The following is a 55,597-nucleotide window of genomic DNA, read 5'->3' as shown; positions in this document are numbered from 1 at the left end:
AGTCGGCGACCCCGCCGTAGTGCTGCCGGGCCGTGCGGGCGTGCAGCGCGATCGCCGCGACGCCCTCCTCGGCCGCGATGCGCCCCGCGTCGAGGTAGGTCAGGTGGTCGTCGTCGATGCCCTTGCGCATCTTCATCGTCACGGGCAGCGCCCCGGCGTTCGCGACCGCGGCCCGCAGGATGCGGCGCAGCAGGCCCCGTTTGTACGGCAGCGCCGACCCGCCCCCGCGCCTGGTCACCTTCGGCACCGGGCAGCCGAAGTTGAGATCGACGTGATCGGCGAGATCCTCCTCGGCGATCATGCGGACCGCCCGGCCCACGATGTCGGGGTCCACCCCGTAGAGCTGGATGCTCCGTGGCCGCTCGGAGTCGTCGAACCGGATCATCCGCATGGTCTTGGGGTTGCGCTCCACCAGCCCGCGCGTGGTGATCATCTCGCACACGAACAGCCCGGCGCCCTGCTCCCTGCACAGCACCCGGAACGGCGCGTTCGTGATGCCCGCCATCGGCGCCAGCACCACCGGCGGCCACACTGCGAGAGGCCCAATCTTCATCCGCCCAGTTGTAGCGCAGGTCAGGCTGTGACCGGTATTCGGCCGATAGGCTGTGATCGGCATCTCGGTGAGGGGGGATGGATGCTTCTTCGCGTACGCGTGCGGCTGCCCGACAAGCCGGGCTCCCTGGCGCAGGTCACCAAGGTCCTGGGTGCGGCGGGGGCCGACATCACCCAGGTGATCGTCCTCGACCGGGGCGAGGGCAGCGCACTCGACGACCTGACGATCTTCTGCCCGGAGAGCACGTCCCGCCAGGACCTCGTCACCAGCCTGGAGGGCGTCGAGGGCGTCGCCGTCGAGGCGATCTGGACCACCCGCGAGGCGCCCGGCACCTACCCGGAGCTGGAGATTCTCAAATACATCACCACGGCGGGCGACCGCGCGCTGACCACGCTCGTCGACTCGCTGCCGGTGCTGTTCAGCGCCGACTGGGCGGCCACGGCCGCCGCCGGCCGGGTGGTCTACGCGAGCTGGCGGGCCCCGCAGGAGCTCGAACTCCCGGCGGAGGCGCCGTCCCGCCCGGCCGCCACGACCCTGGCCGACGGGCTGCACATCATCCACGCCCCGCTGCCGCCGCTGGCGCTCACCCTCGTCCTGGCCCGCTCCGAGGGCCCGGCCTTCCACCGCATCGAGGTCCACCGCCTCACCCGCATCCTGGAGATCTTCCTCAGCCTGCCCGCGACCGAGCGGAGCGTGGCCCGGCAGCTGCGCAAGTAAGCATCAACGCCGAAAACCCGCTAGAGTTGTGAAAGCAGCAACGCGGAAGTGGCTCAGTGGTAGAGCATCACCTTGCCAAGGTGAGGGTCGCGGGTTCGAATCCCGTCTTCCGCTCGGAGTGGGATGTTGACGCGGTGGCGTGGCCGAGAGGCGAGGCAGCGGCCTGCAAAGCCGTCCACACGGGTTCAAATCCCGTCGCCACCTCACAAGGACGATTAGCTCAGCGGGAGAGCGCTTCCCTGACACGGAAGAGGTCACTGGTTCAATCCCAGTATCGTCCACCACCATTCCGTTGAAAGCCCCGGTCGCCCAGGCCGGGGCTTTTTCGCGTCCTCCGGCCCCTGCCCGTGCTGAACATCTGCCCTGAAATGATGCGCGCGTCTGCCTCTTTCGCCTGTTAGCGTTTACCTGGCAGGGGGTGAGCTGTGGTCAAAGCCAAGACGGGGCGGCCTGCGGTGCTCATGGACGTGGCCGTTCTCGCGGGGGTTTCCACGATGACCGTCTCGCGGGTGCTCAACGCGCCCGAGCGAGTCAGGGCCGAGACCAGGGAACGGGTGCTCGCCGCCGTCAAGGAGCTCGACTACCGGCCCAATCACGCCGCGCGCCAGCTCGTGACCGGGCGGTCCGGGGTGCTCGGCGTGGTCAGCATCGACACCACGCTCTACGGTCCCGCCTCCACGCTCTACAGCGTCGAGCAGGCCGCCAGGCACGCCGGCTACAACGTCAGCATCGCCAGCCTGAGCTCGCTGCACCGCACCTCCATCCGCGAGGGCGTCGAGCGGCTGCGCGCGCAGGCGGTTGACGGGGTGATCATCGTGGCGCCGCACGAGTCGGCCGCCGACGGGCTGCGTCACCTGCCGCCGGAGATGCCGGTGGTCGCGGTGGACGCCGGTGACGACATCCCCGTGCCGGTGGCCAAGGTCGACCAGCGCGCCGGGGCGATCAGGGCCACCCGCCACCTGCTCAGTCTCGGCCATCAGAGCGTCTGGCACGTCGGCGGCCCGGCCGACTGGCTCGACGCCAACGGCCGCATCCAGGGCTGGCGCGGGGTGCTGGAGGCCGCCGGGCGGCCGGTGCCCGACGTGCTGCGCGGCGACTGGAGCTCGCGCTCGGGATACCAGCTCGGCCGCCGGCTGGCCGCCGATCCCGAGGTCAGCGCGGTGTTCGTGGCCAACGACCAGATGGCGCTCGGGGTGCTGCGGGCGCTGCGCGAGGCGGGGCGGCGGGTGCCGGAGGACGTCAGCGTGGTCGGGTTCGACGACATCCCCGAGGCCGCGTACTTCTGGCCGCCGCTCACCACCGTCAGACAGGACTTCGGCGAGGTGGGCCGGCACGCCTTCCACATGCTGCTCGACCGCATGGCGGGCACCGAGCCCGAGGCCCGGCGCCTGGTGGAGCCGGAGCTGGTCGTACGCGAGAGCACCGGCGCCGCGCCGGGGCTCAACCGAGCCTGATGACGTTCCAGGAGACCGGGGGCAGCACCACGGTCTCCGGGTCGTGCCGCACGTCCGGGTTGGGGCGGGGCGCGACGCGGCCGGGGTCGTCGGCGGTGTTGCGGGCGTAGACGTCCGGGCCGCTCAGCGTGCTCGCCTCCACGACGCGCGCCCCGCCGAGGGCGCGGGCGTCGATGCGCAGCTCCATCGGCCGGTCGGTGGCGCGGTTGATGGCGAAGACGGTGGTGGAGCGCTCGTCGTGGGTGGCGACCGCGTGCAGCAGCGGCACCTGTCCGTACGCGGCCGTCTCGTAGCTCGGGCAGACCGGCTCCACGCGCAGCACGTCGCCGCTCGCGTACCTGCTGGCCTGGGCGAACGGGTGGAACGTGGTCTGCTTCCAGGCCCGCCCGCCCGGCTCGGTCATGATCGGGGCGATGACGTTGACCAGTTGCGCCAGCGACGCGGCGCGCACCCGGTCGCTGTGCCGCAGCAGCGTGATCAGCAGGCCGCCCATGGCGACCGCGTCGGCCAGGTGGTAGTGGTCCTCCAGCAGGCGCGGCGCGACCGGCCAGTCCGACGGGGGGTCGGCGTTCTGGAAGCGGGACAGGTACCACACGTTCCATTCGTCGAAGGAGATGTCGATCCGCTTGCGCGACTTCAGCTTCGCGCCCACGTGGTCGGCGGTGGCCGCCACCGAGCGGATGAAGAACTCCATGTCGGTGGCGCAGGCGAGGAAGCTGCCGAGGTCGCCGTCCTTCTCCTCGTAGTAGGCGTGGCAGGAGACGTAGTCGACGACGTCGTAGGTGTGGGTGAGCACCTCGGCCTCCCACGCGCCGAAGGTCGGCATCGACGAGCTGGAGCTGCCGCAGGCGACCAGCTCCAGCTTGGGGTCGATCATCCGCATGGCGCGGGCGGTCTCGGCGGCCAGCCGGCCGTACTCGGCGGCGGTCTTGTGGCCGGTCTGCCAGGGGCCGTCCATCTCGTTGCCGAGGCACCACATCCGTACGTCGTGCGGCTCCTTGGCCCCGCCCGCGATCCGCCGGTCGGAGAGCGCGGTGCCGGAGGGGTGGTTGCAGTACTCCAGCAGGTCCAGCGCGGCCTCGATGCCGCGGGTGCCGAGGTTGACCGCCATCATCGGCTCCACCCCGGCCTTGCGGCACCAGCGGACGAACTCGTCCACCCCGACCTCGTTGGTCTCGGTGCTGTGCCAGGCCAGGTCGAGCCGGCGCGGCCGGAGCTCCTTCGGGCCGACGCCGTCCTCCCAGCGGTAGCCGGAGACGAAGTTGCCGCCGGGGTAGCGCACCGTGGAGACGCCGAGCTCGCGGGTCAGCTCCAGGACGTCGGCCCGGAAGCCGTCCTCGTCGGCGGTGGGATGGCCGGGTTCGTAGATGCCGGTGTAGACGCAGCGGCCCAGGTGTTCGACGAACGTGCCGAAGGTGCGCCGCTGGACCGGGGCCACGCGGAAGGCGGGATCGAGCGTGAGTGCGGCCTGGTGCACGAAGGGGGCTCCTCAGGTTTCGCGGGCGTTACGTCACGGAGGCATTGTTAGCGCTATCAGGGTGGCCGGTCAAGGGTCGGACCGAGCGGGCCGGGCCGTGGAAAACGGTTGCTACATGGGCCTTGACACGCTTTGTTGTTACCGCTAACACTCGGGTAACCCCGCCGTAACCGCCTCGAACGACCTCGATCAACGGCCGGGCGACAGCCCGGTGAAGGAAGAGGCAACCGTGCAAGGTCCCCCCTCCCCCCTCACCCGCCGGAGTCTGCTCGGCGGCAGCCTCGCGCTCGCCGGCGCCGCCGCCGCGAGCTGCGCCCTCCCCGTGGGGCTCGGCTCGTCCCGCACCCGCGTCCAGTACTGGCACTTCCTCGGTGCCAGCGACGGCATCATCATGAACCGGATGGTCCAGGCGTTCGGCCAGGCCAACCCGGACGTCTTCGTCGAGGAGAACGTGCTGGCCTGGGGCGAGCCGTACTACACGAAGGTCGCGATGGCCGGCTCGGGCGGCCGCTCCCCCGACCTCGCCACCTTCCACCTGGCCCGGCTGGCCGGCATCGGCGCGGGCGCCATCCTCGACCCGATCAACGTGCGACTGCTGGAGGAGGCGGGCCTGCGCGGCGCGGACTTCTCCCCGCCGATCTGGGAGCGCGCCCACCTCGACGGCGTGCTGTACGCGATCCCGTTCGACGCCCACCCCATGGTGCAGTACTACAACACCGACATCTGCGCCAAGGCCGGCCTGCTCGACTCGGGCGGCAAGTTGCGGCCCACCCAGGGCGAGGACGGCCTGATCGCCATGCTGCGCAAGGCCAAGGACGCGATGGGCGGCCGGCCGCCCCTCGCCTTCGACGCGCTCGGCCTCGGCACGGTCGGCCCCTGGCGGGTGTGGGGATCGCTCTACCCGCAGAGCGGCGGCACGCTGCTGTCGCCTGACGGCTCCGCCATCGCCATCGACGACGCCAAGGCCCTAGCCGCGCTGCGCCTCATGGCCCGGCTCGGCAAGGAGGGGCTGTGCGACTGGCGCACCGACTACGGCGCCTCGGTCGCGAAGTTCACCAACGGCGAGGCCGCGTTCCTCTGGAACGGCGACTGGGAGGTGACCGGGCTCAAGGAGCGCGGGACGCCGTTCAGCATGTCCCGCTTCCCCAGCGTCTTCGGCACCGGCGCGGCGCAGGCCGACTGCCACTCGTTCGTGCTGCCGCACCAGCGTGACCGCGATCCCGAGGTCGAGCGGGCCACCTATCGCTTCATCGCCCACATCGTGAAGAACAGCGCCCAGTGGGCGGTGGCGGGTCACGTGCCCGCGTACCTGCCGGCGCTGGAGCAGCCCGACTACCTCGCGCTGCAGCCGCAGTCGGAGTACCGCTCCGTCGTCACCGAGGTCGCGCTCGACCCGCAGGTGTGGTTCGCCGGCTCGGCGTCGCGGATGTGGATCGAGTTCGGCGAGGCGTTCTCGCCGGTGATCAGCGGGGAGCGTTCGCCGGAGGACGGCCTGGCCGCCGCCAAGGCGTCGCTGACCCGGCTGCTCGCCGCCCCGAACCCCTTCCCCAGGCAGGAGCGCTGATGACGACCGTCGTCGCGGCCCCCGCGGCCGCCCCGCCCGCCGCCAAGGCCAAGGTCAGGCACGCCTGGACGCAGCACGGGCTGCTGTTCGTCCTGCCCTTCCTGGCCGTCTATGTGGCGTTCCTGGTCTGGCCCGTGGCGCTGGGCGTGCGGATGAGCCTGTCCAGCGTCAACATCGCCGGCACCAACGACACCTTCGTCGGCTTCGCCAACTACGCCGAGGCGTTCGGCGACCCGCGCATGTGGCGCTCGCTGTGGAACACCCTCGTCTTCACCGCGCTCAGCACGGTGCCGCTGGTGCTGCTCGGGCTGGTCCTCGCGCTGCTGGTGCACCACCTGCGGTTCGTGCAGTGGCTGTGGCGGCTGTCGTTCTTCGGGCCGTTCCTGCTGCCGTCGGCCGTGGTGTCGCTGCTGTGGCTGCAGATGATCTACCCGCCCGACTACGGCCTGATCAACGGCACGCTCGGCCTCGACGTGCTGTGGCTGGGCGATCCGTCCGTCGCCATGTGGTCCATGGTGCTGACCACGGTCTGGTGGACGGTCGGCTTCAACTTCCTGCTCTACCTGGCCGCGCTCCAGTCGATCCCCCACCACCTGTACGAGGCCGCCGCCCTCGACGGCGCCGGCGCCTGGGCCCGGCTGCGCTCGATCACGCTGCCGATGCTCGGCCGCACCACCGCGCTCATCGTGGTGCTGCAGCTGCTGGCCTCGCTGAAGGTCTTCGACCAGATCTACCTCATGACCGCCGGCGGCCCCCAGGACGCCACCCGGCCCATCATCGAGTACGCCTACGACGTCGGCTTCACCGGCTACCGGATCGGCTACGCCTCGGCGGTCTCGTACATCCTGTTCGCCATCATCGTCGTCGTCTCCCTGGCACAGCTGCGGCTGTTCCGCAAGCGCGCGGAGGACTCATGACCAAGCGGTTCCGCCCCGGTCAGCTCGTGCTGCTGCTGGTGGCGCTGGTGCTGGCGGCCCTGTGGCTCGCGCCCATCGCCTGGGCGGTGGCGACCTCGCTCAAGCCGGAGACGGAGACGACCAAGCTGCCGCTCCAGTGGTTCGGCAGCGAGCTCACGCTGGACGCCTACCGGCTGGTGCTCGGCACCGGCGACATCCTCACCTGGGCGATCAACTCCACGGTCACGGCGGTGCTCGTCACGTTCCTGACCGTGCTGCTGTCGGCGATGGCCGCCTACGGCTTCGCGCGCACGCACTTCCGCGGCCGGCGGGCGCTGCTGGCGCTGATCCTGGCCGGGATCATGGTGCCGCCGCAGGTGCTGATGGCGCCGCTGTTCGCCGAGATGGTGGCGCTCGGCCTGGTGGACACCTGGTGGGCGATCATCCTGCCGCAGGTGGCCGCGCCGCTCATCGTGTACGTCCTGTTCAAGTTCTTCCAGGACGTGCCGCCGGAGCTGGAGCAGGCCGCGTTCGTGGACGGGGCGGGGCGCTGGCGGGTGTTCTTCACGATCGTGCTGCCGCTGTCGCGGCCGGTGCTCGCCGCGGTGTCGATCTTCACCTTCATCACGACGTGGAACAACTTCCTGTGGCCGTTCCTGGTCTCCACCGACCCGAACACCATGACGCTGCCCGTGGGGCTCGCCAACGTCGTGCAGGGCACCTTCGGCCTCCGGTACGCGCAGATCATGGCGTCGGTGGTGCTCGCGGGGCTGCCGCTGCTGGTGGTGTTCGTGCTGTTCCAGCGGCAGATCGTGCGCGGCGTCGCGCACACCGGCCTCGCCGGGCAGTGACCGGGAGAAAGATCTACCCGTACGGAAACGCCGACGCTGTCGGCGGTTCCGGACTGCGTGTCCGAATCGTTGTCAAATTCACCTCAAAGCGGGCGGCAACCTGGGGTAATGCGTAACCGGAAAGCCCGCCTGGCCGCCGTGGCCGGCGCCCTGGCCCTGGCCACGGGGGTCGTGGCGCCCGCGCACGCGGCCGTCCCCGCCCCTCTCACCGCCGCGCACGCGGCACTCGACGCTCCCGTGCTGTACGGGCGGGCGGCGTACCTGCTCGACGCCTCCACCGGCAAGCCGCTCCTCGACGACCACGGCGGGGAGCGGATGCCGATCGCGAGCCTCACCAAGACGATGACCGCCTACGTGGTGCTGAAGCTCGCCAAGCCGACGGACGTGGTCGAGATCACGCGCGCCGACGTCGCGTACGCGGAGGACGGCGGCGGCACCACCGCCGACCTGCGGCCCGGCGACCGCCTCACCGTGGGCGAGCTGCTCTACGGCCTCATGCTGCCGTCCGGGGCCGACGCGGCGCACGCGCTGGCGCGCACGTACGGGCCGGGCGTGAGCGGCTTCGTCGCCAGGATGAACGCGACCGCCCGCGAGCTCGGCATGAACGACACCGAGTACGTCAACGCCGACGGCCTGCCCAGCCCCCGGGGCAACGGTTACTCCACGGCCCGCGACCAGGCCGTCCTGGCCGCCGAGGCGCTGCGCAACCCGCTGATCAAGCAGGCCGCCGGCACCCGCTACCACGAGCTGGACGCCACCGCCGAGCACCGCGCGTACGGCTGGCGCAACACCAACCGGCTGCTGGGCACGCCGGGCGCGATCGGGCTGAAGACGGGCTTCACCCGCGCCGCCGGGTACTGCCTGGCCTTCGCGGGCGAGCGGGACGGGCGCACGCTCGTGGGCGTGATCCTCGGCGAGTCGGTCTCCTCCCGGCGCTTCTCGACCGCGGAGTCTCTGCTCTCCTGGGGGCACTCTTGGGGGGCTGACCGTACCGCGGCCTGACCTGTACGCCGCATGGACTGGATGATCCTTTTGGATTAGTTTTCCCGACATGATGCTTCACATCGCGTTGGGCATGCTGTCAGCGGCCACCGTCATCACGACGGGCTTCCCCTCCTTCTCGCCCGCGGCCGACGAGATGCCGCGGCTCGGCTGGGAGCTGAAGGAGACCGGGGTGAGCGCGCGTCTGCGCGGCCTGTCCCCCGTCAGCCGCCACGTGGCCTGGGCGTCCGGCTCGGAAGGCACCGTGCTGCGCACCACGGACGGCGGCCGGAGCTGGCAGAACGTCCCCCCGCCCGGCACATCCGAGCTGCAGTTCCGCGACATCGAGGCGTTCGACGCCCGCCAGGCGGTCGCGTTGTCCATCGGCGAGGGCACGGACTCGCGCGTCTACCGCACCGAGGACGGCGGACGTACGTGGGCGGAGACGTTCAGGAACGACGAGCCGCGCGCCTTCTACGACTGCCTGGCCTTCTTCGACGAGCGGCACGGCCTGGCGATGAGCGACCCGGTGGACGGCAGGTTCCGCATCCTGGCCACCCAGGACGGCGGCCGGAGCTGGCGGGTGCTGCCCGCCGAGGGCATGCCGGAGGCGCTGCCGGGCGAGGCCGGGTTCGCGGCGAGCGGGCAGTGCCTGGTGACGGCGGGCGGCCGGGACGCCTGGCTGGCCGCCGGCGGGGCCGAACGGGCGCGGGTGTTCCACTCGGCCGACCGCGGCCGTACGTGGACCGTCTCCAACACGCCCCTGCCGGCCGGGGACCCGGCGCGGGGCGTGTTCGGGCTCGCCTTCCGCGACCCGCGGCACGGCCTCGCGGTCGGCGGCGACTACCGGCCGGACCAGCGGTCGCCCAGCGCCGCGGCGGTCACCAGGGATGGCGGCGTCACCTGGCGGCCGGCCGCGACGCCGCCGCCGGGCTACCGGTCGGGGGTGACGTGGCTGCCGTTCCCGTCGCTCGCGGCGGTCGCGGTGGGGCCGGGCGGCAGTGACGTGACGTGGAACGGCGGGCGGACGTGGCGGACGTTCGACGACGGCTCGTTCGACACGGTGTCGTGCGCGCGGGACGGCTCCTGCTGGGCCTCCGGCGAGCAGGGCCGCCTCGCCCGCCTGCGCCTGGAGTGATGAACAGAGGTCAGCGGACGCCGCGCGGGCGGAACTGGACGCTGATCCGCGGCCCCGCGGGCCGGGACGTCTTGGGGATGGCGTGCTCCCAGGTGCGCTGGCAACTCCCGCCCATGACGATGAGGTCGCCGTGCCCGAGCTCGTGGCGGATCGACGGTCCGCCGCCCCTGGGGCGGAGCAGCAGCGGGCGCGGGTCGCCGACCGAGAGGATGGCGACCATGGTGTCCTCGGTGGAGCCCCTGCCGATGGTGTCGCCGTGCCAGGCCACGCTGTCGCGCCCGTCGCGGTAGAAGCAGAGCCCCGCCGTGCGGAACGGCTCGCCCAGCTCGGCGCCGTAGTGGGCGTCGAGCGCGCGCCGGGCCTCGTCGAGGATCGGGTCGGGCAGCGGCTCGTCCTCGCCGTAGAACTTCAGCAGGCGGGGGACGTCCACGAACCGGTCGTACATGCGCCGCCGCTCGGCGCGCCAGGGCACCTCGGCGGCCAGGCGCTCGAACAGCGTGTCGGCGCCCGTCAGCCAGCCGGGCCGGAGGTCGATCCAGGCGCCGTGGTCGAGGCGCGTGCGGCGCACCGACGCGCCGAGCGGCCCGAGCCCCAGCTCCTCGTCGAGGCCCAGCAAAGATGCTTGGAACGCGACTGTCATGCTGCCCAGTCTACGCGATCCTTCAAACACGTTTTCGAGTGATCTTGCGGGTGCGGTTTCCGGTGTAACGTCTCCTTCGTGTTATGGCGTTACTTGGCGGGGGCGGCGGCGGCCCGCACCGCGGACGAGATGTCGGGCCCCGCGCTGCTGATCGCCGGGCTGGCCGTGACTGGGTCGCCGGTGGTGGCGTCCTGGCTGCTGGCCGGGCTGACGGTGTCCGCCGCGGCGGGCGGGCCGCTGCTCGGGGTGCTGCTGGACCGGGCGCGGCGGCCGGGGCGGCTGCTCGCCGGGTGCCTCGTGGCGTACGCGGGCGGGCTGCTGGTCATCGTCTCCGGGCTGGGACGGCTGCCGGAGGCCGCGCTGGTCGCGGTGGCGGTCGCGGCCGGGCTCGTGGGGCCCGCCCTGACCGGCGGCTGGACGTCCCAGATCCCCGCCGTCGCCGTAGCGGCCCGGTCCGGACGGGCGGGCGACCCGTCCGGCTCCGATGCGGACCGGCTGGGGCGGGCCAACGCGCTGGACGCGATGACGTACAACGTGGCGGGGCTGGCGGGGCCGGCGCTCGCGGGGGTGATCGCCGGGGGGCCGGTCGCCGTCCTCGTCTGCGTCGTCCTGCTGGTCGCCGCGCTGCCCGCCGCATGGACTCTGCCCGCCTCGGCGGGGGTGAAGACGCGTCGCGGCGTCGGCGAGGAGTTGCGGGAGGGGTTCGGCGCGATCCTGGGCAACCCGGTGCTGCTGCGGGCGACGGCCGGGTCGATGGTCTCGTGCGCGGGGACGGCGATGCTGGTCGTGTCGGCCCCGGTCCTCGGCGAGCGGCTCACCGGCTCGACCGGCCTGGGCGCGCTGCTGCTCGCCGTGACCGCCGCGTGCGGCCTGGCCGCGAACGCGCTCGTCGCCAGGGCGCGCGGGCCGCGACGCTGGGACGCCCTGCTGGTATGGGGGACGGTGGTGGCGGGCGTGGGAATGCTGCTGGCCGCCGCAGCGGGGGTGTCCGGGGCGTACTGGGTCGCGGTGGTGGCGGCGGGCGTCGTGGGCCTGGGCGAGGGGCCGCAGCTCACCGCCCTGTTCTCGGTACGCCACCGCGAGGTGCCCGCGCGGCTGCGCGCCCAGGTGTTCACCACGGGCGCCAGCCTGAAGATCACCTCGTTCGCGGTCGGGTCCGCGGTGGCCGGGCCGCTGGCGGCGTACTCGGTTGGGGCGGCCCTGCTGGCCGGTGCGGCGGCCCAGGCGGTGGCGGTGGCCGTGCTGACGGCAGGCCGCCGGCGGTCAGTCCGGGACGTCTGAGGCTTCTGAGGAGGCCGCGCGCGAGCGGTGGGCGGCGACGCGCTCGCGGGTCGCGCAGCGTGCGCTGCAGAAGCGGCGCGGGCTGCCCCCGCCGAGGTCGAGGTACGGCCGCCGGCAGCCCGGCGACGCGCACAGCCCGCCCGGCACCCGCTGGTGATCGGCCAGGAGCACGGCGAACGCCATCGCCGACGACGCCAGGAACCACTCGGCCCAGGGCACGTCGTCGGCGTCGTCCACGTGCACGTGCCAGCTCGTCGAGCCCCCGTGGTCGGTCAGCCGGGGCGCGCGGGCGGCGTCGGCGAGCAGCCGGTTGAGCAGCGCGGCCGCCCGGCCGGTGTCGGGGGCGGCCAGCACCTCGCGCAGGCGGGCCGCCGCCGCGCGCATGGCGGCGACGTCCGCCTCGCCGAGGTCGAGGTCTCCGGTCTCGCCGTGCTCGCGCAGGACGCGCGACACGGACTCGACCGACGCCTGCCGGTGCAGCAGCGCCACGCAGAGGTCGACGGCCCGCGCGGCCATCGCCCTGGTCGAGTGAACCTTGGTCGAGTGAACCATGGTCGAGTGAACCTTGGCCGAGTGAGCCCGCACAGCAGCAGCGTAGACCCACCCGCCCGTCCGGCTCAGCCGATCAACCGCCGCACGCGGCGAAGACGAAGCTGTCCTTCAGCACGGTGTAGCGGTCCCTGACGGTGACCGCGCCCGTCTCGGTGTCGATCCTGACGATGGTCATCGTGGTGCCCTTGGAGCCGGAGGCGGCCAGGTGGGCCGTCACCTGGGAAGCGCCCGTCCAGTCCACCATCTGGACGGGCGCCCGCGGCAGGCCGATCCGCCGGCGCTCGACGACCTGGTCGGTCTCCATGTCGTACGTCACCAGCTCCGGCTTGCCGCCCTGCACCACGGCGGCGACGGTCCGCCCGTCGGCGGCCAGCGCCTGCGGCCCGTTCGCGGCGACGAGCTGGGGCGGCGTGGCGCGCAGCAGCTCCTCGCCGGTCTCGTCGTGGACGACCAGGTCGGTGGCGTTGTCCTCGCCGTCGGCGGTCGCGAGCAGCTCGTCGCCGTCGTAGCTGAAGCCGAGCACGTTCCGGCCGGCGGGGACGGTTCCGACGCGGGCGCCGGTGGCGGTGTCGAAGACACGGGTGCTCCGCGGCTTGTCGCCGTCGATGGAGACGGCCAGCCGGGCGCCGTCGTCCGAGAGCCGCAGCAGCAGCGCGTCCTGGCGCACGCGGGGCAGCGCCGTGGCGGGCAGCAGCCGGACGCCGCCGCCCAGGGTGCGTACGGCGAGCCGGTTCGCCTTCGTGAAGTACGCGACCTTGCGGCCGTCGCCGCTCACCGCGATCGGGGCGGGGAAGTAGGTCAGCTCCCTGCCCTTGGCGTCGCGGGCCGCCCCTTGGGCGTCCGGCAGGGTGGTGACCTTGCCGCTGTGCAGCACGAGCCGCCAGTCGCCGCACGGCCGGGCCTGCCCGTCGCGGGTGGCGCAGCTCTTGATGGAGGCGTACCTGATGCTGTCGGCCCCGTGATGGGGAGCCGCGTGGGCCGGGAGGGCGGCGGGCCAGGCGAGGGCCGCCGCCGTGAGGGCCGCGAGGATCGTCGTTCTCATGCCGGTCACTCCCCCGCCGTGTAGTAGGCGTACGCGTCCTTGGTGATGGTGTAACGGTCGATCTGCCGGGCCTCGCCGGCGCGCGGGTCGGCGGTCAGCACCCGTATCACCGCCGGTTTCCCGTTGTCGCCGCGCTGGGTGATCACCCGCAGCGTCCCGTCGGGGACGTAGTGGAGCGCGTACGGCGACTCGCCGCGGCCCAGCGGCAGGTCCAGGGCCGGGGAGACGTCGCCGGTGTCGAGGTCGTACAGGCGTACCCGGTCGGGCCGCTTCGCGGTCTCGTCGCCGGTCACGAGGTAGGCGACCGTCCTGCCGTCCGGGGCGAGGGCGTGGAGCATGGCGTTGGCGACGGCCTGGGGCGGCGTGCCGGCGACCGGGGACCCGTCGCCGAGCGGGTACGCCCGCAGCGCCGTGGTGTGGTCGGCCCGGTAGCGGAAGGCCAGCACCGCGCCGCCGTCGCCGCTGAAGCCGAGCGCGTCGTCGCCGGCGGGCAGCTCGGCGACCGCGCCGGTCGCGACGGTGACCACCTTGGAGGGCAGGCGGGAAGGCTGGTCCTCGTAGTCGATGAGCAGCTTGTCGCCGGTGGGCGACAGCTCGATCTGCAGGTCGTCGGTGCCGAACGCCTTGGGCCGCAGCCCGGCGGGCAGCACCGTGGCCGGGCCGCCGACGCGGCGGACGACGAGGCGGTGGTCGCGGGCGCGTTCGTAGGCGATCACGCGGCCGTCGGCGCTGACGACGAACGTGCTCTGGATGCGGCTCTCGACGCCCGCGGCGTCGATCTTGCCGATGGCGGCGTCGCGGACGGTCAGCCGCCTGCCGTCGCGCAGGAGCAGCCGCCAGGGGCCGCAGGGATCTCCGTCGTTGTCGTGTTCGCGATCGGCGCAGGACGGGAGCCAGGCGGCGCGCACGGGCGCCGGCCCCGCGCTGGCGTGGGCGGCGGCGGGCGCGAGACCCGCTCCGCCGAGGACCGCCGCGGTCAGGAGGGCGGCGGTGGCCGAAGGGTGCCTCATAGGGTGGTCCTTTCGCTCACCCGCTTAGACAGTGCGGGAGGGCGGCGGGTTCGTCACGGATCGGCCACGGCCAGGCCGTTCACAGGAGGGTGGACAGGAGCTCGGCGAGGCGGTCCATGGACTCGCGCCCGCCCCGCGCGGCGTCGGCGCGCACGACGGCGTCGCGGGCCTCGACGGACTGGTGCACGGACTGGGCGACGTAGCGGGTGCCGCCGTCCGCCTCCGTCAGCGTGACCGTCTCCAGGGCGACGTCCTCGGGCGTGCCCTCGTACTGCCAGGTCCGTACGTACCGCTCGGGCGCCACGACGTCGTGGTAGACGCCGCGGAAGCCGTACTCGCGGCCCTCGGCGTCGATGTTGACGTAGCGCCAGTGGCCGCCGGGCCGGACCTCCATGCGGTCCACCCGCGTGGCCAGGGAGTGCGGCCCCCACCACCGGGGCACCAGCTCCGGGTCGGTGACGGCGCGGAAGACGACCTCCCTGGGCGCGGCGAAGTGGCGGATCATGACGATGTCGTGCCGTCCGGGCTCGATGACGAACACGGTCTCACCCATCGGTGTCACTCCCTGGTCGCATGCGCCGGATCTCGCGGTCGAGGCGGTCGAAGCGGTCGTCCCACCGGTCGCGGTAGCGGCGGATCCATTCCGATGCGCCGTCCAGCGGCGCGGTCTCCAGCCGGCACGGGCGCCACTGGGCGTCGCGGCCCCGGCTGATCAGCCCGGCCCGCTCCAGCACCTTGAGGTGCTTGGAGACGGCCTGAAGGCTCATGTCGAACGGCTCGGCGAGCTCGTTGACCGTCGCCTCCCCCTCGGCCAGGCGGGCGAGGATGGCGCGCCGGGTCGGGTCGGCCAGGGCGGCGAAGGTCAGGCTGAGCGGGTCGTCGGGCACGAGGTCAATGATCCACGGTGTCGATGGTCCCCGGTGTCGGTGATCCCCGGCGTCAGTGGTCCACGATCGCGCCGCAGGAGATGTTCACGGTGGCCGAGGTCATGGTCCTGGCGCGGTCGGAGGCGACGAACGCGGCCACGTCCCCCACGTCGGCGAGCGTCGCCGCCCGCCCGAGCAGGGTGGCCTCGACGAGGGACGCGGTGATCTCCTCCTTGGGGCCGTAGCCGTCCGGGATGCTCTCGGGCACGCCGCCGGTCACCATCGTGACCACGCGGACGCCGTGCGGGCCGGCCTCGCACGCCCACTGCCTCCGTACGCCCTCCATCGCGTCGAGCGCGACCTTGAACCCGCCGAGCCCCGGCAGCGTCTGCGGCCCTCCGCCGCCGAACATGAGGATCACCCCGGACCTCTGCGGGATCATGTGCCGGACGGCGGCCCTGATGGTGAGGAACTGCGTCCGTACGGCGGTGACGATCGGGCGGGCGAACTCCTCGGCGGTGATCTCCAGCAGCGGCTTCTGCACGTCCCCGACGCCGATGGCGTTGAACGAGACGTCGACGCGGCCGTGCCGGGCGGCGACCCCGTCCACGAGCGCGTCCACGGCGGCCTCGTCGAGCGCGTCCACCTCGGCGACCTCGGCCGTGCCGCCGGCTGCGCCGATGGCGGCGGCCACCGGGTCGAGCGCGGCCCGGGTGCGGCCGGCGAGCACGACCCTGGCGCCCTCGCGGGCGAAGGCGCGGGCGGCGGCGCCGCCGATGGGTCCGCCGCCGCCGTACACGATCGCGGTCCTGTCCTGAAGGAGCATGGTATTCAACCTTTCGGTTAATCAACCGTCAGGTTGAATATAGGCACGCGGACGGCGCCGTCGTCAAGACGGGCAGGAGATCAGAGCGGGCGGCGGCCGGCGAACCCCAGGTCGGTGCGGTGGTACCAGGCCAGCTCGGGCTCGCCCTCGATCCAGCAGAGGCGTACGGACACGCCGTCGAGCACCGCGGGGAAGTCCACCAGGACGGGCGCGACGCCCTTCACCTCGATGCCCCGCTCGGCCCATCCGCCGAGGACGTCCTCGATGCGGGCCTCCAGCGCCTTGATCTCGGGGATGCCGCCGAGCGCGGAGTGGCCGAGCGTCTGCCGGTCGTGGGCGATCTCGGCGAGGTCGGCGCGGGCGGCGACGATCAGCCCGGCGTCGTCGATGATCTCCGGCAGCAGGGCGCGGGCCTCGTCGACGGTGAAGAGGCGGTTCATCGCGCCCACGTTACCGGTTGGGCTCGTAGGCGTGGACGAGCAGCTTCTCCGCGTGGTCGAGGTAGTCGTCGAGATAGGCGGCGGCCTCCTCGCGCCGCCCGGACTCGACGAGCCCGAGCAGCACCCGGTTGCGCTCGACGAACGGTTCGTGGAAGGCCCGCGGGTTGTCCATCACGTGGAAGACCAGCCGCAGCTCGGCCAGGAGCTGGCGCATGAGCTCGTCGATCCTGGGGCTGTCGTTGAGCGAGACGAGGGCCTGGTGGAAGCGGATGTTGGCGGTGCCGACCCGCTGCCAGTCGTCCTCGGCGGCGGCCCGCTCGGCGTCGCGCATGGCCTCCTTGACCAGCGCGAGGGTCTGCGGCGACGGCGGCCGGCGCACGGCCGAGCCCTCCAGCACGCGCCGCACCCGGTAGAGGTCGAGCACGTCCTCGACGGACGGGAGGCGGACGAACACGCCGCGGTTGAGCTGGTGGTCGAGCAGCCGCTCGTGCCCGAGCAGCCGGAACGCCTCGCGCAGCGTGTTGCGTGAGACCCGCAGGGCCTCGGAGATGGCCTCCTCGGAGAGCCGCTGGCCGGGCTGGAAGAAGCCCTCGCTGATGCGCTCACGCAGGATGTCGGCCACCCGCTCGGCCGTGCTGCTGCGCCCCAGGCGCGGCCGGTCCTGGGAGAGATCGGCGACGAGGTCGTCCACCTTCACAGGAAATCATGGGACAAAACTCTTGTCGAATTGTTGAACGATCCTTACGTTGAAATCATCCCCCTGATGAAGGAGCATCGGATGGCAGGCTCCACGCAACAGACCCGGCGGGTGATCCTCGCCAGCCTGATCGGCACCTCGCTGGAGTGGTACGACTTCTTCCTCTACACCACGGCCGCGACGCTGGTCTTCCCGCAGCTGTTCTTCCCGTCCCTCGATCCGTTCAACGCGACGCTGGCCTCGCTGACCACCAACGCGGTGGCCTTCGTGGCCCGGCCGCTCGGCGGGGTGGTCTTCGGTCACTTCGGCGACCGGGTGGGCCGCAAGACCGTGCTGGTCGTGACGTTGCTGGTGATGGGCGTCTCGACGTTCCTCATCGGCGTGCTCCCCGGGTACGCGAGCGTGGGGATCGCGGCGCCGATCCTGCTGGCGCTGCTGCGCTTCGTCCAGGGCCTCGGGCTCGGCGGCGAGTGGGGCGGCGCGGTGATCATGTCACTGGAGCACGGCGACGGGCGGCGGCGCGGCTTCAACGCGAGCTGGCCGCAGGTCGGCGTCCCCGCCGGGTACGTCCTCGCCACCGGCCTGCTGACGCTGCTGTCCTTCGTCCAGTCGGACGCGGCGTTCCTGTCGTGGGGGTGGCGGGTGCCGTTCCTGCTGTCGGGGGCGCTGGTGTTCGTCGGCCTGTGGGTGCGGCTCAAGGTCACCGAGTCGCCGCTGTTCGCCGAGGTCGAGCAGAGCGGGGCCAAGGCGCGGATGCCGCTGGTCGAGGTGCTGCGCACGCACCCGCGCGCGCTGCTGTCGGCCTTCACCGCCCGCATCGGGGTGGACGTGGCGTTCTACACCTTCACCGCGTACATCATCGTCTACCTGACCGGGCAGCTCGGCCTGCCGCGCTCGTACGCGCTGAACGCCGTGCTCATCGGCTCGGCGCTGCAGCTCGCGCTGATCCCGCTGTTCGGCGCGCTGTCGGACCGGCTGGGGCGGCGGCCGGTGTACCTCGCGGGCGTCGTCGCGGCGGCGGTGTGGGCCTTCGCGTTCTTCCCGCTGCTGGACACGAAATCGTTCCCGCTGATCGCGCTGGCCGCGGTGGTGGCGCTGGTGACGCACGCCGCCATGTACGGGCCGCAGGCGGCCTTCATCGCCGAGCTGTTCAGCACCCGGCTGCGCTACAGCGGCGCGTCCATGGGCTACCAGGTGGCCGGGATCGTCGGCGGCGCGCTGGCGCCGATCATCGCGCTGCAGCTCTTCGAGGCGTACGGGAGCACGGTGGCGGTGTCGCTGTACGTGGTCGCCGCCCTGGCGGTCACCGCCGTGGGCCTGGCCATCGCGCCGGAGACCCGCGACCTGGACCTCGCCGCCGCGCCGGAACCCGGCTCCCGGCCGGTAGGACCGCTCGCCTGACCTTCCCTCTTCCTTCTGTCTTCTGTCTTCTGCCTTCTGCCGCGAGAGCGCGGGCGGCGGCTGCCAACGCCGCCCGCGCGGGCGGCCAGGGCGGAGGCCCTCACGGTGACGGGACGGCGGGCACGTCCACCGGCCGGCGGGCCCGCCACCGCCCCTTGAACGCCGCCGTCGACGCCAGGAACACCACCTGCCCGGCGAGCGCCACCCCGAGCCAGGTCTGCCAGCCGGACGCCTCGACCACCATCGGCGAGACCACCAGCAGCGCCACGATCATAACGCGGACGACCATGCCCCAGATGCCGAGCGCGGAGCCCTGCAGCCGGGACTCGACGTCCTCGGCGTTCTCGGAGAAGCTGGCCATCCACGGCACGTACGCGATGCCCATGAACAGGTAGAGCAGCGCGTAGACGGCGGTGACCTGGCCGGCGGGGACGCCGGGCCCTATCAGCGCGATGAAGTAGCCGAGCGCCGCCACGGTCAGCACGGTCCCGGCGGCGATGAACGGCTTGCGCAGCTGCAGCCGGCCGGACAGCCGGCCGACGACGACCACCGCGACGGCGTTGAGCACGATGCCGAGCGCGACGACGCGGTTGGCGGCGGCCGGGTCCATGCCGAAGCCGCCGCTGAGTATCGTCTGCCCGAAGATCGCGAACGTCCAGTAGAGGACCTGCCAGCCGGTGTTGCCGAGGACGTGCGCCCACAGGTGCGGATGGCGGAACAGCTCGGCGAGGCGGGCGCGGTAAGCGGGGTTCCCCTCCTCGGCCTGGCTTCTGGCCTGGGCCTCGTGGTGCATCACCTCGGCCCGCAGCGCCGCCGACGGCTCGGCGATCTTCCAGATGATGACCGCGCACAGGCTCAGCGACACGACGCCCATGATGATCGCCTGCGAGCGCCAGGAGTTGCCGAACAGCGGGAGCGTGAAACCCGCGATGGCGGAGGCCAGGAAGGACGCCCCCACCGGTCCCCACGTCCAGAACGCGAACGCCTGGGCCCGTCCCATGCGGGGCGAGAAGTCGCGTACCAGGGAGGCGGTGATCGTGATGCCCGCGCCCTCGATGAACAGCATGAGGCAGCGCACCCAGAACAGCCCGGCGACGCTGTCCACGGTGGCGAGCAGGAAGTTGCACGCGGCCGTGATCGTCAGGGTGGGCACCAGGATCGTGACCCGGCCCCACCGGTCGGACAGGATGCCGCCGAACCCCGCCGACAGCCCGCCCACCAGCACCGACAGCGCGGCGATCTGGCCGTAGACGGTCAGCGACATGTCCAGGTCCTGCATGAGCAGCGGCAGGATGGTGGCGATCGTCGTCTCGAAGTTGGCGACCAGGCTCGCCAGCACCGCGACGGACAGCAGGAAGATCCGGCGGCGGCCCACCGGATAGACACTCAGCTCGCGTACATAGAACGGCTTGTGACGGACACGGAACGGCTTCATTCCCGGCCTCCGGCGGTGGTTTCCAGCCTTCCGTTTCGCCCGCCCAAGTCAACGAGCGGCGCGATCACGATGTGATCTCGATCACTGCCCCTGCGTCGTGACGGAATCGCCATCTATTCACGGAACACGGCGCATGGAATAGGCATAAACTGCGCGCCTGTGAGCCTGCCTGTACGTGAACGTTCCCCTCGCCCGGGCGGCGGTCGCCACCGCCGTCCCGTGCCCACGTCCCTGCCGCCGGACGCGCCCATGCTCGTGCTCGCCACCCCCGGCGACACCTCCGGCGTGGCGGAGGAGATCGCCGCCGTCGTGCGCGTCGACAACCCGCAGATCGAGGTACGGCTGACGAGCGTCGCCGACCTGGCGGACGCGCTGCCCGGCGGACGCGAGGCCGTCGTGGTGCCGCTGCTCACCTGGGAAGACCCCGTCGTCATGGCCGAGATCGGCAAGGCCGTCGCCGCCACCGGCAGCGGCGCCGTGGTGACCGACGCGCTCGGCCCCCACCCGCTGCTGGCCGAGGCCCTGCACATCCGGCTGGCCGAGCGCGGGCTCGCCCGCGCCGACCGGGTGCGCCTGCTCAACATCTCCAGTCCCGTCGACGCCGTCATCCTCGGCACCGTCGGCGGCGAGCGCGCGGTGCGGGCCGTGCAGGCCACCGCGGTGCTGCTGGCCTCCCGGCTCACCCTCCCGGTCGTCGCCGCCTCGCTCGACACCGAGCCCGGCGTGAGCGTGGCCGCCCAGCGGCTGCGCGCGGCCGGCGCCGAGCGGCTGGCGATCGCCCCCTGCATGATCGGCCACGAGGCGCCCGCCGGGATCGTCGAGCGCGCCGCCGAGCAGATCGACGCCGGGCACGCCGAGCCGCTCGGCGCGCACGGCGCGGTCGCCGAACTTGTCGCCCGAGCTTACGGTAGTCAACTCGCCACTTGACAAGGGCTTGTGAAGATCGCGGGAATCGCGTTACCGTCTGCGCATGCGGCGCGTGGTATGCAACGGTTTGCGACTCGGCCTTCGTGATGTCACGGAGGCCGACGTCCCCGCCTTGCACGCCGTCTACGGCGACCCCGCCGCCACCCAGCACATGCCGTTCGCGCCCCGTTCGCCGCGGGAGGTCGCCGATCTCGTCGGGCAGGCCATGGAGGCCGCCCGCGCCGAGCCGCGCCTGCTGTACGTGCTCGCCGTGGTGGACGCCGAGCACCGCGACGTGATCGGCGTGGCCCGGCTGCGCATCGAGCCCGAGCATCCGCACAGCGCCGAGATCGGCTTCGGCCTCCACCCGCACCAGTGGGGGCGCGGCATCGGCACCGACCTGGTGCGCCTGCTGCTGTCGTTCGGGTTCAAGCAGCTCGGGCTGCACCGCATCTGGGGCGCCCGCGCCCCCTCCAACCTGCCCGCGCAGCTCGCCATGCTGACCGCCGGCATGGTCGAGGAGGGCCGCATCCGGCACCATATGCGTACGCCCGCCGGGTGGCGGGACTCCGTCGTGCACTCGGTGCTGGAAGACGAATGGACCGAACGCTAGCGGCTTTTCGAGAGCGGCCTATTGTTTCGCCTTCTGTCAAGGAAGGCCCGTCCATTCCCTGGCCCTTTCCCGGCACCGGTCAAGTCCCCGCGGAATTGTCGGTGCGGCATCCTACGATGAGCCTCCTCACGGAGGGATGGCCTGATGCTCGACTCGCTGATCGTGCCGTTGTTCGTCACCACGGACCTGCCGCCTGACGCCGACCTGGCCGGGTTCGGCGAGCTGCTCGCCGAGACGGTGCGCGAGCTGGGCGACGGCTACCCGGGATCCCTCGCCGGCCGGGTGTTCTGGCTCGACCGCCCCGTGCTGCCCGAGCAGCGGCCCGCCGCCGAGGGCGAGCTCCGCTTCGCCGGCATGCTGGGTCACCTCACCGCCACCGGGGCCGGCCACACCGTGCGCGAGGTGGTCGGCGACGTCCGGCGCGCGGTCGGCGCCGCCGTGACCGCCCGCTACGGTGACGTGGGCGTCGCACCGGCCGTCTTCGCCATCCGCGACCAGGACGTCCGCGAACGCACCCCCGACACCGCCCTCCCACTCCACACTGCGACCTCGACGCTTTCCCACCTGTAGGTGAGCCGGGCAACGCGCCCACGGGTCAGCCCAGGCTGAGCCACGCACACGCGTCAACACCGGCTGAGTCGTGCTTGCCGAGGCGGCTGCGGGAAGGTCACGCAGCCCGCTGTCGCATGCGGGCCGGCAGCAGGCCGGCTGCGCGCGTCATCGCAGCCAGGAGCAGGTGCGTGCGCGTCAGTGGGGCAGGCCGAGCAGCACGTACGGCGCCCAGAGCTCGGGCTCGGTGGCCCCGTACAGTTCGCGTAGCGCCAGCACCTCATCGCGCAGCGCCTGGGCGGGGTCGGCGCCCGCTCGCGTACGGGCGTGCAGGTCGCGTAGGAGCGCTCGCGTGATCTCGGCGGCGGGCGGCCACAGGGTGAGGAGCACGGCGCGGGCGCCCGCGTGCAGGAACGCCTGCCCGAGCGCCGCAAGCCCGTCACCCGCGCCGGGGCCGCCCGCGCAGCCGGTGAGGACGACGAGGCGGGCCCGTACGCGCAGGCTCATGAGCCGCCTGGCGGTCAGCACCCCGTCGGCCAGCCGCACACCCGCGCCCAGCGGGTCGCGCGGATCGCTCACCACGGCGGCGGCCAGGTCCACGACGTCCCAGCTCCCGGCCAGGTGAGCGGAGGTGGCGGCGCGGCCGGTGCGCGGCTCGGCGCCGAGCAGGGCGGCGGTCCCGGCGTCCGCCTCCGTGCCGTGAGCCATCACCAACGACGGACCGCCCGCGCGGACCGGGACGTCGCGGGCCAGCCGGGCCAGGACGGCGGCGGAAGGGGCGTACGTCACCGGGCAGCGCTCGATCAGCGGCGGGCCGCCATCGGGGGCGAGGGCGTGCAGCGGCACGCGGTGCAGCTCGCGGTGCGGCAGCAGGTGCAGCATGGACAGGTCGTCACCGAGCTCCCGGAGCGCGTCCCCCAGCAGCAGGTCCGCCAGGCGGCGCCACAGGTCGAGCCGGCGCCTGCGGGCGGCGAGGTCGAGCAGCCCGGGACGCCCGCCGTCGATCCCGGCCACGAACTCGGCCACCAGCGCCGCATCGGCGGCGGACCCGAACGCGCGTGGCTCGGCCCAGCCGGTGCGGTGCGCGAGCACGGTGACACCGCCCGCGCCCACGTGGAACCCGAGAAGCCCGGCCGGCTCGCCCCGCGCGACCAGCGCGTCCAGCTCGGCTCCCGTCAGCGGGGCGGCCCGCCGCGCGGCCACGTGCCCGGGAGCGAGGGGCTCCAGATGCCGCCACGACGTCGTCTCCAGCTCCTCACGTACGGCGTGGGCGCGACGCACGAGCGCGGCGGCCCGGACGGGATCCCGGGCACGCCCGGCCGCCGCCATCAGGGCCCGGGCCCGGCCGAGGTCGCGCTCCTCGCGCTCCAGCAACTCCGGGGGGACGCCGGGCGGCGCCGGCCACCGCCCGTCGCCCAGTTGCCCGGCCAGCGACCGTGCCTTGACCTGCTCGGCCCGCGCCCACGCCGCCCCGCCACGACCCAGGCGTACGGCGAGGGAGACGGCACGGTCGAGCACGCCCCCCTGCCCGTCCCGACCAGAACGCGATGAGCTGGCGAAGGGGGTGGAGTGGGGCGCGGCGGGCGCTGGGCCGGCGGCGGGGGCGGGGTGGGGCGTGGCAGGCACCGAGCCACTGAAGGGGAGCAGGTCGGGCGTGCCAGGTACTGGGCCGGCGAAAGGGGCTAGGTCAGGCGGGGTGGGCACCGAGTCGCCGAAGGGGGCGGGGTGGGGCGTGGCGGGGGCCAGGCCGGCGGAAGGGGCGAGGCGGGTGCTGGTGGGCGTCAGGGTGGCGAGGTCGGAGGCGTGTTCGGCGTCCGTGAGGGCGGCGGCGGGGTCGCCGAGCTGGGTGGCCGCGTCCGCTCGGCGTTCGAGGGCGAACACCAACGCCGGGTCGTGCCCCAGGTCCTCCAGCAGTTCGACGGACCGGGACAGCCGCTCGTGCGCCCGGCCCGGGTCGCCGGCGGCGAGGTCCAGCGCGCCGAGAGCGGCCAGCGCGAGCCCCTCCCCGCCGCCGAACCCGATCCGTCGCGCCAGGCCGGCCGCCTCCTCCAACTGGTCGGCGGCAGCCGGTGAGGACGCCGCAGCGAGACCAGAGGACGACGCCGACGCCGACGGCAGGGTGCCGAGGGCGATCAGGGTAAGGACCGTGCCCCGGTCGTCGCCCGTCTCGCGGTGGACGGCCAGCGCGCGTTCCAGCAGAGGACCGGCCTGGGCCGGCTCGCCACACAGGACGTGTACGAGGGCCAGGTCGGCACAGTCGTCCCCGAGGCCCGTCCGCTCGGTCAGCTCCTCGCGGAGCGTGATGGCGTCCCGGTAGCGGGCGGCTGCGGCGTCCAGCTCGCCGAGCTCGAGGTGCAGGGAGGCGCGGCCGGACAGCAGAGGGGCGCGAAGGGCGCGCCAGGCCGGAGCCGTCGTGAGCGTCAGGCCCTCGTCGTACGCGCGGGCGGCGTCCGTCCAGCGGGCCTGGTCGGCGAGGGCGCGAGCCAGCGCAATCAGGGCGTGGACCAGGGGCGCGGGGAGGGCCGGGCCGGCGTCGTCGCGGGCCAGTTGTACGGCGCGGGTCAGATGGCCGATGGCCTCGTCGGGACGGCCGAGGGCGTGCGCGGCGGCCCCCAGGTTGCGCAGGTGCTCGATCCGACGGGCGTCGCGCAGCTCGCAGCCCTCGGCGGCGTAGCTGTAGGCGGCGGTGAGGTCGCCGAGGGCCAGGCAGTACGGGGACAGCTTGGCGAGAAGGTGGGAACGATCCTGTGGAAGGAGCGGGGCGGCGGCACCGTAGTCGTCGTCGCCCCAGCCGGGCGGGCGGCCCAGCCTGTCCTCATGCCGCCGGGGGTCGCCGGCGGGAGCTTCGGGGCGGGCCTGGGCCAGGGCCTGCTCGGCCATGGCGCGGGCCAGCGGGAGATCGCCCGTGGACTCGGCCTCCTCCAGACGTAGCCACGTCTCCAGGCGTTCGGCGGCGGCCGGGCCGATCGCCTGCACGCGGTCGCGGCCGGCCCGGAGAGTGGTGACGGCCTCGGCCAGGGTGGCCCGGCCGTGCGCGAGGTCGCCGAGAGCGAGCTGAACGGCGGCCACCCGGGCGAGGACGTCCGCGTCCAGCCCGCCCGACGCCGCCATGGCCGCCACGATCTCGAACGGCGCCGCCCCCGCCCACCGGGCCTCCTGTCCGGAGGGCGATGAGGCAGACGGCTGGGAGGTGGGCTCCTGTCTGGGCGGCGATGGGGGGAGAGGCGGTGGCGCGGGAGGCGACGGGTCGGACGGCGATCCGGTGAAAGGCGCCCCGGTGGAGGACGACCCAGTGGACGACGGCCAAGTGGGAGACGACCCGACGGAGGACGCCCCGGTGGTAGGCGGCCAGGTGGCCGGCAACCCGACGGGGGACGACCCGGAGGAGGACGACCCGGAGGAGGACGACCCGGAGGAGGACGACCCGGAGGAGGACGACCCGGAGGAGGACGACCCGGAGGAGGACGACCCGGAGGAGGACGACCCGGAGGAGGACGACCCGGAGGAGGACGACCCGGAGGAGGACGACCCGGAGGAGGACGACCCGGAGGAGGACGACCCGGAGGAGGACGACCCGGAGGAGGACGACCCGGAGGAGGACGACCCGGAGGAGGGTTGGAGGGAGGGGGTGAGGGTGGTGAGGCCGGATTCCAAGGCCGTGCGGGCGCGGCGGTGTTCGCCGCGTTCCTCCAAGGCGAAGCCGAGCCGGAGGGAGGCGAGGGCGGCGAGGTGGGGCTGGGCGGCGGTGCGGAAGCCGGTGACCGCCTGTTCCAGGGCGTCGATCTGGGCGGGCAGGTCGCCGAGGCGGGCGGCGAGCGAGGCCAGGCGGTCCCGTACGACGGCTTCCTTCAGCGGGTCGGCGGCGGCCAGGCCGAGGGCGGCGCGCAGGCGTTCCCCGGCGGCCAGGAACTCCCCCAGGCGTTCGTCCAGGACCGCCCGGTGCAGGGTGGCGAGGAAGAGGGCGTTCAGGTCGCCGTCGGAGGCGGCCAGGTCGAGGGCGCGGTCCAGCTCCGTGGCCGCGTCCTCCGGCAGGTCGAGGGCGGACAGGGCGGCGGCGCGCATGGTCAGGGCCGTCGCCTCCTTGCCGGGGGCGCGCAGCCGGGCGAACGCCTCGGCCGCCGCCCCGAACTCCTCCAGCGCCCGCCCGGCCTCCCCCTGCCCGTAGGCGAGCGCGCCGAGGTTGTAGCGGACGGCAGCCGAGCCGTCCAGGTGCCCGATCGCCTGGTACTCCTGCTCGGCCAGCTCGAAGGCCGCCCGCGCCGCCGCCGGGTCGCCGGTGGCGCGGCGGCGCTGGGCGATGCGGTACCACTCGTCGGCGGGCTCGCGCCGACTGCCCCGGCGTCGTACGACCTCGACCAGGCGGGCCTCGCACGCGGCGGCCCGCTCGTGGTGCCCGCGTACGGACAGCAGGACGGCGTGCGCGTCCAGCGCGCGGCAGGCGTCCTCCCAGGCGCCGGTGGCCTCCAGCTCGATGGCGCAGGCGGCGATGCGTTCCCCGGCGGCGGTGAGGTCGCCCTGGTCGACGGCGGCACGGGCGGCCGGGACCAGCACCAGGGCCGCCTCCCTCGACTCCCCCAACGCCAGGTACAGCTCGCGGGCGCGGGCCGCGCAGGCCAGGGCGGCGGCGGGGTCCGCGGCGGCCAGGTACGCCTCGGCGGCCCGCAGCTGGTGGGCCGCCTCGCCGGCGCTCAGCCCGGCTCCCGCGCACAGGGCGATCGCCCGCAGGTGCTGCTCGACGGCCCCCTCGGGGTCGCCCGCGCGCAGCAGGACGGCGCCCAGGTGGCCCAGTTGCTCCGCCTCGGCCGGGATGTCGCCGAGCGTGCGGTGGACGGCGGCGGCTCGTTCGAACGCCTCGGCGGCGCGGGCGGGGTCGTTCAGGTGGTCGTGGTTGACGCCCTGGAGGGACAGGGCGTGCGCGGTACGGGCCCGGTCGCCCTCCTCGTCGAAGGCGGCGGCGGCGCGGGCGAGCACGGCGCCGGCGGTGCGGCGGCGACCGGCGCCGGCCAGCCGGAGCCCGGTCTCCAGGAGGAACGCGCCACGGCCGGCGTCCCCATGCGGGCCGGGGGCGCTCGCCGTGGGGTGGCGTTCGGCGTACGCGAGGAGTTTGAGCGTCAGGGACTCGTCGGACGTCTGGAGGGCGAGGTCGGCAGCGGCCCTGGCGAGGTGTTCGTCGACGGGCAGCCGGGCGGGGTCGGTGAGCAGGACGTCGAGCTGCGCCAGCAGGTCGGGGTCGCCGTCCCTGGCGAGGGCCAGGGCCTCGCCGAGGTCGCGCGGGTCGCCGCCGTGGGAGAAGCGGGCGAGCAGGGCGCGGGAGAGCAGGCGGTGGGCGGGGGTCTGGTCGCGGGAGCTCTTCACGGCCAGCTCGGCGGCCTGGCGGGCGGTCAGCACCGCGCCGTCGAGGTCCTCCGCGCGGTACGGCGCGACGGCCTGGCGGGCGGTCGGCACCGCGCCGTCGAGGCCCTCGGCACGGTGCGGCGCGGCGTCCTGGTGGGTGGCGCGCCAGCGGAGCAGCTCGGAGAGCAGCGTGTACGCCTCCAGCCGCGCCGTCAGCCGGTCGCCGGTGGCCAGGGACTCGCGCAGGGCGGCGATCGCCTCGGCGGCGGTGGACGGGGTGAGCCGGAGGCGCAGGGCGCGGGCGAGCAGGAGCAGCGCGTCGGGGCGGGCCGGGTCGTCCACGGCGTGGGCGGCCAGGGCGGTACGGGCGGCGGTTACCGGGGCGGCGGGGTCGCCCCCTGTGGTCAGGGTGCGTTCGAGGATGGTGGCGGCGAGGTCGGTGAGGAGCCTCGGGCGGTCGGGGTGGCCGGGCGGGACCTCCCGGGTGGCCTCGCGGAGGGTTTCGACGGCGACGTCGAGGTCCTGCTGCGCGCCGGTCGCCTCGTAGCGGCGCCGGCGCCGCTCACCGAGCAGGGCGAGGCGGGCGAGCGGGTCCGCGGAGAGCCGCCGGGCCAGCTCGAAGGTGGCGCGGTACGCGACCCGCTCGCCGGTGAGGGGTAGGGGGGCGGCGGGAGAAGCGTTCGATGAGGGGACGGGTGGCAGGGCCCCGCTCTGGCCGGCGTCCCGGACGACAGGCTGCGGGGCCTCCCCTCGGTGGACGTCCCCCGCGACGGGCGGCAGGCCCCCGTCCCGGTCGGCTTCCCTGACAACGGGCGGCAGCGCCCCGCCCTGGCCGGCCTCCCGGACGACGGACGGCAGGCCCCCAACCTGGCCGGCCTCCCCGACGACGGACGACAGGCCCCCAACCTGGCCGGCCTCCCCGACGACGGACGGCAACGCCACGCCCTGGCCGGCCTCCCCGACGACGGACGGCAACGCCCCGCCCTGGCCGGCCTCCCGGACGACGGACGGCAACGCCCCGCTCTGGTCGACGTGCCGGACGACGGGCGGCAGGGCCTCGCCCCGGTCGACGTCCCGGTCGACGTCCCGGGTGGCGGGTGGCAGGGGCGCGCCCTGGTCGGCGTCCCCGATGGCGGGACCACCGGGTGCGGCGGGCCCGCCTGTGGTGTCGGGGCCGTCCGTGGCGTCGGGATCAGCCGAGGAGGCGGGGCCGTCCCAGGTCGCGGTGCCGGGCGGGAAGTCCGCAGCGGGGGCGGGGAGCCCGAGGGCCTGGAACATCTCGTGGCCGGCCTCCAGCGACCGTTCGTCCCCCGTCACCACGTACCACTCGACCAGCCCCACCGCGTACGGCCCCAGCACCCCGGGATGCGCCCACCGCTCGTGCCAGAAGTCGAGCGCGCACTGCCCCACCCGGATGAAGGCGAGCAGGTCGTCGTCCAGGCAGGAGCGGGCGGCGCGGGCCTGGGCGAGGCCGACGAGGCTGAGCAGCGCGCGGGAGCGTTCGCGGGTGCCGGGCTCGGACTCGGCGGCCGACAGGTACGCCCGTACCAGGTCCTCGTCGTCGGGCACGGCCAGGGCGAGCGCGGCGGCCAGCTCCGCCAGGTGGGCGGCCTCGCCGGGGGCGGCGAGCGCGGCCCGGAACAGCACGTGCACGGCGTCGTCGAGCAGCTCCCGCTCCCCCGTCCGCCCGTGCAGCCGGACGAGCCCGCCACCGAGCAGGGCCAGCGCGCCGGGCGCCCAGGACGGGTCGGCGGAGCGCATGGCCTGCTGGAGCAGCAGCTCGCCGAGCCGGTCGGCGGCGTCGGCGGTGAGCTGGGCGGCGGCCCGCCCGACGAGGGCGTGCACGAGCAGCCCGACGTGCCGGTACGCCGCCGGGTCCACGTGCCTGAACACCTCCTCGACGAGCCCCGCCCAGGTGCCGGCCGCGTCGGCGGACGGCACGTGGGCCCCGCGCAGCTTCTCCGGCAGCCGCGCGGGGTCGAGCACGGCCACGGCGGCGAAGAAGGCTCCCGCGACGGCGGCGTCCTGGCTGGTACGCGGGTCGAGGCGGTACCGGGCGAGGTGGAGCACGCCGATCAGCCGCCAGGTGGCGGCGTCGGAGCGGTCGCCGGCGCAGGCCAGCATCGCCTGCTCGGCCTCGATCAGCGCCGCGGGATCCCAGATCAGCTCGGGATCCGCGGCCTGCTCGAACCGCTCGATGCGGGCGGCCAGCGTCTCGGCCGGATCGGTCATGGGCACAGGCTCTCACCGGCGCGCCCGTGCGTACAGTTCGGGGCGGGGCCCGCGCTGTGCGGGGGCAACTCTTCGTACAGACGCCGGGGGCGGCGGTGCAGGGTTCTTGCTGGTGGGTAGGTCGCGGGCATGCTCTATGGCAAGGAACATGTCCGGCGTTATCAGGAGACCGACGGCGCGGAGGGGCACGACTGGAACAACACCACCGTCCTGCTGCTGACCACGAAGGGCCGCAACTCGGGCCGGCCGTACACCACACCGCTGATCTACCAGCGCCACGGCGACGTCTACCTGGTCGTGGCCTCGTACGGCGGCGCGCCCGACGACCCGCAGTGGTTCAAGAACCTGCGGGCGGACCCCGAGGTCGAGGTGCAGGTGAAGGGCGAGAGGTTCGCGGCGCGGGCCCGCCCGGCCCGGCCCGAGGAGAGGCCGGAGATGTGGCGGGTCATGACGGCGACGTGGCCGCAGTACGACGAGTACCAGGAGAAGACCGACCGGGAGATCCCGATCGTCGTCCTGGAACGCGCCTGAGGTGACCTCGCGGGCGGGAGCGGACCGCCCCGCCCGCGACGCGCGTCACAGCGTGGCGTAGAGCTCCATGGTGCGGTGGGCGATGCGCTCCCACGAGAAGTGCTCCACCGCCCGTGCCCGTCCCGCGAGACCCATGGCACGGGCCCGTGCGGGGTCGCGCAGCAGCGTGTTGACCCGCTCGGCCAGGTCGGCGGCGAAGCGGTCGGGGTCGTGCGGGGTGCCGTCGCGCTCCTGCGAGACGGGCACGAGCAGGCCGGTCTCGCCGTCGGCCACGACCTCGGGGATGCCGCCGGTGGCCGTCGCGACGACGGCGGTCTCGCAGGCCATCGCCTCCAGGTTGACGATGCCCATGGGCTCGTAGACCGACGGGCACACGAACACCGCGGCGTGCGTGAGAAGCTGGATGACCTGCGGCTTCGGCAGCATCTCCTGGATCCAGTGGACGCCGTCGCGGTCGAGGTCGCGGACGAGCCCGCTCACCTCTGCGGCGATCTCGGGGGTGTCGGGCGCGCCTGCGCAGAGCACGAGCTGGGCGTCGGGGTCGAACGAGCGCGCCGCGTGCAGCAGGTGGACCAGGCCCTTCTGGCGGGTGATGCGACCGACGAAGATGACGTACGGGCGGTCGGGGTCGATGCCGTGCCGGGCGAGGACGTCGGTGCCGGGGTCGGGGGCGTACTCGGCGGTGTCGATGCCGTTGTGGATGACGGTGACCTTCTCCGGCGCGATCTCGGGGTAGGCGGCCAGCACGTCGCGGCGCATGCCGGCCGAGACCGCGATGACGGCGTCCGCGGCGGCCAGGGCGGTGCGCTCGGCCCAGGAGGAGATCGTGTAGCCGCCGCCGAGTTGCTCGGCCTTCCACGGCCGCAGCGGCTCCAGGCTGTGCGTGGTGATGACGTGGGGGACGCCGTGCAGGAGTTTCGCGACATGCCCGGCAAAGTTGGCGTACCAGGTATGGGAGTGGACGATGTCGGCTCCCTCGCAGGCCGCGGCCATCTCCAGGTCGACGCCGAGCACCTGCAGGGCCGCGTTGGCCTTCTCCAGCCCGCCCGGCACCCGGTATGCCGAGACGCCCGGTTCGGCACGGTCCGCGCCGAAACAGCGCACCCGTACGTCGGCCAGCGGACGCAGCTCCCGCGCGAGGTATTCCATGTGCACCCCGGCGCCGCCGTACACCTCGGGCGGATACTCCCGGCTGAGTAGATCAACACGCATAGAGACGACCTTACGATCAACGCGACCATGGGGACACAACCGGCGAGCCCGGGCTCGGCGACCCCCGCCGGGCCCGCAAACGGCAAATCGGGACACGAGGGAAGTTAGCCGCGCCGGGATTCGTCGATAGAACGGCCATTTGAGGGTAGCGTCTCGGGCATGAGGTCCCGGAGGGTGCTTGCGGTCGTGCTGGCAGGTGGAGAGGGTAAGAGGCTCATGCCGCTCACGGCGGATCGAGCCAAACCAGCGGTGCCGTTCGGGGGGATATATCGGCTCGTAGACTTCGTGCTGTCGAATCTGGCGAACGGCGGCTTCCTGAAGATCGTCGTGTTGACCCAGTACAAGAACCACAGCCTCGACCGGCACGTCTCGCGCACCTGGCGGCTGTCGGCGATGCTCGGCAACTACGTGACGCCCGTGCCCGCGCAGCAGCGGCTCGGCCCGCGGTGGTTCTCCGGCTCGGCCGACGCGCTGTTCCAGAACCTCAATCTCATCTACGACGAGATGCCCGAGCACGTGATCGTGTTCGGCGCGGACCACATCTACCGGATGGATCCGCGGCAGATGGTCGAGCAGCACGAGGACTCCGGCGCGGACGTGACCGTGGCCGCGATCCGGCAGCCGCTGGCGCTGGCCGACCAGTTCGGCGTCATCGAGACCGACCCCGAGGGGCGCAGGATCGTCGCGTTCAGGGAGAAGCCGAAGGACGCGGTGGGGCTCGCCGACTCCCCCGACGAGGTCTACGCCTCGATGGGCAACTACGTGTTCAAGACGCAGTCGATGATCGACGCGCTGCGCGAGGACGCGCTCGACCCGACCAGCAAGCACGACCTGGGCGGCAACATCATCCCGATGCTGGTCAAGTCGGGCGGCGCCGACGTCTACGACTTCAAGAACAACATCGTCCCCGGCTCGACGGAGCGCGACCGCGGCTACTGGCGTGACGTGGGGACGCTGGACGCCTACTACGAGGCCCACATGGACCTCATCTCGGCGCATCCGGTGTTCAACCTGTACAACGACAAGTGGCCGATCTTCACCGGCCACGACCCGCTGCCGCCGGCCAAGTTCGTCCACAACGAGGGCGACCGGGTGGGGCGGGCCATCGACTCGCTGGTCTCACCCGGCGTGATCGTCTCGGGCGGCACCGCCGTACGGTCGGTCCTGTCGCCGAAGGTGGTGCTCCACTCGCACTCGCTGGTGGAGGACTCCGTGCTGATGGAGAACGTCAAGATCGGTCGGGGCGCGATCGTGCGCAAGGCGATCATCGACAAGAACGTGGTGATCCCCGACGGCGCGCGGATCGGGTTCGACCTCGACTACGACCGTACGCGCTTCGCCCTCACGCGCGGCGGCGTCGTGGTCATCGGCAAGAACGAGATCGTGGACCGCTGAGCGGCGGGTCGCACAGGGAGAGGTCCCGGGGGCGCTGATACGGCCCCGGGACCGGCCCGCTCCAGAAAGTCTCTAGTGACGGTCGTGCTTGGCGGCCTCGTAGCGGTAACCGTTGGCGCCCCAGGTGCGGCCGTGGTCGTCGGGCTCGATCCAGCCCCAGCCGCGGCCCCGGTCGCGGCCGTCCTTGTCGTCCCCGTAGGACGCCTTGTTGAAGTCGCCGTCGAACCCGTGGTCGTAGGCGTCGTCCTCGGACCCGCCCTTGAACCCACGGTGGAACCCACGGTCGGACTTGTCGTCGAACCCGCCGTCGGACCTGCCCTTGAACCCGCGGTCGAACCCACGGTCGAACCCGCGGTCGGACTTGTCGTCGAACCCGCGGTCGAACCGGTCCTTGAACCCGCGGTGGAACCCGTCATCGGAGTCGCGGCCGGACTCACGGTCGGATTCGTGCTCGGACCTGCGGTCGGACCCACGGTCGGATTCGTGGTGGTACCCGCGGTCGGATTCGTGGTGGGACCCGCGGTCGGATTCGTGGTGGGACCCGCGGTCGGATTCGTGGTGGGACCCGCGGTCGGACCGGTCGTCGGCCTCGTCGTCGTCAGAGTCGGAATCGTCGTCGGACCTGCCCCAGCCGTCGTGGTGGTGCCGGTCGTCGTGGTTCTGGCAGGACTTGGACTCCCGGCTCGTGAACCAGATGCGCTCAGCTTCGGCGTCGATGCCGAATGAGTGGGTCTTGTCGCTGGAGCCGAGGTCGCAGCGCTCGTCGGCGTTCGCCGGGCCGGCCATGCCGACGAGCGCGACGGCGGCGGCGAGCACGCCGCCGGCGGCTATGAGGTTACCTTTCACCATTTCTCCCTGTGATCACGATGTGACATCGCTTGTTCACTCTAAGTAGTCAAGGGCGATACGGCGGGTAACGCCACGCGGTGACCTGTGATCACCCATTTGGGCCTTGATGCCGCACCCGTACCCGAACCTGAACCTCAGCGTGCAGGCCGGTCCTGGCCCTGAATGCAGGCCCTGACGGTGGCCAGGTTCGCGCCGCCGGTCGAGCCCGCGTCATAGGAGCGGGTGCGGACGTGAGAGTCGGACTCCTTGTGCCACGGCCGGCGCGGCCCCGGCCGTGGCACTACGTCGTCCTGGTGCTCAGCTTTCTCTTTCGACTTCGTGGGCGAGCCGCTGGTGACGTTCTAGGACGGCAGGCCGGTCTCCGGGGCGACCGTGGCGAGGAAGACGTCCCCGTTGCCGGGACCGCCGGGGCCGTAGGTGAGGCCGGAGACCGCCACCTGGCCGGACGGCGTCGGCGCGGCGTACAGGTTCGGCTCGGCGAACGGGTCCACGGCGTCGTCCCTGGCCGAGCCGAACTGGGCGGCGGCGCGCTGCCCGCCCTTGGCGTCGAGCCGGAGGGTCAGCACGTCGGCGCCGCCCGCCTGGACGCCCACCCGGCCCCGCGTGTGGCCCACGACCTCGACCTCGCCGCCGGGCAGCGCGGCCACGGCGGCCCCCTCGTCGGCGGACGGGGTGGCGAGGGTGTGGGTCCAGCGCCGCTTGCCGCGGGCGTCGTAGGCCGCGGTGTGGGCGTCCCCGTCCACGGCGCCCGTCGCGACGGCCAGGCCGCCGGTGGTGACGGTCACCGCGTTCAGCCGGTCGTCGCCGTCGCCGCCCGCGGTCGTGGCCCACTTACGGGTCCCGTCGGCGGTGCCGAACGCGGCCAGCCAGCCGTCGAGGCCGCCGAGCGCGCTCGTGCCGGGCAGGGCGGCGGTGGCGCTGCCCGTGACGTACAGGTTCGCGGCGTCCGCGGCCACGCCGTACGCCTTGTCCTCGCCGGGGCCGCCGTACTGGCGTAGCCAGGCCAGCTCGCCCGACGGGGTGAGCCGGGCCACGAGGGCGTCCTTGTCGCCGGCGTTGCGGCCGTCGAGGTCGCCCTTGGTGTAGCCGGCCACGTACGCGCCGCCGTCGGGCGCGGCGGCCAGGCCGTAGAGCCGGTCGGCGGCGTCCGGCGCGCCGAACTGGGTGATCCAGCGGACCGCGCCGTCCGGGCCGAGCCGGACCACGAACGCGTCGTCGGCCGTGTTGCCGGGATGCCGGCCGTCGAGGTCGCCCTTGGTGTAGCCGGCGGCCAGCACGCCGCCGTCGGGCAGCGCCGCGACCCCGTACAGGCGCTCGTCGGCGGCCGTGCCGAGCTGCCGGGTCCAGCCGTTCGCGCCGGTACGGGTGATGACCGCGTCGAGGCGGCCGGCGTGCGGCTGGCCGGCTACGGGCCCGCCGGCCGCGTACCCGACCGTGAGCGAGCCGTCGGCGTGGGCGGCGACGCCGCCGGCCCAGTCGGTGGCGGCGGTGCCGTGCAGCGGGGCGGGCAGCCCGGCGGGCGGCGTCACGCTGAGACCCGGGCCCAGCTCGGCCATGGCCTGCTCGAAGGCGGGCGTCCAGACCGTCCAGTCGTGGCCGCCGTCCAGGACGCGGAGCTGGGCGGAGACGGCGGGCGAGCGGCGGGCGGCGTTGTAGAGCGCGGCGGACTCGAAGTCGAGGTCGTGGCGGGCGTCGGCGGGGTCGGGGTTGGCGTACTCGTCGTCGCCGACGGCCACGAACATCCGCACCGGCAGGTCGGGGTCCAGCTTCGGCAGCAGGGCCGGGTAGTTGAGCTCGCGGTAGACGTCGTCGGAGAACTTCGCCGCGCCCTCGCCGAAGGCGCCGTAGTCCCGGGCTGAGGAGTCGCCGGGCGGCAGCGGGGTGTAGACGGCGGGGCTGAGGACGGCGGCGGCGCTGAAGACGTCCTGGTGGGCGAGGGCGAAGCGGAGCGCGCCCGCGCCGCCCATCGAGTAGCCGCCGACCAGCCGGGCCTCGCGGATCGGCGCGGTGCGGTAGGTGGCGTCCACGTGCTCGACCAAATCGTGCGCGAGCGCGGTCTCCACCTTGCGCCCGGGCAGGTCGGAGCCGGTGTAGCGGGAGTCGGTGTACCAGCTTCCGCGCTCGCTCCACGGGGCGTCCGGCATGACGGCGATGACCGGCGGGATGCGCTTGGTCCTGATCAGGTCGTCGAGCACGGTCTTGACGCGGGTCCACGCCTGCATGGTGTCGCCGCGGCCGTGGAGCAGGTAGAGGACGGGGTGGCGGGCGCCGCCCCGGTCGTAGCCGGCGGGCAGGTAGGCGGTGTAGGCGACGGCCTCCCCGCCGAGGGCCGGCGAGGGGGCCGAGCCAGTGGTGAGCGTGCCGCCCGCCCGCGTCTCCGTCTCGCCCGGCGGGGCGAGGAGGGTGAACGTGGTGAGAGCGGCCAGCGCGGCGGCGCCGATCCAGCGAGGCAGGGGCATGGAGCACTTCCGAGGGGAGCCGTAAACGTTTACAGTACGCACCTTGCGGTGTGTTGGGAGAGTTTCCTGGGGTGGGGGGTGCCGTGTCAACAGCTCCCGGGCGGACGGGGCGCGGTGGCGGGCACCCGGAGCACCGGTTCGTTCGTTGTCGGGATGGCCGTCGATCGTCGTCTCTTCTGGAGTCGCACCATGGAAATCACCGGCATCATCTCCGGCCTGATCATCGGCATCGTCATCGGCGCTCTCGGGCGGCTCGTCGTGCCCGGACGCCAGCGCATCCCGATCTGGCTCACCATCCTCATCGGCGTGGTCGCGGCCCTCATCGGGACCGCCATCGCCGCCGCGCTCGGCGTCGCCGACACCAGCGGCATCGACTGGATCGAGCTGCTGATCCAGGTGGCGCTGGCGGCGCTCGGCGTCTCGCTCACCGCCGGCCTGTACGTCAAGCGCCGCCGCGAGTGAGCCGACAGGCGGCCCGGGGCACATCCCCGCGGCCGCCCGTCCCACTCCGCTCAGACCTCGGCCTGGCCTAGGCCCGGCGCGGGGTCACCACTCGTCGTCGCCGCCCTCGTCGTCGTCCTCGAAGACCTCTTCGATGATCTCGCCTGCCACCAGTCCGCCCACGACGCCGGCCGCGCCCGCGGCGACCACCGCGCCGACGCCCGGCCCGCTCCTGTGCTGGTGGTGGTGGTGGTCGTCGTGGTACGGCTGGTGGTGCGGGTCGTGGTAGCCGTGCGGGTCGTGGTAGCCGTGCGGGGCGCCGTGGTGGCCGCCGTACTCGGAGAGGCGCTGGAGCCAGCGCCCGATCTCGCCGGGCCAGTCGGTGCGCAGGGCGTCGTCATGGCTGACGGTGAAGTGGTCGATGGCGTCGCCGGAGGAGTAGCGGCCGGACCGCTTGTCGGCCTCCAGGACGACGGTCAGCCCCTCGGGGGTGGCGACGAAGGTCACCTCGACCTCGTTGATCAGGCCCTGGTACTGCGGCGGCGGGTAGAACTCGATCTCCTGGTAGAACGGCAGCCGCTGGTCCACGCCGACCAGCCGCCCGGCCTCCAGGTCCGCGGACTTGAACGAGAAGCCGAGGCCGAGGAACGCGTCCAGGATGCGCAGCTGCGACGGCAGCGGCTCGACCGCGAACGCGTCGAGGTCGCCCTTGTCGACGGCCTTGGCGATGGCGAGCTCGGTGCGCACGCCGAGCACCATGCCGCGCAGCGGCTGCCCGCCGATCTCGCTGACGGGCGCCTCCCACGGCACGGGCATGGTGAAGCCGAGCGTGCGGTCCTCGCCCTTGCGCAGCGTGAACGGCCCGGAGACCTGGAGGCGGCCGAACTCGGTGACGCCGGCGCCCTCGGAGTCGCCGTACTCGATTTCCACCCGCGCCACCAGGCCGAGCGTGACGTGCTCGATCTCGGCGTCGAAGTCGCCGCCCTTGAGCCGGACCTCGCCCTCCAGCGTGCCGCCCGGCCGCGTGCGCGACGTGGCGAGGACGGTGTCCACCGAAGGCGCGCCGACGCCGAACGCGCCCAGCATGCGTTTGAAGACCACGGCTGTTGCTCTCCCTGTCGAAGATCGGTTGATGATCACTACTTGCGCCCGCACAACGAGCGGCGTACCGGCCGAGTTCCTGAAACCCCTGCGTGCAGGGGGTTTTTGGGGGTATGGGGTGGTTCGGGATGCGGAAGAGGGCGAAGGTCCCTGGTCGGTGAGGCTTACGACACTCCCCGTACGGGCAGTTGGAGCCCACCCTTGTGGTGTCGAGGAGGTGCGCGGTGAGAGCTGCACTGGATTCCCTGAGGATGTTGACGCGCAGGTACCGATGGGATCGCAACCCGCTGCGCCGCCGTACCGATCGTCTGGAGTCCGCGCTGGTGGTGGCGGCGGTGCTGCTGGTCCTCGTGAGCGTCTGGCCGGCGGTGCTGGCGGGGAGGGCCACGTACGGGGCCGGGATGGCCGAGACCCGCGTCGGGCCGGGCGGACGGCAGCAGGTGACGGCCACCCTGCTGCGGGACGCGCCGCCGGCCAGGGCGACGTACGGCGAGATGCCGCCGCAGTTGCCGCGCACGCCGGCGCGGTGGACGGGGCCGGACGGGGCGGCGCGCACCGGTGAGGTGGCGGCTCCGGGGCTGGCGAGGAGCGGCACGGCGGTGCGGATCTGGATCGACGCCGAGGGGCGGCCGGCGACCGCGCCGAAGAAGCCGCTGGAGATCGTCATCCGGGGCGCGGGCATGGCGGTCTTCGTGGTGCTGGTGGCCGCGTTGATCGCCGTCACCGGCTTCGCGGCCGGGCGCTGGGCGCTGGACCGGCGCCGCTACCGCTCGTGGGACGCCGCCTGGGCCATCGCCGACAAGCGCGGCCACGGCCACCGGCGCGGCTGAGCCGACCCGCCGGCCCTCGGCCCCAACGGGCCTCGGCTACGGACGGCCCACGGACCCGGGCCGGGCGGATCATCGGCCGAGGCGGACCACTTCGCGCAGGTCGCCGTTCCACGCCGGGCCGTGCACGGACGCCAGGTCGGCCGCCATCCGCGCGGCCGTCTCCCGCAGCTCGGGCAGGACGTCGCGCACCAGGTCGGCGGGGGTGGCGCGGCTGGCGTGCGTGGCGACGTTGACGGCCGCGACCACCCGCCCCGAGCCGTCCCTGATGGGCACCGCCAGCGACCGCACCCCCTCCTCCAGCTCCTGGTCCACCAGGGCGTACCCGTCGGCGGCGACCTGGCGCACCACCGCCTTCAGCTCGGCGGTGGTCGCGATGGTGTGGCTGGACAGCGGCTTGACCGCGATGGCGTCCAGCCGCTCCTCCGGCAGGTCGGCGAGCAGGACCCGGCCCATGGACGTGGCGTAGGCGGGGAAGCGGGTGCCGACCGTGATGTCCACGCTCATGATCCGCCGGGTCGGGCGGCGGGCCAGGTAGACGATGTCCTCGCCGGACAGCACGGCGACCGACGCCGACTCGTGCACCCGGGCGACCAGGTCGTTGAGGTGCGGCTGCACGACAGCGCGGAAGGGCAGGCCGGACAGGTGCGCGTAGCCCAGCTCCAGCACCTTCGGCAGCAGGACGAAGCGGGTGCCGCGGGCGGCGGCGTAGCCGAGCCGTTCCAGGGTCTGGACTGCGCGGCGCACGGTCGCGCGGGGCTGGCCGGTCGTGCGGGAGGCGTCGGCGAGGGTGGCGCCGCCGGGCCGGCCGAGCGCCACCATGACGGCCAGGCCGCGGGCCAGCGACTGCAGGTAGCCGGCGCCGAGCTCCTGCTTGACCGCCCGCGACCGATCCACGCCCCCTGCCGCCGAGCCCCCACCCGAGCCGACGCCCAAGCTCCCGTCCGAGCCTCCGCCCAAGCCTCCGTCCGAGCCTCCGTCCGAGCCCCCGTCCGAGGCCTCGCCCAAGACGCCCGAGCCCTCGCCCGGGCCCTTGTCCCGGACCCCGCTGGCGGGCGGGCGGGTGAGGGCCGTCTCCATCTCGGTCACCGTCTCGCGCAGCCGGGGCAGGGCGTGCGCGCGCAGCCCGTCCGCCGTGTGCCTGCTGGTGTGGCTGACCACGCTGAGCGCCCCCACGGCCCGCCCGTCCGGGTCACGTACCGGCACCGCGACGGCCACCAGCCCCGGCTCCACGAGCTGGTCGTCCACGGCCCACGGCGCGGCCGGGTCGAGCAGCGCGAGCCCGGCCGCGCACCGGTCGGCGGGCAGCAGGTCGCCGACCCGGAAGGCCACGGACATGGTGCGCCGCCGGGTGAACTGCGCGATGAAGCGCACCCCTTCCCCGTCCGGCACGGCCAGCGACACCGACTCGTCGAGCTCCTCGGCCAGCCGCCGGGCCGCCGGCGACAGGGCGTCGCGGAGCCCGCCGCCCGCGAGGTACGCCTCCCCCAGCTCCATCAGCGGCGGCGCGAGCCGTACCTCCCGCCCGTCGAGCCGCAGGTAGCCGAGGTGGGTGAGGGTGGCGAGCACCCGGTCCACCGCGCTTCTCGCGAGCCCGGTCGCGCGGACGAGGTCGGTCGCGGCCATGGGCCGTCCCGGCTCGTCCGCCAGCACGCGCAGCACGGCTAGGCCGCGTTCCAGGGTTCCGGGTTCCAGGGTTCCGGGTTCCAGGGTTCCGGGCGCTTCCATCCGGTCACTCCTCCGGTCGAGTGAGCTCCTTTGACAGGCCACCCCTCTTTACGGATACTCGACAGCACAATAGTGGACAAAAGTTCACTATGCGAACACTCCCGGTGAATTGGAGCGTCGTGCGGAGAGACAAGGTGGTGGCCTCGGCCGAGGAGGCGCTGGCCGACGTGCGGGACGGCGCGTCGTTCGCGGTCGGCGGGTTCGGGCTGAGCGGCATCCCGAACGTGCTGATCCAGGCCCTCTACAACACCGGCGTGACCGGCATTTCCGTCGTGTCGAACAACTGCGGCGTGGACGGCGGCGGCCTCGGCGTCCTGCTGGCCGCCGGCCGCATCGCGCGGGTGACCGCCTCCTACATCGGCGACAACAAGGAGTTCGCCCGCCAGTACCTCGGCGGCGAGCTGGAGGTCGAGCTGACCCCGCAGGGCAGCCTCGCCGAGCGGCTGCGCGCGGGCGGCGCCGGCATCCCCGCCTTCTACACCCCGGCCGGGGTCGGCACGCCCGTCGCCGACGGCGGGCTGCCGCTGCGCCACAACCCGGACGGCTCGGTCGCCGTGGCCTCGCCGCCCAAGGAGGTACGCGAGTTCGACGGCCGCCCGTACGTGCTGGAGCACGGCATCACGACGGACTTCGCGCTGGTGCGCGCGGCCAAGGGCGACCGCCACGGCAACCTCGTCTTCAACAAGTCCGCGCGCAACTTCAACCCGCTGGCCGCGATGGCCGGGCGCGTCACGATCGCCGAGGTCGAGGAGCTGACCGAGCTGGACCCCGACGAGGTCCACCTGCCGGGCGTCTTCGTCCAGCGCGTCGTCGCGCTGACCCCCGAGCAGGCCGCCGACAAGGGCATCGAGAAGAGGACCACCCGATCATGAGCTGGACGCGGGACGAGATGGTGGCGCGCGCGGCGGCCGAGCTGCGCGGCGGCGACTACGTCAACCTGGGCATCGGCCTGCCGACCCGCATCCCGTCGTTCCTGCCCGACGACGTGGACGTGATCCTCCATTCGGAGAACGGCCTGCTCGGCGTCGGCCCCTACCCGTACGAGCACGAGGTCGACCCCGACCTGATCAACGCGGGCAAGGAGACGGTGACCGTACGGGAGGGGGCGTCGTTCTTCGACTCCTCGCTGTCGTTCGGGATGATCCGCGGCGGGCACATCGACGTGGCGGTGCTGGGCGCGATGCAGGTGTCGGCCACGGGCGACCTGGCCAACTGGATGGTGCCCGGCAAGCTGGTCAAGGGCATGGGCGGGGCGATGGACCTCGTGCACGGCGCGCGCAAGGTCATCGTGATCATGGATCACACGGCCAAGGACGGCTCGCCGAAGATCGTCACCAGGTGCTCGCTGCCGCTCACCGGGCAGGCGTGCGTCCACCGCGTCATCACCGACCTCGGCGTGCTCGACGTCACCGAGGACGGGCTGCGGCTGGTCGAGACCGCGCCGGGCGTGAGCGTCGAGGAGCTGCGCGAGCGTACGGAAGCCGAGGTCCTGGCATGAAGACCGTCTACGTCGTGGACGCCGTCCGCACCCCGTTCGGCCGCCACAACGGCGCGCTGGCCGGGACCCGCCCCGACGACCTGGCCGCGCACGTGGTCAGGGCCGTCGCCGAGCGCAACGGCGTCGAGGCCCCCGACGAGGTCATCCTCGGCAACGCCAACGGCGCCGGCGAGGAGAACCGGAACGTCGCCCGCATGGCCGCGCTGCTCGCCGGGCTGCCGGTGAGCACGCCGGGCGCGACCGTGAACCGGCTGTGCGGATCCGGCATGGAGGCGGTCATCCAGGCGTACCGGATGATCGCGCTCGGCGACGCGTCCACCGTGATCGCGGGCGGCGTCGAGTCGATGACCCGCGCCCCCTGGGTGCTGCCCAAGCCCGAGCGGGCCTTCCCCGCGGGCGGCACCGAGCTGGTCTCCACCACGCTCGGCTGGCGCCTGGTCAACCCGAACATGCCCGCCGAGCACACGGTGCCGCTCGGCGAGGGCGCCGAGCTCATCGCCGACAAGCACGGCATCACCCGCGAGCAGCAGGACGCCTACGCCCTGGCCAGCCACCAGAAGGCGGCCAAGGCGTCCTTCGAGCGCGAGATCGTCCCCGTCGGGGACGTGAGCAGGGACGAGGGCATCCGCGAGGACAGCTCGCTGGACAAGCTCGCCCGGCTCAAGCCGGTCTTCCGCAAGGAGGGCACGGTCACCGCGGGGAACTCCTCCCCGCTCAACGACGGCGCGGCGGCGCTGCTGCTCACCGACGAGGACGGGCTGGGCGGCCGCGAACCCCTGGCGCGGATCACCGCCGGCGCCGCCAGCGCTCTCGAACCCCGCTACTTCGGCCTCGGCCCGGTCGAGGCCGCGAACCGGGCGCTCGCCAAGGCCGGCCGCACCTTCGCCGACCTCACCACCGTCGAGCTGAACGAGGCGTTCGCCGCCCAGACGCTCGGCTGCCTGGCCGAGCTGCCCGATCTCGACCCCGCCCTGGTCAACCCCGAGGGCGGCGCGATCGCGCTCGGGCACCCGCTCGGCGCGTCCGGCGCCCGCGTCACCGGCGCCGTGGCGCACCGCCTCGCGGCGGCCGGCTCCGGCGTCGGCCTGGCCTGTCTCTGCATCGGCGTCGGCCAGGGCCTGGCCGTCGTACTGGAAAGGTAGCCCCGAATGATCCCACCCCCCTCGCAGGCCGACATCGACCGCGAGATCGCCGAGCTGCACGAGGCGCACGCCGGCGAGGAGCAGCACCAGCCGCTGCGCGACTTCGCCCCCTACCGCAGCAGCATCCTCCGCCACCCGAAGCTGCCGGCGCTCGCGGTCAAGGACCCCGAGGCGGCCGAGCTGACCGGGCCCGTGTTCGGCGTCTCCGACGTGACCGCGCTCGACTCCGACCTGACCAAGCAGCACCTCGGCGAGCCGCTCGGCGAGCGGATCACCGTGCAGGGCCGGGTGCTCGACCGCGACGGCCGGCCGGTACGCGGCCAGCTCGTCGAGGTGTGGCAGGCCAACGCCGCCGGCCGCTACCCGCACCAGCGGGACGACCACCCCGCCCCGCTCGACCCCAACTTCTCCGGAGTCGGGCGCTGCCTGACCGACGACGAGGGCCGCTACCACTTCACCACGATCAAGCCGGGGCCGTACCCGTGGCGCAACCACGTCAACGCCTGGCGGCCGGCGCACATCCACTTCTCGGTGTTCGGCACGGCGTTCACGCAGCGGCTGGTCACCCAGATGTACTTCCCGGGCGATCCGCTGTTCCCGTTCGACCCGGTGCTGCAGTCGGTGACGGACGAGCGGGCCCGGCAGCGGCTGGTGTCCGCCTACGACCACGACCTGTCCGTGCCCGAGTTCTCGCTGGGCTACCGCTGGGACATCGTCCTCGACGGCCCGGCCGCGACCTGGATGGAGGAGGGACGATGACGAAGCCGACCCCTTCGCAGACGATCGGTCCGTTCTACGGCTACGCGCTGCCGTTCCCCGGCGGCGGCGACCTCGCCACCGGCGGGATCACCGTCCAGGGGTACGTCTACGACGGCGACGGCGTGCCGGTGCCGGACGCGCTGCTGGAGTTCTGGCAGGCCGACCCGTCGGGCGACCTGCGCGGCCGGCCGGGCTCGCTGCGCCGTGACCCGGTCACCGGGGCCGTCATCGGGCGGCACGGGCTCGACTTCACGGGCTTCGGCCGGGTGCCGACCGACGCCGACGGCCGCTACGGGTTGCGTACGCTCATGCCGGGTAACGGCTACATCAGCGTGTGCGTCTTCGCCCGCGGCCTGCTGGACCACCTGTTCACCCGCGTCTACTTCGACCGCGACGCGCCCTTCCTGGACACGGTGCCGGCCGAGCGGCGGGAGACGCTGCTGGCCGTGCCTGAGCGCGAGGACTTCTACCGCTTCGACATCCATCTGCAGGGCGAGAAGGAGACGGTCTTCCTTGACTTCGGCTGACCCGGACGCCGATCTCGGCCTGCTGTCCCCCATGCGGGGCGCGGCCGGGGAGACCGGTGACGTCGCCGTGCTGCGCGCCCTGCTGGACGCCGAGGTGGCGCTGACCCGCGCCCAGGCGGCGCTCGGCCGGGCGCCGCGGGAGGCGGCCGAGGCGGTGGCGGGGGCGGCACGGGTGGCCGCGTTCGACCTGCCGGGGCTCGTGGCGCGGGCGCGTTCCGGCGGCAACCCGGTGATCCCGCTCGTGGAGGACCTGCGCGCGGCGGCCGGGCCGTACGGCGCGCACGTGCACCGGGGCGCGACCAGCCAGGACATCATGGACACCGCGCTCATGCTGGTGGCCCATCGGACGCTGGGCCCGGTGCTGGCGGACCTCGGCCGGGTGGCCGGGGACCTCGCCGGGCTGGCCGCCGCGCACCGCGACACCGTGATGGCCGCGCGGACGCTCACCCAGCAGGCGGTGCCGACGACGTTCGGGCTGAAGGCGGCGGGCTGGCGCAAGCTGGTCCTGGACGCCCGCGACCGGCTGCGCGCCGTTCGCGGCTCCCTGCCGGCGCAGCTCGGCGGGGCCGCGGGCACGCTGGCCGCCTTCCACCCCGACGCCGCCGAGGCCCCTGAGGCCTCCGAGGCCGCTGAGGCCGCCTTCCACCCCGAAGGGCCGGAGCCGGGCGAGGACCCCGGGCTGCGGCTCGCCGCCCGGTTCGCCGCCGAGCTGGGGCTGGCCGAGCCGGTGCTGCCGTGGCACGTCCTGCGCACGCCGGTGGCCGACCTCGGCGGGGCGCTGGCGTTCGCGTCGGGCGCGCTCGGCAAGCTCGCGGCCGACGTGCTCGTGCTCTCGCGCACCGAGGTGGGAGAGCTGTCCGAGGGCGTCGGCGGCGGCTCGTCGTCCATGCCGCACAAGCACAACCCGGTCCGCGCCACCATGATCGCCACCGCGGCCCGGCAGGTCCCCGCGCAGGCCGCCGTCCTGTACGGCTCGCTCGCCGCCGAGGACGAACGCCCCTCCGGCGCCTGGCACGCCGAGTGGCAGCCGCTGCGCGAGTGCCTGCGCCTGGTCGCCGGGGCGGCCCGCGACGCGGCCGAGCTGGTCGCCGGGCTGCGGGTGCACCCCGAGCGCATGCGCGCCAACCTGACCCTGTCCGGCTCCACGGGCTCCGCCCGCGCCCTGGTGGAGCGGGCTCTCAAGGAGGACTGACGATGTTGCACCACCGGCTGGACGGCCCGGCGGACGGCGAGCCGCTGATCCTCGGCCCGTCGCTCGGCACGTCCCTGCGGCTGTGGGAGCCGCAGCTCGCCGCGCTGGCGCGGACGTTCCGGGTGCTGAGGTTCGACCTGCCGGGCCACGGCGGCTCCCCCGCGGCCCCGGTGGCCACGGTCGAGGACCTGGCCGCCCTGGTGCTGGAGACGGCCGGCGCGGCCGGCTTCGGCACCTTCCACTACGCGGGCGTGTCCATCGGCGGCGCGATCGGCGCGACCCTGGCGCTGCGCCACCCCGGCCGGGTGCGCTCGCTCGCGATGGTCTGCTCCTCCGCCCGCTTCGGCGAGCCCGCGTCGTGGCACGAGCGGGCCCGGCTGGTGCGCGCCGAGGGCACCGGCCCGCTGCTGGAGAGCACGGCCGCCCGCTGGTTCGCCGGGCCGCCGCAGCAGGCGCTGCTGGACGACCTGGCCGCCGCCGACCCCGAGGGGTACGCCGCCTGCTGCGACGCCCTGGCGACCTACGACGTGCGCGCCGAGCTGGCCGCGATCAAGGCTCCCACCCTGGTCGTGGCGGGCCGGGACGATCCGGCCACGCCGCCCGCGCACGCCAGGGAGCTCGCCGACGGCATCCCCGGCGCGACGCTCGTGGAGCTGGCCGGCGCCGCCCACCTGGCCCCCGCCGACCAGCCGGAACGCCTGACCGCCGCGCTGCTCGCCCACCTGACCGCCCACCTGACCGCCACGCCCGGCATGCGGGTGCGGCGCGAGGTGCTGGGCGACGCGCACGTGGACCGGGCGGTGGCCCGTACCACGTCGTTCACCAGGGACTTTCAGGACTTCATCACCCGCTACGCCTGGGGCGAGATCTGGACCAGGCCCGGCCTCGACCGGCGCACCCGCAGTTGCGTCACGCTGACCGCGCTCGTCGCCCACGGCCACCTGGACGAGCTGGCCATGCACGTACGGGCGGCGCTCCGCAACGGGCTGACCCCGGACGAGATCGGCGAGGTGCTGCTGCAGAGCGCCGTCTACTGCGGCGTCCCGGCCGCCAACGCCGCCTTCGCCGTCGCCCAGCGCGTCCTGTCCGAGGAGGAGTGACCCCAACCTTGTACGGCAATCGGTGACGGCGGGGTCACGCTACGGTCATACTGCTGTCCGTATTCAGGCGTGGTCCGCACCCCACCCTTACTGATTGCCTCGCCTTAGCGCGAGCGACTGCGAAGGGGTTACGCATGTCAGAACGCACCATGCTCGACGGAAGCTGGTTAACCGGCGCTCCCGGCGAGTGGGACGGGCTCAGGAACAAGGTCACATATCCGTCCCGGGCGCAGGTCCTGGAGCTGTCGGTGCAGCTCTCGCGGCCGGTGCCCGGCCACATCGTCGAGTTCGGCGTCTGGAAGGGCTACTCCACCCGGGTCATCAGGGACGAGCTGTGGCGGGCCCGGCTGTGGGAGCGCCGGCAGCGGCGCAAGCGCATCTACGCCTGCGACTCGTTCGAGGGGCTGCCGGAGGGCTACGAGAACCTGCCGGCCGGCACGTTCGCGACGCCGGTGCCGCGGCTGAACGGGGTGCGGGTCGTCAAGGGGTTCTTCGCCGAGTCGCTGACGCCCGCGCTCGCCGCCGAGGTGGGCCTGGTCAGCCTGGCGCACCTGGACGCCGACCTCGAATCGGCCACGGCGTGCGCGCTGGACTGGCTGACGCCGCTGCTCGCCGACGGCGCCCTGCTGCTGTTCGACGAATTCTACGGTGAGGACCCGGCCGAGTGCCGGGCCTTCGTGGACTGGAGCGCGCGCTCCGGCGTGCGGACGGCGCTGCTCGCGCTGTTCGGCAGGGAGCCGAGCGGCAAGGGCGGCATGACCGACCGGCGGGCGCTGTTCCAGGTGATCGGCAGGCGGCAGCTCAGCAAGGCTCCGCCGCTGCCGCCGGTCCGGCTGCGGCGTCGCCTGGCGTCCCGCTGGTGAGCCAGCCGGCGTAACGGGAGGCGAGCAGGCCGGGCAGCCCGCCGGTGTGCACGAACACCACCCGCGTGCCCCTGGGCGCCTCGCGCACGGCGGCGAACAGGCCCGCCATGGCCTTGGCCGTGTAGACCGGGTCGAGCAGCAGGGCCTCCGCCCGTGCGGCCGCCCGCAGCGCGTCCAGGCCGGCGTCGGTCGGCTCGCCGTACGCCTTGCCCGCCTGCTCGGTGTCCAGGCGGCAGCGGCCCCGGGGCGCGGGCAGCCCGGCGAGGGCGGCGGCCTCGGCGGCCAGCCCCTGGACGGCGTCCGCGAGGCCGGGCCGGGCGCCGACGTCCACGCCGAGCACCTTGCCGTGGTCGCCGAGCCCGGCCGCCAGCCCGGCCTGCGTGCCGCCCGAGCCCGCGGCGACCACGACCAGGCCGGGGTCCAGGCGTTCGGCGAGCTCACGGCCCACGTCCACGTACGCGGAGGCGCCGAGCGGTGAGGAGCCGCCGATCGGGATGGCGTACGGCCGCCGGCCCCGCGCCGCCAGGGCCCTGGCGTGCTCCTCGATGGCGGCCTCGGTCTCGGCGTACGGCAGCGGCCCGCCGTCCAGCCAGTGGATGCCGGCGCCGAGCACGCGGTCGAGCAGCAGGTTGCCGCTGTCGTCGCCGGGCGTGAGCAGCAGGTCGCAGCCCATCCCTGCGAGGTTGGCGGCGGCGGCCGTCATCCTGGCGTGGTTGCTCTGCGCTCCCCCGCCGGTGACCAGGTGGTCGCAGCCCTTGGCCGCCGCGTCGGCGACGATGGCGGCGAGCTTGCGCGCCTTGTTGCCGCCGCCCGCCAGGCCGGTCAGGTCGTCCCGTTTGACCCACAGGTCGTCGGGGCCGAGGCCGAGGCGGCGGGCCAGGCGGGGCAGCGGGTGCAGCGGGGTCGCGGGAACCGGCAGGATCACCGGCCCATCGTGTCCGGGTGGCGGCGGTTCGGGCAAGCGGATGGGGGATGTTGAGCGGAAGGTGAGCAGTTCGCTACCTGTTTGCGGGGTATCCTGCCCATATGGGGGGTTTTTCGCTGCTTTATTGCTCACCATGCGTGAGTGGAGAAGCGGACGGCTGAGCCGGTGCGGGAGCACGCCGCGCCCCGCTCGGGCCGGGCCGGCCTGGACGACCTGCTGATCCAGGCCATCACCGGCGCGGGGGCGCACATCGGCACCGTCTACCTCCTGGCCGACGACGGCCGGGTGCTGCTGATGGACGTCCAGCTCGGGATGCCCGAGCCGATCGCCATGTCCTGGGCCAGGCTCCGGGTCGGCGATCCCATTCTGGTCTCCAGGGCCGTACGCGAGGACCGCCTGGTCTGGGTCTCCGGGCGGGAGGAGCTCGCGCGGCAGTTCCCCTCGGCGGCGCTCTCGCTGCCCTACCACTTCGCGGCCGCCGTCTCCCCCATCCGCGGCGGCGGGCGCGTCTGGGGCGCGCTGCTGCTGGTCTGGCCCGCGGGATACTCGCACACGCTGTCACGGGAGCAGCGCGAGGTGATCGACACGAGCTCCGCCGCCCTCGCCCGCCTGCTCCAGCGGGAGGCCGACCGGGGCGAGCCGATCACGCCGGGGCCGCGCCCGCGCATACTCAACCCGGGCCCCGCCCGCGCCGCCGACACCGCCTCCCAGCTCATCGCGCTCCAGGCGTTCAACCGGCTGCCGGAGGGCTACTGCTCGATCGACGTCGAGGGCCGCATCTCGCTCATCACCGCGCCGGCCGCCGAGATGCTGTCCGTCTACACCTCCCAGCTCCAGGGCGAACGCCTCGGCGAGGCGCTGCCCTGGCTCGACGACCCGCTCTACGAGGACCTCTACCGGTCTGCCGTGGTCAGCGGCCGGGTCACCGCGTTCACCGCCCGCCACCCGTCGGGGCGGCTGGTCACCTTCCGGCTCTTCCCCGGCCTGACCGGCGTCACCCTGCGCATCACGCCCGGCGGGCAGGACCACGACCCCGCGGAGCGGCCGCCGCCGCACGAGATCGGGCAGCCGACCCGCATCATCGCCCTGCACGAGATGCTGCACCTCGCGACGACGCTCGCGCGGGCCGTCACCGCGCAGGAGGTGGTCGACCTGGTCGCCGACCACGTCATGCCCGTCTACGACGTGCAGGCGCTGGCCATCCTCACCGCCAAGGGCGGGCGGATGCGGGTGGCCGCCTCGCGCGGCTACACCCGGCAGGCCGTCGCCGAGCTGGACGGGCAGCCGGAGATCCCGCCGCCGCCCGGATGGCGGCCGTACGACGCCACCCGGCCGGCCTTCTTCGAGAGCTGGGACGAGCTGCGGGAGACGTACCCGGACGCCGTCGCCTCCGACGACATGAAGGCGTGGGCGTTCCTGCCGCTGGTGACCTCGGGGCGGCCCATCGGCACCTGCGTCCTCGCCTACGACCGGCCGCACCGCTTCGACTCCGACGAGCGGGCCACGCTGACCGCGCTGGCGGGACTGATCGCGCAGGCGTTCGAACGGGCCCGGCTCTACGACGTCAAGCACCAGCTCGCCCAGTGCCTGCAGTCGAGCCTGCTGCCGCGTACGCTGCCGGAGATCCCCGGGCTCGACCTCGCCGCCCGGTACGTCCCCGCCACCCCCGGCATGGACATCGGCGGCGACTTCTACGACCTGATCCGGCTCAGCGACACCCAGGCCGCGGCCGTCATCGGCGACGTCCAGGGCCACGACGTGACCGCCGCCGCCCTCATGGGGCAGGTGCGCACCGCCGTCCGCGCGCACGCCACCGCCGGCGCCTCCCCCGGCGAGGTGCTGGCGCACACCAACCGGCTGCTCATCGAGCTGGCCCCCGACCGCTTCACGAGCTGCCTGTACGTGAGCATCGACCTGGAGCGGCACACCGCCTGCCTGGCGAGCGCCGGTCACCTGCCGCCGCTGCTCGGCCGGCCCGGCGCGCCCACGCGGGTCGTCGACAGCACCCCGGGCCTGCTGCTGGGCATCGACCCGGAGGCCGAGTACGCCGTCCTCGACGTCGGCCTGCCGCCCGGCAGCGTGCTGGTCCTCTACACCGACGGCCTCATCGAGCAGCCGGGCCTGGACCTCGGCGACGCCATCCGCCACCTGGCCGAACGCTTCAACCCCACCGAGGACGGGCCGCTGCCGGCCCTGGCGGACTCGCTCATCGATCCGGGGGCGCAGGAGCAGCGCATCGACGACTGCGCCGTCCTGCTGCTCCGCCCCGCCGCCACCGGCCCCTGACCCCGGCCGCATGGGGGCGGAGCGGGAGGGGAATGCCCTTCGACGCCCCTGCACCCGCCTGCCGCCGGGAGGCTGACCCGTGGCCACGACCCTGACGTCCGCGGAGGAGGCGGGGCGCTGCCTCGCCACGCCGGCCGCGTACACCGACGAGGCACGCCTGCACGAAGCCCTGGCGCTGCTGCGCCGCGAGTCGCCCGTGCGGCGGGTGGAGGCCGACGGCTACCGGCCCTTCTGGGCCGTGACGCGGCACGCCGACGTCCTGGAGATCGAGCGGGACAACGCGCTGTGGCTGAGCGCGCCGCGGCCGGTGCTGCGCCGCGCGGAGGTGGACGCCGTCCTGGAGGCGCAGCGGGCGCGCGGCGACGGGCTGAAGACGCTCGTCCACACCGACGACCCCGAGCACCGGGCGCTGCGCGCGATCGGCGCGGACTGGTTCAGCCCGAAGGCGATGCGCGAGCTCCGGGCGCGGGTGCGGGAGCTGGCCAGACGGTACGTGGACCTGCTGGCCGAGCACGGCGGCCGGTGCGACTTCGTACGGGAGGTCGCCGCGCACTACCCGCTGCGCGTCATCCTGTCGCTGCTCGGGCTGCCGGAGTCGGACTTCCCGCTGATGCTGCGGCTGACGCAGGACCTGTTCGGCCAGGACGACGACAGCCGGCGGCGCGGCGAGGGGGCGGCGGCCCACACGTCGGTGCTGGCGGACCTGCTCGGCTACTTCCGCGAGCTGACCGCGGCCCGCCGCGCCCGCCCGACCGGCGACCTGGCCTCGGCCATCGCCAACGCCCGGGTGGACGGCCGGCCGCTGAGCGACGCCGACGCGGCCTCGTACTACGTCATCATCGCCACGGCCGGGCACGACACGACCACCTCCACCATCGCGGGCGGGCTGGAGGCACTCGTCCGGCATCCGGGCGAGCTGCGGCGGCTGCGGGAGGACCCCGGGCTGCTGGCCCCGGCCGCCGAGGAGATGATCCGCTGGGTGAGCCCGGTGAAGGCGTTCATGCGGACGGCGGCGGCCGACACCGTCGTGCGGGGGACGCCGATCAGGGCCGGTGAGTCGGTGCTGCTGTCGTACCCGTCGGCGAACAGGGACGAGGAGGTGTTCGACGGCCCGTTCCGCTTCGACGTGGGCCGGACGCCGAACCGGCATCTGGCGTTCGGGGCGGGGGTGCACTACTGCCTGGGGGCGGGGCTGGCGCGGATGGAGATCCAGGCGCTGTTCGCCGAGCTCGTCCCCCGGCTGGCGGAGGTCGGGCTGGACGGCGAGCCGGCCTGGCTGGCGACGACGTTCGTGGGCGGGCTGAAGAGCCTGCCCATCCGGTACGCGCTGCGCTGACGGGGGCCGTCGTTCAGCGGTGGTCGCGGCGCAGCGGGTGGTCGGGCGGCACCTCCACCAGGACGAGACGGTGGCCGTCGGGGTCGGCGATCCACAGCTCGACCAGCCCCCACGGCTCGCGGCGGGCCTCGCGCAGCACCTCCACGCCGGCCTGACGCAGGCGGGCCTCCTCGGCGGCCACGTCGCGCACCTGCAGCCAGAGCGACACGCCGCCGACCTCACCCTCGTCCGACCGGCCGGACAGCTCCAGGAAGCCCTGCCCGAGGAAGAACACCGTGCCGGGGTGCTCGGGCGGGCCGAACTCGCGGTAGACGGCCAGGCCCAGGGTCTCGGCGTAGAAGCGGCGGCTGCGCGCGGGGTCCCGGGGGCGCAGCAGCAACCGGCTGCTCAGCACGTCCATGCCGCACCCCTTCCCGCCGGGAGGGAGCCCCAAGCCCCGCCCTCAGGCGAGCACGGCGGCGAACCGCCAGTCCAGCACGTCACGGGGCACGCCGTCCGGCCCGGTCGCGGCGACGAGCGAGCGCAGGTGCGCGAGGCCGCCACCGCCGGGCAGCGGCTCGCACCGCTCGACGATCACCTCGCTGGTCAGCGTGTCGCCCTCGTGGACCGGCCCGAGGTGGTCGCAGCCGTGCCAGCCGGCCACGGTGACCAGGTTGGGCAGCGCGCGGACGGCCTGGGAGAGCGCGAGCCCGATCGTGTGCCCGCCGTAGACCAGTCGCGGGCCGCCGCGGCCGTCGTGGTGCGCCTGGGCGATGTTGAGGGTGAGGCGGGCCAGCTCGGGGGCGGCCGACACCACGTCGCCGCCGCTGACCCGCCGCCGCTCGCCCGCGCGCAGGCCGTCGAGGTGCGGGCCGGGCACCAGGGCGGCGTACCGGTCGAGCCGCCAGCCGGCCACCGCCGCCGCGAGACCCCCGTCGTCCTCGATCGGGTCGCCGATCCGGTCGAGGTCGGCGTCGTGGCCGGTGTCCGCCTCCTGGTCGCGCAGCGGCAGCATCGCGCAGCGCCAGAAGTCGAGCACGGGGCGGCCGTCCTGGTCCTCGGTGGTGATCCGCAGCGCCGCGAGGCCCGTCGGGCGGCGGCCGGGGCGGGGCCGGTTCTGGCGCAGCGCGACGACCTCCGTACGGGTGCGCAGCGTGTCGCCGAGCACCGGGAAGCGGCGGAAGACCAGCCCCCGGTAGAACAGGTTGGCCTTGACGTGGTGGGTGACCAGCGTGGACTGGCCGATCGCGACGTCCCACACGAGCGCCGGATGGGCCAGGGGCGGCCCGCCGGTGACCTCGCGGCACAGGTGGGCGTCGAGCGGCAGCCGCAGCCGGTCGCCGCAGATCGCCTGGTGGGCGGCGGCGTGGCCGGCGGTGAGCGTGAGTCCAGGGGCGCCGTCGAAGATCTGTCCCGGCTCCAGCTCGTCGAAGAAGGGGCCTTCGGCCACCAGGGCGTCCGCCGCGCTCATCGTCCGGGTCCTTCCGTGGTGAGGGGCGGCCTGGCCCGCAGGATGCGGACGAGCAGCCCGGTCAGTTGCTCGCGCTCGGCGGGCCCGAGCGCCGCGAACCACTCGCGTTCCCTGCCGGTCTGCTCGGCGAACGCCTCCCGCACCGCCGTCTCGCCCGCCGGGGTCAGCGCGACGACGACCGCGCGGGCGTCGCCCGGCACGGGGCGGCGTTCGGTCAGGCCGGCGCGTACGAGGGTGTTGACCGCGTTGGTGACCGCCGAGCGGGACATCGCGGAGATCTCCGCGAGCCGGACCGGCTGCGTGGGGCCGAGCAGCCAGAGCTTGAACATCAGCCGGAAGCCGGGCAGCGTCCAGCCGCGCGGGCGGTGGATGCGCGTCTCCAGGTCGGTGACCAGCAGGTAGGCGAGCTGGAGCAGGTGGTAGGCCAGCGCGAACGCCTCGGCGTCGGCGGGCGGCGGCATGGCGGCCAGACGCTCGCGCGCGTAGGCGGCGTAACGCAGATCCGGCGGCGCGTCCGCGGCGCGCAGGTCCAGCGCGTCCGCGCCGGGCGGTTCCGCTGGCGCGTCCGTGGCGCGCATGTCCGCTGGCGCGTCCGTGGCGCGCATGTCCGCTGGCGCGTCCGTGGCCTGCCTGCCGGGGTCTCCGGCCCCTGTGTCGCTCACCGGTCAAGTCTTGCGCAGGCGCGGACCACTCCGACATATTGTTTCGGCCATAACAATCCACGAGGAGGGCCTGTGCGCATCGTCATCGCCGGAGCCGGCATCGGCGGGCTCGCCGCCGCGCTCAGCCTGCACGCGGCCGGGTTCGCGGACGTGACGGTGCACGAGGCCGCCCGCGAGATCCGGCCCCTGGGCGTCGGCATCAACCTGCTCCCCCACGCCGTGCGCGAGCTGACCGAGCTGGGCCTCGCCGACCGTCTCGCCGCCATCGGCGTCGCCACCGCCGAGCTGGCCTACTTCAACCGGCACGGCACCCTCATCTGGTCCGAGCCCCGGGGCGTCGCGGCCGGCTACTCCTGGCCGCAGTACTCGGTGCACCGCGGCCGGCTGCAGCGGCTGCTGCTGGAGGCGGTCGTCGAACGCCTGGGCCCGGACGCCGTACGCACCGGCAGCCGGATCACCGGCCCCGGCGAGGAGGACCTCCTCGTCGGCGCCGACGGGATCAACTCGGCCGTGCGCGCCCACCTCTACCCGGACGAGGGCCCGCCGCCGTGGAACGGCCTGGTCCTGTGGCGCGGCGTGACGTACGGCGAGCCGTTCCGCACCGGCCGATCCATGATCATGGCCGGGGACGGCACCGCCAAGTTCGTCGCCTACCCCATCGAGACCGGCGGGCGCACGCTCGTCAACTGGATCGCCGAACGCCCCCTCGACGGCGAGCCGCCCGAGCGCGGCAACTGGAACCGTCCCGCCGACCTCGCCGAGATCGGCCGGCACTTCGCGGACTGGCGCTTCGACTGGCTGGACGTGCCGGGCATCATCGCCGGGGCCGAGGCGGCCTACGAGTACCCGATGGTGGACCGCGACCCCCTCCCCCGCTGGACCTCCGGCAGGGTCACGCTGCTCGGCGACGCGGCGCACGCGATGTACCCGATCGGCTCCAACGGCGCCTCGCAGGCGATCATCGACGCCCGCGTGCTGGCGTACTGCCTGGCCAGGGGCGACCTCGCCGGGTACGAGGCGGAGCGCCGCCCCGCCACCACCGCCCTGCAACTGTCCAACCGGCGGATGGGCCCCGAGATCGTCATGAAGCTCGCCCACGAGCGCGCGCCCGGCGGCTTCGACGACGTCGAGCGGGTCATCCCGCACGCCGAGCTGGCCGAGATCGCCGCCTCCTACAAGCGCACCGCCGGCTTCGACCCGCGCGCTCTCGACGAGCGTCCCTCCTGGAGCGTGACCCGGTGAACCTCGAACCGCTCGCCCGCTTCCACGTGGAGCTCGACCCGATGCTCGACCTGGGCGCGACGCACTGGGGCAACCGCCGGGTGGTCGCCATCGCGGGCGGCTCGTTCGACGGGCCCCGTCTGTCCGGGCGGGTGCTGCCCGGCGGCGCGGACTGGCAGGTCGTGCACGCCGACGGCACGATCAGCATCGACACCCGCTACACGCTGCGCACCCACGACGGCGCGCACCTCTACATCACCACCAGCGGCGTCCGGCACGGCCCGCCCGAGGTGCTCGACCGGCTGGCGCGCGGCGAGGACGTCGATCCCGCGGACTACTACTTCCGGCTGTTCTGCCGCTTCGAGACGGGCGACGAGCGGTATCACTGGCTCAACAGGACGCTGGCCGTGGCCTCCGCGGCCCGTGCGGCGTCCGCCGTCCGTTACGACGCCTACGTCCTCACCTGACCGTCCTCCCGGGAGCCGCCATGCCGAAGCTCGACCGCCCCCCGCTGTCCGTCGCCGTCGAGCACGACGCGCCCATGCCGATGCGCGACGGGACCGTCCTGCGCGGCTCCGTCCACCGTCCCGCCGAGGGCGGGCCGTTCCCGGCGCTGCTGGTGCGCACGCCGTACGGGG

51 protein-coding genes and 3 tRNA genes (2 of these 54 cut by a window edge) are annotated in these 55,597 nt (G+C 73.9%); 32 read left to right on the top strand and 22 right to left on the bottom strand.

Translation table 11 applies throughout. The features are described 5' to 3' along the window. A protein-coding gene (gene dusB, locus AC27IY_RS39410; protein ID WP_423476456.1) for a tRNA dihydrouridine synthase DusB crosses the window boundary here: on the bottom strand, positions 1 to 553 show its start. Its footprint begins 557 nt before the window's first position; 553 of the gene's 1,110 nt are visible here — the first part of the coding sequence; the start codon lies at positions 551 to 553; its stop codon lies beyond the left edge, outside the window. 81 nt (positions 554 to 634) lie between these two features. On the opposite strand from dusB, the gene AC27IY_RS39405 reads away from it, so the two are divergent. From AC27IY_RS39405 to AC27IY_RS39385, 5 genes are all read left to right on the top strand, one after another. After that, the gene (locus AC27IY_RS39405; protein WP_364444950.1) at positions 635 to 1,270 is read left to right on the top strand and encodes an ACT domain-containing protein; all 636 of its coding nucleotides are present in this window, start codon (positions 635 to 637) and stop codon (positions 1,268 to 1,270) included. A gap of 42 nt (positions 1,271 to 1,312) precedes the next feature. Next, positions 1,313 to 1,384, top strand: a tRNA-Gly gene (locus tag AC27IY_RS39400). Positions 1,385 to 1,403: 19 nt separating this feature from the next. After that, a tRNA-Cys gene (locus AC27IY_RS39395) sits at positions 1,404 to 1,474 on the top strand. Positions 1,475 to 1,479: 5 nt separating this feature from the next. After that, a tRNA-Val gene (locus AC27IY_RS39390) sits at positions 1,480 to 1,554 on the top strand. Between the two features lie 141 nt (positions 1,555 to 1,695). Next, positions 1,696 to 2,724, top strand: coding sequence for a LacI family DNA-binding transcriptional regulator (locus tag AC27IY_RS39385; RefSeq protein ID WP_344218231.1), 1,029 nt, complete (start codon positions 1,696 to 1,698; stop codon positions 2,722 to 2,724). On the opposite strand, the gene arfA is transcribed toward AC27IY_RS39385, so the two are convergent. Continuing rightward, positions 2,711 to 4,201, bottom strand: a complete 1,491-nt coding sequence (gene arfA / locus AC27IY_RS39380) for an arabinosylfuranosidase ArfA (RefSeq protein WP_487181116.1) — start codon at positions 4,199 to 4,201, stop codon at positions 2,711 to 2,713. The genes AC27IY_RS39385 and arfA overlap by 14 nt on opposite strands. Positions 4,202 to 4,430: 229 nt before the next feature. Between arfA and AC27IY_RS39375 the strand changes: the two genes are divergently transcribed. The 5 genes from AC27IY_RS39375 (at position 4,431) to AC27IY_RS39355 (ending at position 9,631) form a co-directional block, all read left to right on the top strand. Next, positions 4,431 to 5,765, top strand: a complete 1,335-nt coding sequence (locus tag AC27IY_RS39375) for an extracellular solute-binding protein (protein ID WP_423450538.1) — start codon at positions 4,431 to 4,433, stop codon at positions 5,763 to 5,765. Beyond that, entirely contained in the window at positions 5,765 to 6,682 is a 918-nt protein-coding gene (locus AC27IY_RS39370) for a carbohydrate ABC transporter permease (RefSeq protein WP_487181115.1), read from the top strand. The genes AC27IY_RS39375 and AC27IY_RS39370 overlap by 1 nt, the downstream gene beginning before the upstream one ends. Beyond that, entirely contained in the window at positions 6,679 to 7,512 is an 834-nt protein-coding gene (locus tag AC27IY_RS39365; protein WP_344218239.1) for a carbohydrate ABC transporter permease, read from the top strand. The genes AC27IY_RS39370 and AC27IY_RS39365 overlap by 4 nt, the downstream gene beginning before the upstream one ends. Before the next feature lie 108 nt (positions 7,513 to 7,620). Then, positions 7,621 to 8,514 (top strand): D-alanyl-D-alanine carboxypeptidase family protein, encoded by an 894-nt coding sequence (locus tag AC27IY_RS39360; RefSeq protein WP_423476459.1) that lies wholly within the window; start codon positions 7,621 to 7,623, stop codon positions 8,512 to 8,514. Positions 8,515 to 8,563: 49 nt separating this feature from the next. Continuing rightward, complete coding sequence (locus tag AC27IY_RS39355; RefSeq protein WP_423476460.1) at positions 8,564 to 9,631, top strand: WD40/YVTN/BNR-like repeat-containing protein; 1,068 nt, start codon at positions 8,564 to 8,566, stop codon at positions 9,629 to 9,631. 10 nt (positions 9,632 to 9,641) lie between these two features. On the opposite strand, the gene AC27IY_RS39350 is transcribed toward AC27IY_RS39355, so the two are convergent. Continuing rightward, on the bottom strand, positions 9,642 to 10,271 hold the full coding sequence (locus tag AC27IY_RS39350) for an alpha-ketoglutarate-dependent dioxygenase AlkB (protein ID WP_423450542.1): 630 nt from the start codon (positions 10,269 to 10,271) through the stop codon (positions 9,642 to 9,644). 78 nt (positions 10,272 to 10,349) lie between these two features. Here AC27IY_RS39350 and AC27IY_RS39345 point away from each other — a divergent pair, with 78 nt between their 5' ends. Further along, positions 10,350 to 11,552, top strand: a complete 1,203-nt coding sequence (locus tag AC27IY_RS39345; RefSeq protein ID WP_487181114.1) for an MFS transporter — start codon at positions 10,350 to 10,352, stop codon at positions 11,550 to 11,552. Here AC27IY_RS39345 and AC27IY_RS39340 read toward each other — a convergent pair. The 8 genes from AC27IY_RS39340 to AC27IY_RS39305 all read right to left on the bottom strand — a co-directional run bounded on the left by AC27IY_RS39340 (position 11,535) and on the right by AC27IY_RS39305 (position 16,985). After that, on the bottom strand, positions 11,535 to 12,104 hold the full coding sequence (locus tag AC27IY_RS39340) for a CGNR zinc finger domain-containing protein (RefSeq protein WP_487181113.1): 570 nt from the start codon (positions 12,102 to 12,104) through the stop codon (positions 11,535 to 11,537). The genes AC27IY_RS39345 and AC27IY_RS39340 overlap by 18 nt on opposite strands. Positions 12,105 to 12,177: 73 nt before the next feature. After that, positions 12,178 to 13,146: a hypothetical protein gene (locus AC27IY_RS39335; RefSeq protein ID WP_487181112.1), complete on the bottom strand. Its 969-nt coding sequence runs from the start codon at positions 13,144 to 13,146 to the stop codon at positions 12,178 to 12,180. 5 nt (positions 13,147 to 13,151) lie between these two features. Further along, the gene (locus AC27IY_RS39330; RefSeq protein WP_487181111.1) at positions 13,152 to 14,156 is read right to left on the bottom strand and encodes a hypothetical protein; all 1,005 of its coding nucleotides are present in this window, start codon (positions 14,154 to 14,156) and stop codon (positions 13,152 to 13,154) included. A gap of 79 nt (positions 14,157 to 14,235) precedes the next feature. Then, positions 14,236 to 14,709: an SRPBCC family protein gene (locus AC27IY_RS39325; protein ID WP_487181110.1), complete on the bottom strand. Its 474-nt coding sequence runs from the start codon at positions 14,707 to 14,709 to the stop codon at positions 14,236 to 14,238. After that, positions 14,702 to 15,043 (bottom strand): ArsR/SmtB family transcription factor, encoded by a 342-nt coding sequence (locus AC27IY_RS39320; RefSeq protein WP_329574625.1) that lies wholly within the window; start codon positions 15,041 to 15,043, stop codon positions 14,702 to 14,704. Before AC27IY_RS39320 ends, AC27IY_RS39325 begins: the two co-directional genes overlap by 8 nt. Before the next feature lie 52 nt (positions 15,044 to 15,095). Continuing rightward, positions 15,096 to 15,848, bottom strand: a complete 753-nt coding sequence (locus AC27IY_RS39315; protein ID WP_487181109.1) for an SDR family NAD(P)-dependent oxidoreductase — start codon at positions 15,846 to 15,848, stop codon at positions 15,096 to 15,098. An 80-nt stretch (positions 15,849 to 15,928) separates the two neighbouring features. After that, the gene (locus AC27IY_RS39310) at positions 15,929 to 16,288 is read right to left on the bottom strand and encodes a DUF2203 domain-containing protein (RefSeq protein WP_344218261.1); all 360 of its coding nucleotides are present in this window, start codon (positions 16,286 to 16,288) and stop codon (positions 15,929 to 15,931) included. A gap of 10 nt (positions 16,289 to 16,298) precedes the next feature. Continuing rightward, entirely contained in the window at positions 16,299 to 16,985 is a 687-nt protein-coding gene (locus AC27IY_RS39305) for a GntR family transcriptional regulator (protein ID WP_423476468.1), read from the bottom strand. 81 nt (positions 16,986 to 17,066) lie between these two features. Here AC27IY_RS39305 and AC27IY_RS39300 point away from each other — a divergent pair, with 81 nt between their 5' ends. Then, the gene (locus tag AC27IY_RS39300; protein WP_344218265.1) at positions 17,067 to 18,386 is read left to right on the top strand and encodes an MFS transporter; all 1,320 of its coding nucleotides are present in this window, start codon (positions 17,067 to 17,069) and stop codon (positions 18,384 to 18,386) included. Between the two features lie 100 nt (positions 18,387 to 18,486). On the opposite strand, the gene AC27IY_RS39295 is transcribed toward AC27IY_RS39300, so the two are convergent. After that, on the bottom strand, positions 18,487 to 19,821 hold the full coding sequence (locus tag AC27IY_RS39295) for an MFS transporter (RefSeq protein ID WP_487181107.1): 1,335 nt from the start codon (positions 19,819 to 19,821) through the stop codon (positions 18,487 to 18,489). Between the two features lie 219 nt (positions 19,822 to 20,040). On the opposite strand from AC27IY_RS39295, the gene AC27IY_RS39290 reads away from it, so the two are divergent. The 3 genes from AC27IY_RS39290 to AC27IY_RS39280 all read left to right on the top strand — a co-directional run bounded on the left by AC27IY_RS39290 (position 20,041) and on the right by AC27IY_RS39280 (position 21,910). Continuing rightward, positions 20,041 to 20,748 (top strand): sirohydrochlorin chelatase, encoded by a 708-nt coding sequence (locus tag AC27IY_RS39290; protein ID WP_364444929.1) that lies wholly within the window; start codon positions 20,041 to 20,043, stop codon positions 20,746 to 20,748. 43 nt (positions 20,749 to 20,791) lie between these two features. Further along, positions 20,792 to 21,340, top strand: a complete 549-nt coding sequence (locus AC27IY_RS39285; protein WP_423450550.1) for a GNAT family N-acetyltransferase — start codon at positions 20,792 to 20,794, stop codon at positions 21,338 to 21,340. Positions 21,341 to 21,484: 144 nt separating this feature from the next. Further along, positions 21,485 to 21,910: a hypothetical protein gene (locus AC27IY_RS39280; RefSeq protein ID WP_487181106.1), complete on the top strand. Its 426-nt coding sequence runs from the start codon at positions 21,485 to 21,487 to the stop codon at positions 21,908 to 21,910. Between the two features lie 177 nt (positions 21,911 to 22,087). Here AC27IY_RS39280 and AC27IY_RS39275 read toward each other — a convergent pair whose 3' ends face one another. Beyond that, the gene (locus AC27IY_RS39275; protein WP_487181105.1) at positions 22,088 to 29,455 is read right to left on the bottom strand and encodes a CHAT domain-containing protein; all 7,368 of its coding nucleotides are present in this window, start codon (positions 29,453 to 29,455) and stop codon (positions 22,088 to 22,090) included. 129 nt (positions 29,456 to 29,584) lie between these two features. On the opposite strand from AC27IY_RS39275, the gene AC27IY_RS39270 reads away from it, so the two are divergent. Further along, positions 29,585 to 29,986 (top strand): nitroreductase family deazaflavin-dependent oxidoreductase, encoded by a 402-nt coding sequence (locus tag AC27IY_RS39270; RefSeq protein WP_344218277.1) that lies wholly within the window; start codon positions 29,585 to 29,587, stop codon positions 29,984 to 29,986. A 45-nt stretch (positions 29,987 to 30,031) separates the two neighbouring features. Here the strand turns inward: AC27IY_RS39270 and glgA are convergent, their stop codons facing one another. Continuing rightward, a complete protein-coding gene (gene glgA, locus AC27IY_RS39265; protein ID WP_487181104.1) occupies positions 30,032 to 31,198 on the bottom strand; it encodes a glycogen synthase in 1,167 nt (388 codons plus the stop codon). 159 nt (positions 31,199 to 31,357) lie between these two features. Here glgA and glgC point away from each other — a divergent pair, with 159 nt between their 5' ends. Then, positions 31,358 to 32,593, top strand: a complete 1,236-nt coding sequence (gene glgC, locus AC27IY_RS39260; RefSeq protein ID WP_329574602.1) for a glucose-1-phosphate adenylyltransferase — start codon at positions 31,358 to 31,360, stop codon at positions 32,591 to 32,593. Between the two features lie 72 nt (positions 32,594 to 32,665). Here the strand turns inward: glgC and AC27IY_RS39255 are convergent, their stop codons facing one another. Then, on the bottom strand, positions 32,666 to 33,442 hold the full coding sequence (locus AC27IY_RS39255; RefSeq protein ID WP_487181103.1) for a hypothetical protein: 777 nt from the start codon (positions 33,440 to 33,442) through the stop codon (positions 32,666 to 32,668). Between the two features lie 341 nt (positions 33,443 to 33,783). Then, complete coding sequence (locus AC27IY_RS39250; protein WP_487181102.1) at positions 33,784 to 35,901, bottom strand: alpha/beta hydrolase-fold protein; 2,118 nt, start codon at positions 35,899 to 35,901, stop codon at positions 33,784 to 33,786. A gap of 189 nt (positions 35,902 to 36,090) precedes the next feature. On the opposite strand from AC27IY_RS39250, the gene AC27IY_RS39245 reads away from it, so the two are divergent. Then, on the top strand, positions 36,091 to 36,363 hold the full coding sequence (locus AC27IY_RS39245; protein WP_344218286.1) for a GlsB/YeaQ/YmgE family stress response membrane protein: 273 nt from the start codon (positions 36,091 to 36,093) through the stop codon (positions 36,361 to 36,363). Positions 36,364 to 36,447: 84 nt separating this feature from the next. On the opposite strand, the gene AC27IY_RS39240 is transcribed toward AC27IY_RS39245, so the two are convergent. Next, a complete protein-coding gene (locus AC27IY_RS39240; RefSeq protein WP_487181101.1) occupies positions 36,448 to 37,443 on the bottom strand; it encodes a sporulation protein in 996 nt (331 codons plus the stop codon). A 251-nt stretch (positions 37,444 to 37,694) separates the two neighbouring features. Between AC27IY_RS39240 and AC27IY_RS39235 the strand changes: the two genes are divergently transcribed. Further along, entirely contained in the window at positions 37,695 to 38,273 is a 579-nt protein-coding gene (locus AC27IY_RS39235) for an Rv1733c family protein (protein WP_371251776.1), read from the top strand. A gap of 69 nt (positions 38,274 to 38,342) precedes the next feature. Here the strand turns inward: AC27IY_RS39235 and AC27IY_RS39230 are convergent, their stop codons facing one another. Then, the gene (locus AC27IY_RS39230) at positions 38,343 to 39,998 is read right to left on the bottom strand and encodes an IclR family transcriptional regulator domain-containing protein (protein WP_487181099.1); all 1,656 of its coding nucleotides are present in this window, start codon (positions 39,996 to 39,998) and stop codon (positions 38,343 to 38,345) included. Positions 39,999 to 40,117: 119 nt separating this feature from the next. Between AC27IY_RS39230 and AC27IY_RS39225 the strand changes: the two genes are divergently transcribed. The 8 genes from AC27IY_RS39225 (at position 40,118) to AC27IY_RS39190 (ending at position 47,079) form a co-directional block, all read left to right on the top strand. Further along, the gene (locus tag AC27IY_RS39225) at positions 40,118 to 40,870 is read left to right on the top strand and encodes a CoA transferase subunit A (protein ID WP_364444911.1); all 753 of its coding nucleotides are present in this window, start codon (positions 40,118 to 40,120) and stop codon (positions 40,868 to 40,870) included. Then, complete coding sequence (locus tag AC27IY_RS39220; protein ID WP_487181098.1) at positions 40,867 to 41,496, top strand: CoA transferase subunit B; 630 nt, start codon at positions 40,867 to 40,869, stop codon at positions 41,494 to 41,496. Before AC27IY_RS39225 ends, AC27IY_RS39220 begins: the two co-directional genes overlap by 4 nt. After that, positions 41,493 to 42,638 carry a thiolase family protein gene (locus AC27IY_RS39215; RefSeq protein WP_487181097.1) on the top strand — a complete coding sequence of 382 codons (1,146 nt, stop codon included), beginning with the start codon at positions 41,493 to 41,495 and terminating at the stop codon, positions 42,636 to 42,638. The genes AC27IY_RS39220 and AC27IY_RS39215 overlap by 4 nt, the downstream gene beginning before the upstream one ends. A 6-nt stretch (positions 42,639 to 42,644) precedes the next feature. Then, on the top strand, positions 42,645 to 43,397 hold the full coding sequence (pcaH, locus tag AC27IY_RS39210; protein WP_449945662.1) for a protocatechuate 3,4-dioxygenase subunit beta: 753 nt from the start codon (positions 42,645 to 42,647) through the stop codon (positions 43,395 to 43,397). Further along, the gene (gene pcaG, locus AC27IY_RS39205; RefSeq protein ID WP_423450559.1) at positions 43,394 to 43,924 is read left to right on the top strand and encodes a protocatechuate 3,4-dioxygenase subunit alpha; all 531 of its coding nucleotides are present in this window, start codon (positions 43,394 to 43,396) and stop codon (positions 43,922 to 43,924) included. Before pcaH ends, pcaG begins: the two co-directional genes overlap by 4 nt. Then, positions 43,911 to 45,116, top strand: a complete 1,206-nt coding sequence (gene pcaB / locus AC27IY_RS39200; RefSeq protein ID WP_487181096.1) for a 3-carboxy-cis,cis-muconate cycloisomerase — start codon at positions 43,911 to 43,913, stop codon at positions 45,114 to 45,116. The genes pcaG and pcaB overlap by 14 nt, the downstream gene beginning before the upstream one ends. 2 nt (positions 45,117 to 45,118) lie before the next feature. Next, positions 45,119 to 46,216, top strand: a complete 1,098-nt coding sequence (gene pcaDC, locus AC27IY_RS39195) for a bifunctional 3-oxoadipate enol-lactonase/4-carboxymuconolactone decarboxylase PcaDC (protein ID WP_487181094.1) — start codon at positions 45,119 to 45,121, stop codon at positions 46,214 to 46,216. A gap of 134 nt (positions 46,217 to 46,350) precedes the next feature. After that, complete coding sequence (locus AC27IY_RS39190) at positions 46,351 to 47,079, top strand: TylF/MycF/NovP-related O-methyltransferase (RefSeq protein WP_344218306.1); 729 nt, start codon at positions 46,351 to 46,353, stop codon at positions 47,077 to 47,079. Here AC27IY_RS39190 and AC27IY_RS39185 read toward each other — a convergent pair. Next, positions 47,018 to 48,004: a 1-aminocyclopropane-1-carboxylate deaminase/D-cysteine desulfhydrase gene (locus tag AC27IY_RS39185; RefSeq protein WP_487181093.1), complete on the bottom strand. Its 987-nt coding sequence runs from the start codon at positions 48,002 to 48,004 to the stop codon at positions 47,018 to 47,020. The two genes, AC27IY_RS39190 and AC27IY_RS39185, sit on opposite strands and share 62 nt — an antisense overlap. A 141-nt stretch (positions 48,005 to 48,145) precedes the next feature. Between AC27IY_RS39185 and AC27IY_RS39180 the strand changes: the two genes are divergently transcribed. After that, a complete protein-coding gene (locus AC27IY_RS39180; RefSeq protein WP_487181092.1) occupies positions 48,146 to 50,290 on the top strand; it encodes a GAF domain-containing SpoIIE family protein phosphatase in 2,145 nt (714 codons plus the stop codon). A gap of 79 nt (positions 50,291 to 50,369) precedes the next feature. Continuing rightward, positions 50,370 to 51,626: a cytochrome P450 gene (locus AC27IY_RS39175; protein WP_487181091.1), complete on the top strand. Its 1,257-nt coding sequence runs from the start codon at positions 50,370 to 50,372 to the stop codon at positions 51,624 to 51,626. Positions 51,627 to 51,639: 13 nt separating this feature from the next. Here AC27IY_RS39175 and AC27IY_RS39170 read toward each other — a convergent pair whose 3' ends face one another. The 3 genes from AC27IY_RS39170 to AC27IY_RS39160 are packed head-to-tail and all read right to left on the bottom strand — an operon-like array spanning position 51,640 to position 53,738. Then, complete coding sequence (locus AC27IY_RS39170; RefSeq protein WP_423450565.1) at positions 51,640 to 52,026, bottom strand: VOC family protein; 387 nt, start codon at positions 52,024 to 52,026, stop codon at positions 51,640 to 51,642. Positions 52,027 to 52,068: 42 nt separating this feature from the next. Further along, positions 52,069 to 53,076 carry a MaoC family dehydratase gene (locus AC27IY_RS39165; RefSeq protein WP_487181090.1) on the bottom strand — a complete coding sequence of 336 codons (1,008 nt, stop codon included), beginning with the start codon at positions 53,074 to 53,076 and terminating at the stop codon, positions 52,069 to 52,071. Continuing rightward, complete coding sequence (locus tag AC27IY_RS39160; RefSeq protein ID WP_487181089.1) at positions 53,073 to 53,738, bottom strand: MarR family winged helix-turn-helix transcriptional regulator; 666 nt, start codon at positions 53,736 to 53,738, stop codon at positions 53,073 to 53,075. The genes AC27IY_RS39165 and AC27IY_RS39160 overlap by 4 nt, the downstream gene beginning before the upstream one ends. 72 nt (positions 53,739 to 53,810) lie before the next feature. Between AC27IY_RS39160 and AC27IY_RS39155 the strand changes: the two genes are divergently transcribed. The 3 genes in view from AC27IY_RS39155 to AC27IY_RS39145 are tightly spaced (at most 20 nt apart) and all read left to right on the top strand, a layout consistent with a single transcriptional unit that may run on beyond the window. Next, positions 53,811 to 54,980, top strand: coding sequence for a flavin-dependent oxidoreductase (locus AC27IY_RS39155; RefSeq protein WP_487181088.1), 1,170 nt, complete (start codon positions 53,811 to 53,813; stop codon positions 54,978 to 54,980). Continuing rightward, on the top strand, positions 54,977 to 55,426 hold the full coding sequence (locus AC27IY_RS39150) for a DUF3237 domain-containing protein (protein ID WP_344218322.1): 450 nt from the start codon (positions 54,977 to 54,979) through the stop codon (positions 55,424 to 55,426). The genes AC27IY_RS39155 and AC27IY_RS39150 overlap by 4 nt, the downstream gene beginning before the upstream one ends. A 20-nt stretch (positions 55,427 to 55,446) precedes the next feature. Then, positions 55,447 to 55,597 carry the 5' end (the start) of a CocE/NonD family hydrolase gene (locus AC27IY_RS39145; protein WP_487181087.1) on the top strand. Its footprint extends 1,448 nt past the window's final position, so the window shows 151 of its 1,599 coding nt (coding positions 1-151); its start codon is at positions 55,447 to 55,449; the stop codon falls past the right edge of the window.

It is taken from the genome of Nonomuraea sp. B208 (assembly GCF_057536035.1).
This window is presented reverse-complemented; position numbering and strand designations above follow the sequence as displayed.

Bases quoted from the DNA above. Each gene is read 5' to 3' on its own strand.
- AC27IY_RS39405 (WP_364444950.1), top strand. From the start codon at position 635: ATGCTTCTTCGCGTACGCGTGCGGCTGCCCGACAAGCCGGGCTCCCTG.
- AC27IY_RS39370 (WP_487181115.1), top strand. From the start codon at position 5,765: ATGACGACCGTCGTCGCGGCCCCCGCGGCCGCCCCGCCCGCCGCCAAG.
- AC27IY_RS39365 (WP_344218239.1), top strand. From the start codon at position 6,679: ATGACCAAGCGGTTCCGCCCCGGTCAGCTCGTGCTGCTGCTGGTGGCG.
- AC27IY_RS39360 (WP_423476459.1), top strand. From the start codon at position 7,621: ATGCGTAACCGGAAAGCCCGCCTGGCCGCCGTGGCCGGCGCCCTGGCC.
- AC27IY_RS39355 (WP_423476460.1), top strand. From the start codon at position 8,564: ATGATGCTTCACATCGCGTTGGGCATGCTGTCAGCGGCCACCGTCATC.
- AC27IY_RS39350 (WP_423450542.1), bottom strand. From the start codon at position 10,271: ATGACAGTCGCGTTCCAAGCATCTTTGCTGGGCCTCGACGAGGAGCTG.
- AC27IY_RS39340 (WP_487181113.1), bottom strand. From the start codon at position 12,104: ATGGTTCACTCGACCAAGGTTCACTCGACCAGGGCGATGGCCGCGCGG.
- AC27IY_RS39335 (WP_487181112.1), bottom strand. From the start codon at position 13,146: ATGAGAACGACGATCCTCGCGGCCCTCACGGCGGCGGCCCTCGCCTGG.
- AC27IY_RS39330 (WP_487181111.1), bottom strand. From the start codon at position 14,156: ATGAGGCACCCTTCGGCCACCGCCGCCCTCCTGACCGCGGCGGTCCTC.
- AC27IY_RS39325 (WP_487181110.1), bottom strand. From the start codon at position 14,709: ATGGGTGAGACCGTGTTCGTCATCGAGCCCGGACGGCACGACATCGTC.
- AC27IY_RS39315 (WP_487181109.1), bottom strand. From the start codon at position 15,848: ATGCTCCTTCAGGACAGGACCGCGATCGTGTACGGCGGCGGCGGACCC.
- AC27IY_RS39310 (WP_344218261.1), bottom strand. From the start codon at position 16,288: ATGAACCGCCTCTTCACCGTCGACGAGGCCCGCGCCCTGCTGCCGGAG.
- AC27IY_RS39300 (WP_344218265.1), top strand. From the start codon at position 17,067: ATGGCAGGCTCCACGCAACAGACCCGGCGGGTGATCCTCGCCAGCCTG.
- AC27IY_RS39295 (WP_487181107.1), bottom strand. From the start codon at position 19,821: ATGAAGCCGTTCCGTGTCCGTCACAAGCCGTTCTATGTACGCGAGCTG.
- AC27IY_RS39285 (WP_423450550.1), top strand. From the start codon at position 20,792: ATGCGGCGCGTGGTATGCAACGGTTTGCGACTCGGCCTTCGTGATGTC.
- AC27IY_RS39280 (WP_487181106.1), top strand. From the start codon at position 21,485: ATGCTCGACTCGCTGATCGTGCCGTTGTTCGTCACCACGGACCTGCCG.
- AC27IY_RS39275 (WP_487181105.1), bottom strand. From the start codon at position 29,455: ATGACCGATCCGGCCGAGACGCTGGCCGCCCGCATCGAGCGGTTCGAG.
- AC27IY_RS39270 (WP_344218277.1), top strand. From the start codon at position 29,585: ATGCTCTATGGCAAGGAACATGTCCGGCGTTATCAGGAGACCGACGGC.
- glgA (WP_487181104.1), bottom strand. From the start codon at position 31,198: ATGCGTGTTGATCTACTCAGCCGGGAGTATCCGCCCGAGGTGTACGGC.
- glgC (WP_329574602.1), top strand. From the start codon at position 31,358: ATGAGGTCCCGGAGGGTGCTTGCGGTCGTGCTGGCAGGTGGAGAGGGT.
- AC27IY_RS39255 (WP_487181103.1), bottom strand. From the start codon at position 33,442: ATGGTGAAAGGTAACCTCATAGCCGCCGGCGGCGTGCTCGCCGCCGCC.
- AC27IY_RS39250 (WP_487181102.1), bottom strand. From the start codon at position 35,901: ATGCCCCTGCCTCGCTGGATCGGCGCCGCCGCGCTGGCCGCTCTCACC.
- AC27IY_RS39245 (WP_344218286.1), top strand. From the start codon at position 36,091: ATGGAAATCACCGGCATCATCTCCGGCCTGATCATCGGCATCGTCATC.
- AC27IY_RS39235 (WP_371251776.1), top strand. From the start codon at position 37,695: ATGTTGACGCGCAGGTACCGATGGGATCGCAACCCGCTGCGCCGCCGT.
- AC27IY_RS39230 (WP_487181099.1), bottom strand. From the start codon at position 39,998: ATGGAAGCGCCCGGAACCCTGGAACCCGGAACCCTGGAACCCGGAACC.
- AC27IY_RS39220 (WP_487181098.1), top strand. From the start codon at position 40,867: ATGAGCTGGACGCGGGACGAGATGGTGGCGCGCGCGGCGGCCGAGCTG.
- AC27IY_RS39215 (WP_487181097.1), top strand. From the start codon at position 41,493: ATGAAGACCGTCTACGTCGTGGACGCCGTCCGCACCCCGTTCGGCCGC.
- pcaH (WP_449945662.1), top strand. From the start codon at position 42,645: ATGATCCCACCCCCCTCGCAGGCCGACATCGACCGCGAGATCGCCGAG.
- pcaG (WP_423450559.1), top strand. From the start codon at position 43,394: ATGACGAAGCCGACCCCTTCGCAGACGATCGGTCCGTTCTACGGCTAC.
- pcaDC (WP_487181094.1), top strand. From the start codon at position 45,119: ATGTTGCACCACCGGCTGGACGGCCCGGCGGACGGCGAGCCGCTGATC.
- AC27IY_RS39190 (WP_344218306.1), top strand. From the start codon at position 46,351: ATGTCAGAACGCACCATGCTCGACGGAAGCTGGTTAACCGGCGCTCCC.
- AC27IY_RS39170 (WP_423450565.1), bottom strand. From the start codon at position 52,026: ATGGACGTGCTGAGCAGCCGGTTGCTGCTGCGCCCCCGGGACCCCGCG.
- AC27IY_RS39165 (WP_487181090.1), bottom strand. From the start codon at position 53,076: ATGAGCGCGGCGGACGCCCTGGTGGCCGAAGGCCCCTTCTTCGACGAG.